Origin of the sequence: Kribbella sp. NBC_01245, assembly GCF_036226525.1 — a bacterium.
GTDB lineage: Bacteria > Actinomycetota > Actinomycetes > Propionibacteriales > Kribbellaceae > Kribbella.
The window spans coordinates 4025674-4081882 of record NZ_CP108487.1; the positions used below are offsets into that span (position 1 = coordinate 4025674).

The window sequence follows — 56209 nt, forward strand, 5'->3', positions numbered from 1 at the left end:
ACCATTTGCGCTCTCCGAAGGCCAGCTCGAGGCCTTGCCAGATGACCAGTGAAAACAGGCCGATCGCGACTACCCAGAGCAGGATGCCCCCGAACGGCGTATCGGCTAGCTCGCGCATTGCGCCTTGCTGCGACGCCTCCTCACGACTGCCACCCCAGGCCACTTGCAGGGCGAGCCAGGCAATGAGCAGGTGTACGAGGCCGTACGCGAAGAGGCCGACCGTGACCGACGCTCGGTAGGCCGGGTTGGTGCGCGCTTGCTGGACGGACTTCATCTTTCGGACGATCCACGTCGGACGTGCTCCGGGCAAGCCCTCGCACGTCAGGTGGCGAGGGGCGCGGACGCTTCCCGGTCGATGGCCTCGATATCGCCGTACTCGCCGGCTCGAACGGCACGACGGCCCAGGGTCCATACGTAGACCAGGAAGGCGACTTCAGCGAGTACGCCGATGCCTACGCGGAACCAGGTCGGCAGTGGTGCCGGTGTGACCATGGCTTCGATCAGCCCGCTGATGAGCAGTACGACGGCCAGGCCGATCGCCATCCCGACAGTGGCTCGACCGGTTTGGGCAAGGGCCTGCATCCGCGTCCGCGCTCCTGGCACCACCCAGGCCCACCCGAGGCGTAGACCGGCCGCACCCGCCACGAAGACGGCAGTGAGCTCCAGCAGTCCGTGGGGCGTGATGAGGCCGAAGAACACGTCTGACTTGTCGTGGCCGATCATGATGCCTGCCATCAGTCCGAGGCTTACTGCGTTCTGCCAGAGCAGCAGGGCCGTCGGGATGATCAGGATGCCCAGGGCCAACGCAGCGGCCGCAAGGGTCGCGTTGTTCGTCCAGACTCGTAGGGCGAAGTCCTGGGCCGGGTTCTCCGAGTAGTAGCTGGCGAAACTCTCGTCGACGATCTCCTGGATCTCCGCAGGCGTCGCCACCGAGCTGAGGACCTCAGGCTTGGTGATCACTCTCCAGGCGATCCAGCCCGCTACGAGGTAGAAGGCCAGGCCGATGGACAACCACCAGCGTCTAGACGCGTAGAGGGCGGCAGGGAAGCTCACAAGGAAGTAGCGCGAGATATCCCGCCACACCGGAGCCTGGACGCCAGTGACGGCTCCACGCGCGTCAGCGATCACTCCGGACAAGCGGCCGATTGTGACCGGGTCGGCGCCTGCGGCCCGCAGTGCGGACAGGTGCGTGCCGACGCGCTGGTAGAGCGAAACGAGCTCGTCAGCCTCGGCACCGGTCAGCTTGCGCTGTGCCCGGACTAGCGCGGCCAGGCGATCCCACTGCGGCTGGTGGACCGATACGAACGCCTCGACGTCCATACGTTCCCCCTTCCCGTCCCCCGGGTGGATCCCGGCGCTGGCAGACTATCCAACGCGGGTGTCGCACTAGCGAGCCTTGGGAGGGGAAACGGATGTCGCAGCTTGTCACGGGGGAAGCGGTTGTCCTCCAGGTTCGGCTCGCCCGGATGCCCACCAGGTCACTGGCCACGGCCATCGACGTCGCTCTACAGCTGACCGCGCTCGGTCTGTTGCTGGCGGTGCTGCTGATCTGGCTGTTCACCGGCGCCAGTCCCGCCCTGGCCGCGGCGGTCATCGTCTTCGTGGTGCTGCTGGTGATGGTCGGCTACCCCACCGTGATGGAGACACTGACCCGCGGGCGCACGCTGGGCAAGATGGCGCTCGGGCTCAGGGTGGTGCGCGACGACGGCAGCTCGATCCGGTTCCGGCAGGCCTTCGTCCGTTCGCTGATGTGGCTGTTCGTCGACTTCGCGCCCTGGTTCGGGTGTTGCCCGGGCATCGTCGCGAGTGTGATGAACAAACAGGGCAAGCGCCTCGGCGACATGGTCGCGGGCACCGTGGTCATCCGCGAGCGGCACCAGCCGATCCCCTCGCCACCGCTGTTCGTGCCCGGCCACCTGGTCGAGTGGGCCCAGTCGCTCGAGCTGTCCCGGCTCACCGACGACCTGGCCAACACGTCGCGCGAGTTCCTGGCCCGCTACACCGAGCTGGAGCCGGCGGCCCGCGAGGCGCTCGGCAACGCACTGGCGTACCGCGTCAACGAGGTCACCGCGCCAACCCCGCCGATCCCTATCTCGGCCCCGGCTTACCTCTCCGCCGTACTGGCCGAACGCCGCCGCCGCGACGTGAACCGGCTCGAGGCCCAGCGCCGCTTCTACGCCCAGCCGCCGAGCCCCTTCGGCCACCGCTCGGCGTACGGCACGCCAACCCAGCAGTTCTAGATGACTTGGGTCGGGCAGACGCGGCAGACGCCGGGACAGCTGCGATTCACCGGCACTCTCGGCAGTACCGGCCTACACGCGCACGCCGCGATCCAACTGCTACACATCCGCACCGGCCACGTCGTACTGCGTGACGCCGCTGGGCGCGAACAAGCCGTCACGGACGCCGCCGCCATCCCTACCGGCGCGGCGCACGAAATCGTTGCCGTACCCGGCACGACCGGCACCATCACCTACCTCGATCCTGACAGCTCACAAGGCGCCGCGTACGCCGCTGCCCTGTCCGATGATCCGGCCAGCTGGACCAGCGTGCCGCCACCCCAGCCATCGGCAGTGGAACTCAATCCGGCACTACGCCGAGCACTGCAGCTGGCGCCACAACACCTCCACGGGCCACTACTGCTCACCGAGCTCGCCCAGCTGGCAGGGATATCGGCGACCCGCCTCGGGCACCTGTTCACCGACGAACTCGGCCTCACCTATCCCACCTGGCGACGATGGGCCCGGCTTCAGCACGCCCTGGCCGAGGTCACCGCCGGAGCATCGCTGACCACGGCAGCCCACGCCGCGGGGTTTGCCGACAGCGCCCACCTCACCCGCTCATGCCGCGCCATGTTCGGTATCAGCCCGAGCCAAGCCCTCGCGGCCACCCGCTGATCAGCAGATCTGTTCAAGTCCAGCGGGCGCCCTGGGAACCAGGCTGGCGGGTATGCAACTTCTCCCACCACTGGTCCGCTACGGCTACGCCCCGCTGATGCTGCTCGGCATCAACGGCACCGCGATCTGGCTCGCCTCCAACGGAGCACCGAAGGCCTGGCTCCTGGCCGTGCTCGTCGCCGCGATCGCCTTGTCGTTCGCCGCGGAACGGATCCTGCCGTACAACGATGCCTGGAACCAGCCCGCCGGTGACGCCGGTCGCGACGTTACGCACAGCGCGGTCAACGAGACCCTCATCCTGGCCAGCGTCGCCGCGATCCCTGCTCTGGCCGCGATCGTTCCCTCCCTCGACGTCTGGCCCCACGATTGGCCGTTCGTCGCACAGGTCGTCGTGGCCGTTCTCGCCGCGGACGCCGGCATCACCCTCGTACACCTGGCCAGTCACAAGGTCGGCGTGCTGTGGCGCTTCCACGCCGTCCACCACTCGGTCAAACGGTTCTACGGGCTGAACGGCTTGATGAAACACCCTCTCCACCAGACGCTCGAGATGACTGCCGGCGTCATCCCGCTACTGCTCATCGGGCTACCCGTGTCCGTGGCGTCAGCGCTCGCGCTCGCCGTCGCCGTACAGCTGCTCCTGCAACACTCCAACGCCGACTACCGCGTCGGCCCGGTCAAACACGTCCTCGCGCTCAACGAAGGCCATCGCTTCCACCACCTCAAATGGGCCGGCATCGGTGACGTCAACTTCGGCCTCTTCACCCTGATCTGGGACCGCCTGCTCGGCACCTACAGCCACGACCCGGCGCGACGCTTCACCAGCGACGACCTCGGCATGGCGGCCAAACCCAACTACCCCATCCAGTACCTGCCGCAACTAACCGAGCCCTTCCGCCCCACCGGCTCCTGCGACTAGTCGCGTTCCCCTTCCCCGCGAGTGGTCGGGTAGGTGAAGCGAAGCGCCCCGCCTCCCGGGTGGGAGACGGGGCGCTGTGGACGCGGTTGCTCAGTAGCGGTAGGCGTCCGACTTGTACGGACCCTCGACTGGGATGCCGAGGTATTCCGCCTGCTCCTTGGAGAGCTCGGTCAGCTTTACGCCGAGCGCGTCGAGGTGCAGCCGGGCGACCATCTCGTCGAGGTGCTTGGGCAGCACGTAGACGTCGGTCGGGTACTCCGCGGTCTTCGCGAACAGCTCGATCTGCGCCAGCACCTGGTTGGTGAAGGAGTTCGACATCACGAAGGACGGGTGGCCCGTCGCGTTGCCGAGGTTCAGCAGCCGGCCCTCGGACAGGATGATCACGGTGTGACCGTCGGCGAAGCGGAACTCGTCCACCTGCGGCTTGATGGTGATCCGCTCGATGCCGTCGGTCTTGTACAGACCGGCCATGTCGATCTCGTTGTCGAAGTGGCCGATGTTGCCGACGATCGCCTGGTGCTTCATCTGCGCCATGTGGTCGGCGGTGATGACGTCCTTGTTGCCGGTCGTCGTGATGAAGATGTCAGCGGTGCCGACGACGTCCTCGATGGTGGTGACCTGGTAGCCGTCCATCGCCGCCTGCAGCGCGCAGATCGGGTCGATCTCGGTCACGATGACGCGAGCGCCCTGGCCGCGCAGCGACTCCGCACAGCCCTTGCCGACGTCGCCGTAGCCACAGACGACCGCGACCTTGCCGCCGATCAGTACGTCGGTGGCGCGGTTGATGCCGTCGATCAGCGAGTGGCGGCAGCCGTACTTGTTGTCGAACTTCGACTTGGTGACCGAGTCGTTGACGTTGATCGCCGGGAAGAGCAGCGCGCCGGCCTTGTGCATCTCGTACAGCCGGTGCACACCGGTGGTGGTCTCCTCGGTGACACCCTTGATCGCCTGACCGATGGTGGTCCAGCGCTGCGGGTCCTCGGCCAGCGTCCGGGTCAGCACCGACAGCACGACGGCGTACTCCTCGGACTCCGCGGTCGAGGGGTCCGGCACGACGCCGGCCTTCTCGAACTCGGTGCCCTTGTGCACGAGCATCGTCGCGTCGCCACCGTCGTCGAGGATCATGTTCGGACCCTCACCGCCCGGCCAGACCAGCGCCTGCTCGGTGCACCACCAGTACTCCTCGAGCGTCTCGCCCTTCCAGGCGAAGACCGGGACACCCTGGGGAGCGTCCGCCGACCCGTTGGGCCCGACGACGACCGCCGCGGCGGCGTGGTCCTGGGTGGAGAAGATGTTGCAGGAGACCCACCGCACCTCGGCGCCGAGCGCGGTCAGCGTCTCGATCAGCACGGCGGTCTGAATGGTCATGTGCAGCGAGCCCATGATCTTGGCACCGGCCAGCGGCTTGCTCTCGCCGTACTGCGCGCGCATTGCCATCAGACCCGGCATCTCGTGCTCCGCGAGCCGGATCTCCTTGCGACCGAACTCGGCGAGGCCGAGGTCTGCCACCTTGTAGTCGAACGTCATCTGGTAACCGCTCCCTGAGGATGTGGTGGGCTGTTCGGTGAAGAGCCTAGAGGCGGTAGGCCCCAGACCGGGCGACCGGGTTCGAAACCTGTCGGTAAAATGTCAAGATTGGCGTATGAGGATCTCTGAGGCGGCCTCGAAACTGGGCACCACCCCGCGGATGTTGCGCTACCGGGAAGCGCTCGGCCTACTGCCGGCAAGCCGTTCGACCGCGCATCGCCAGTACGACGCCCGCGACCTCGCCGCGGTCCGGCTCGCGCTCGAACTCGAGCAGCGGTACGACGTGACGCCCGCCGCGCTCGCGTTCGCCCTCAAGGCCCTGGCCGAACCGTCCGTCGCGGCCGACCTCCGCAACCTCGGCTACCGCACCGGCCGCCTCAGCACCCCGCCAACCGCCTCCGACATCGACCGCGAACGCGCCCTCCACTGGCTAGGCCGCAGCGGCGTCCTCCCCCCACCCCGCCAACGCCCCCGCTGAATCTTTTTTGCGTTCATTCGTCGGAATCCGCCCTCTCAGCACCGCCTGCCTGTGCAGGTCAGCGGCGGAAGAGGGCGGATTCCGACGAATGAACGCAAAAAAGAACTCGCCGTGGTCCCTAGTGGGAAGGGGCGTCGGGGGCGACCGGGCGCTCTTCGGGCTCGTAGCCGGGGACGAAGATGTCGGGTTCTACGTAGATGTGGACGGAGGTGGGCTCGGCCTCGCGGACGGCGCGCTCGACGGCGTTGATGGTGTCGGCGACGACCTTGGCGTCGGCGGTCTCGGCGACGGCGATCTTGACCGCGACGAGCACCTCCTCGGGACCGATGTGCAGGGTCTTCAGGTGGATGATCCGGTCCACGCCGGTGGTCGCCTCGATGGCGGCGGTGATGCGCTCGGAGGCCTCGCGGGTGGCGGATTCGCCGATCAGCAGCGACTTCATCTCGATCGCGAGGAAGATCGCCACCACGACCAGCAGCGCACCGATCGACATCGAGCCGAGGCCGTCGTAGATGCCGTTGCCGGTGGCGAGGGACAGCACAACGCCGGCCAGCGCGAGCACCAGACCGGTGAGGGCCGCGAAGTCCTCCAGCAGGATCACCGGCAGCTCGGGCGACCGGGCGTTGCGGATGAAGTTGCTCCAGCTGGCGCCGTGGCGCACCTTGTTCGTCTCGACGATGGCGGTGCGGAACGACAGCGACTCGAGCACGATCGCGACCACGAGCACCGCGACCGGCACCCACTTCCACTCCGTGATCGCCTCGGGGTGTGAGACCTTGTGATAGCCCTCGTACAACGCGAACAGACCACCGACGCTGAACAGCACGATGGCGACGATGAACGAGTAGACGTACCGCTCGCGGCCGTAGCCGAACTGGTGCAGCTCGGTCGCCTCGCGCTTGGCCCGCTTACCACCGAGCAGCAGCAGCGCCTGGTTCCCCGCGTCCGCGACCGAGTGGATGGACTCGGCCAGCATCGACGCGGATCCGGTCAGGGCCCAGGCCCCGAACTTGGTGATCGCGATTCCGGTGTTCGCCAGCAGTGCCGCGACGACCGCCTTGGTACCGCCACCAGCCATCTGAAGATTCCTCGACTTTCGGGGAGAGGGGTTTGCTACGTTCTCAGGTCACGGAGACGACGAACGCCGTTCCGGCCCCCCGTAACTTACAGGGTTCTTCGGGTCCAGCCACGAACGCGGACGAACCAGGGGCCAGCGGCAACGGATCGCCATCGGTCCACAACTCGACCTGACCGTCCAGGCAGGCCACGATCCGCGGGCCGGCGGCGTCGACCGTCACCTCGTCACCGGTCAGATCGACCCGGCGCAACGCGAAATACTCGCACCCGGTTTCGTAGACCGTGACCGGGCCGTTCGTCGTACCGCGCAAGATCGGATCGGTCAGCGGCGCGAAGTCCACGACCGACACCAGCTCCGGTACGTCGATGTGCTTGCGGGTCAAACCGCCGCGCAGCACGTTGTCGGAGTTGGCCATCACCTCGAAGCCCGTGCCGGACAGGTACGCGTGCACGTTGCCGGCCGGAAGGTAGACCGACTCGAACCGCTCCAGCCGGACCCGGTTGAGCAGCAGCGCCGCGAGCACACCCGGGTCGTCCGGGAAGTCCTGCGCGAGCCGGTCGAGCGTCTCGGCCTCCAGCGTCAGCTCGCCCTCGTAGCGACGGCAGGCCTCCCCCAGCACCGCCACGAGCGGACGGATCGCGTCGCGGTCCATCGCCATCACCTCGGCGAAGACCTCGGCCAGCTTGCCGTCGCGCAACGCCGCCGCGATGAACTCCAGCGCCGGTACGTCGAGGGCCCCGATCAACGCGGCTGTCTGGGCCGGCGGGCGGAATCCCACCAGCGCCTCGAACGGGCCGAGCGCCACCAGGATCTCCGGCTTCGGCCATTCGTCGCGATAGTTCCGCTCGCCGGCATCACGCGGTACGTCGTTGGCGTCCTCCCGGGCGAACCCCTCGACCGCCTGCGCGGGCGACGGATGGGCCTGGATCGACAACGGCTGCGCCGCGGCCAGGATCTTCGCCAGGAACGGGAAACGGCCGTCGAACCGCTCGGCCACCTCCGCGCCCAGCACCCCGGCGGGATCCGCGGTCACCACGTCGTACAGCGAGCTGCCGTCGGCCAAGACGGAGGACGCCGACTCGTGCGCGCCCATCCACAATTCGGCCTGCGGGCGCCCGTCCGTCTCGATCCCGAGCAGCGAGGGAATCGCCGTCCGGGATCCCCAGGCGTAGTCCCGGACGGTGTTCAGCAGGAGGCTTACCACGCAGGGTCCTCCGCCGGGTTGAGCGAACCGGTGCGGCCGGTGCCGGGCATGCCATACCGCTCGAGGCCGAGGCCCAAGTACGCCGCGGCGTACCGCCCGGACTGCATCAGGGCCGCGTAGCGCGCGACGTCCGAGCCGTTGTCCTGGGTGAGCACCTTGACCCGCACGTCGTGGCGCTCGGCCGTCCCCTCCAGTTGGCGACGGGCCTCGAGCACCGGGGCATCACCCGCGCCGTCGTCGAGGATGACCAGGCCGGGGCGCAGATCGTCGGGGGCGGCGTCGTCGAACGGGTCGGCGAACAGGTCCCGCGGGGGCTGGTTGGCCAGCACGGGCAGCAGGTGGCCCGCATCCGCGGCGAGGGCCGGGCGACCCGAGGCCAGCCGGATCGCCTCGACGACCCGGCGAGCGGCGCGGGCGGCCAGCACCGTGCCACCCCAGACCAGGGGCATCCTGTCGGCGAGCATCAGAGCGAGATCCTTGGCCGGGTTGACGGCGACGTCCCGGTTCGGGGAACAGGAGACGGCGACATCGTCCAGCGTCTTGGCGACGGCATCCGCTTCAACGGCCGGGCCGAGCTCGAGCTGGTGCAACGCCTGCAGTACGGCGATGGCCGAGGCGAGCTGGTCGTCGGACTGGGACGGCAGCCGGATGGCGTGCCGCGAACCGGCCGAGGCGACCGCGATCGGCGACTCGTCCGGGCAGGCCACCATCAGCCCGCAGCCGCGTCGTACCGCCTCGGAGGCCGCCGAGACCGAGCCGGCGTCGGCGTTCATCCCGCCGAGCACGACGACCAGGTCCAGCGGTCCGGCCCAACCGGGCAGACCCGGACCGGGCCAGGCCACGAACGGAACCGGGCAGACCGGCTCCAGCACCGCCCGGACCAGGCGCGCGTCCCGGCCGGCGGCGACCACCGCGCGCGGGCGGAAGCCGTCGGTGTCGAGCGCGGTCAGGGCGTCGGTCGAGGCGTCGATCTCGGCCCGGATCCGGGCGCCGGCGCTGGCGAGGCGGCGCAACAGGTCGTCGGCCGCGGCCAGTGCGACCGGATCGTCCAGGCGGGTGTCGTCGAAGGCGGTCATTTGGTCGGTCGGGCCTCGTCGATCAGCAGCACCGGGATGTCGTCCCGGACCGGGTAGGCCAGGGCGCAGTCCGGGTTCGTGCAGACGAGCTCACTCGCCGCGTCGTCGACCCGGAACTCCGAACGGCACTTCGGACAGACCAGGATGCTCAACAGGTCGGGATCCAGGTTCACAGCCATCGCTTCTCCTTGTTGATCACAGCATTGAGGCCGGCAAGAGTTCGTCGATCACACCGAGGTGATCAGAGCGAGCACCTCGTCGCGCAGCGCCGCCATCGTCGGGGCGTCCGCCGCCTCGACGTTCAGCCGCAGCAACGGCTCGGTATTGGAGGCCCGGACATTGAACCACCAGTCGCCGCCATCGACGGTCAGGCCGTCCAGGTGGTCGACGGTGACACCCTCGCGGCTGCCGAACAGCCGCTCGATCTCGGCGACCACGGCGGCCTGGTCGGCGACCGTCGAGTTGATCTCGCCGGACGCGACATACCGCTCGAACTCCGCGAACAGCTCGCTCGCGGGCAACTCCTGCTCGCCGAGGGCCGCCAGCACGTGCAGCGCGGCGAGCATGCCCGTGTCGGCACGCCAGAAGTCGCGGAAGTAGTAGTGCGCCGAATGCTCGCCGCCGAAGACCGCGTCCGTCTCGGCCATCAACTGCTTGATGTTCGAGTGGCCGACGCGGGCGCGGATCGGACGGCCGCCATGCTCCGCGATCAGCTCGGGCACCGCCTTGGAGGTGATCAGGTTGTGGATCACGGCCGAGCCCGGGTGCTTGGCCAGCTCACGAACGGCGACCAGACCGGTGACGGCACTCGGCGAGATCGGGTCGCCCTTCTCGTCGATCACGAAACAGCGGTCCGCGTCGCCGTCGAAGGCCAGGCCCAGATCGGCTCCGACCTCGACCACCTTGGCCTGCAGATCGACCAGGTTCTTCGGGTCAAGCGGGTTGGCCTCGTGGTTGGGGAAGCTGCCGTCGAGCTCGAAGTACATCGGGACGACCTCGATCGGCAGGCCCGCGAACACGGCCGGGACGGTGTGCCCGCCCATGCCGTTGCCTGCGTCGACCGCCACCTTGAGCGGACGGCTCTTGCGCAGGTCGACCAGGTCGTTGAGGTGATCCGCATACGCCGGGAGGAGGTCCTCGGCGGTGATCGAACCGGTGATCGCGGGCTGCGGCTCCGCGTCGGCCAGGGCTTTCTCGACCAGGTCGGCGATGTCGCGCAGGCCGGACTCGGCGCCGACCGGTGCGGCGCCCGCGCGGCACAGCTTGATCCCGTTGTACTGCGCGGGGTTGTGGCTGGCGGTGAACATCGCGCCGGGCAGACCGAGGCGGCCGGAGGCGAAGTACAGCTGGTCGGTGGAGGCCAGACCGATCATGATCACGTCGGCGCCGGTCGACGCGGCCCCCTCGGCGAACGCCTGCGCGAGGGCAGGGCTCGACGGGCGCATGTCGTGACCCACCACGACCGCGCCGCCGTCGGACAGCACGTCCAGAACCTCCACGAAGGCGGCCCCCGTCGCGCGCGCGACCGACTCGTCCAGCTGGTCCGGAACGACCCCGCGGACGTCGTACGCCTTGAAGATCGCAGCTACGTCAACCATGCGGGGACCCTATCCTGGACGTCCGACAAGCCCATTCAGAGGCTAGCGCGTTGGCTCGGGAGTTGTTCGGTGCTTGCGGCACTTAGTCGGGTGCCGCGGAAGTGCCGGGGTCCTGCAGCATGCGCAGGTGCCGGCGGCGGGCCACCTCGACCGGCGCACCCGGTACGTCGCGACTCGGCTCGCGCGGTGGTGCCAGGCGGGCAGCTTCCCGTACGGCGTCCGCGAGCGCCTCGAGATCGTCGTGCGACGGTCCGGCGGCAGCGGGGTCCGGAGCCAGCCGGATCACCTCCCAGCCGTTCGGCGCGGTCAGCCGGTCGGCGTGGTCGGCGCAGAGGTCGTAGCAGTGCGGCTCGGCGTATGTCGCCAGCGGACCCAGCACGCAGGTCTGGTCGGCATAGACATAGGTGAGCGTCGACACGGCCGGGCGATGGCAGGCGGCGCGCGAACAGATCCTGGCGATGCTCACGAGCTGACGCTACTCCCACTAGGCTTCTGGCGTGACCGAGGCTCGCCGTCATCGCAGGCACATCGACCGCCACGGGCGTGGCATGCTCGGACCGCTCAGCCGTCCGAGCACCTTCGCGCCGCGTGGTTTACCCCTGCAACGCTCCGCCGCGGCCCAGTTCGACGAGGTCGTCGCGATCGAGGTGACGCGGCTGGAGAAGCGACTACCGCAGGTGGTCACGCGGGTCGAATTCGCGATCGAGGACGTGCCGAATCTGGATGGGCATGTGGGCGAGGTGCCGCTGACGCACTCCAGCGGGGGTACGTCGCACGAGCCCTACCGCATCGTCGTCTTCCGCCGCCCCATCGAACTCCGCGCCGAACGAACCGGCCACACCCTCCCCTGGCTAGTCCGCTCCGCCCTAGTCCACGAACTAGCCGACGTCCTAGCCCTCTCCCCCGAACAAATAGACCCCGACTTCGACCCCGACGACGAATAACCCCACCCACCAGCTGCCGGCACCAACGGCCCGCTCATGCCTTCCGGCGACGCCACTGCACGGCCACCACGGCGGTTCATGAGGTGGGTGCCGCCACTAAGCCGGCCAGTAAGGGCGGATCATGATGAGGGTGGTGCACTGCACGGCGGCGATTGGGCGCAATACAGCAGCATTTTGGATCCCAAGCCTTCAAAGATCCGGATGCTGATGTTGCGACGATTCGGCGCATCTCGCGCCCCATCGTTCAAAAGCTGTTCCTAAAATTCACCCTCACCCGGCTGGGAGTAGGGCGCGAGATGCGCCCAATCGTCGCCGTGCAGTGACGGCACCTTCACCGGTTGGTCGCCCTTTGGTGGCTGGAGTGGCGCCGTGTTCCCGTGCAGCGGCACTCCCACCGGCTGGTCGGTACAGGGATTAGCGGAGGGCGGCGTTTACGTTGGGGGCGGCGCCTAGTTGGGCGCGGAAGACCAGGGAGGTGGCTAGGGTCCAGGCGGCGAATTTGTTGGTGGGGGTTGACGTTTTCGTCGGGGGCCCGAGGACCACGCCGGCGACCAGATCGCCCTTGCGAGGCGTCACCGTGAGGTAGTTGGCCTTCGGGACCGGCTTGAGCGCCACCACGCTCGTAGCACCCTCAGCCACATCCAGCTCCCGCGTCTGCACCACCTGCCCACCGGCATCGCGGATCTCGAGCTGCAAGGCCGCACCCTTATCCGGCGCCGTCAGCATCAACACCAACGTCTCCGTATGCGCCGGCAACGCCAAATACGCAGGCCCGGTCAACGGCAACGCCGACGCACTCGCCGCGAAATCCGTCTGCTTGGCATCGACCATCCGCGCCGACGCGGTGAGCGGCTGATCCGACTCGATCGATACCCCGCCCCCGTCACCCTTCAACGCATCGTCCAACCGAACCACCCGCGTCGACTTGGCCGGGATATCCAACGTCTCCTTGCGCGCAGGCTTGAACCGCCCGTTCGGCCCATGCAGCGTCAACGTCGCAGTCGCCTGCACATCCCCCGGATTGACCACAGTCAAAACCCGCAGCCCCTTGCCAGGAGCAATCGCCGGCACGATCACCCGCTTGGTCGGCTCACCCGCAGCCGGGATCCAATCCACGCCGGACGGACCGTCCTTACCCTGCACGTTGTCGCGGAACGTGGCAGCAACCCGTCCCGACCCGACCTGCACATGCAGCGCAAGATCGCGCGCATCGGGCAGCACCGTGTTCAGATAAACCTCGGTCTGACCACGAGCCTGTACGACGATCCCCTTGGCCGCCGGCACATCCGCCTCGCCCTCCGCCCCATGCACGTAAACGTCCACGCCGGCCGGTTCCTCGTCGAGGTTGGTCAGCGTCAACACACCCCGACGACCAGCCATCGAGCTCACCCCGACGAACCAGAAGTCCGACGTAGGCGCGACACAAGGCGAAGCGGCAACGCCACGATTGGCCCCGGAGTCCGAGGTGGCCATCACGGTCGCAGCAGCGCCCGCCGCCAGCGGCCCGTTCGCCCGTACGGAGATGATCTCGCTGTTGTTCGTACGACTCAGCACGCCGAGCTGGCCTCGTTCGCGAACGCTGGTGTAGACGCGGCCCGAGTCCGGATCCAGGTCCGACAGGGTCAGAGCGGTCGTGGGGTCGTCCGGCATCGGCGTACCGTCCGGAAGCAAAGGCGAGACGGCCGTGACGACGGAGTTCACCTTGCCGCCGGTACCGAGCACCGGGCAGGCGACCGTCGTACGGCTGACAACGGCCTTGCCGTTCAACGCGGCGCCGCCCGTACTGGACTTGACCGCGGGCGGTCCGGCCAGCACACCGAGTAACGCGACCACCACCAGGACGCCGACGCAGAGACCTACGCGCAGGCGGGGATCGGTCAGCAGACGGTTCACGCGACCCTCCTCGCATGGGTTCCGGCGACGCTACGCCGGGCGGTCGGCAGGCAGAACACCAGGGCCAGCAGCCAGCCGACGATGCCGAGGATCCGCCAGATGTCGTGCGTCACCTCGCGCATCGGGCTCTTGCCGTCGGCACGCACCTCGACGGCCCAGGCCGCGGCGCCCTCGTTCGCGCTGGAACGGTTGAGACCGGGCACGGAGTCGATCGTCGAGACCAGGCCCGGATCCAGCGGCGGCACCAGGTACACGTAGTCGATGTCGAGCTCAGCCAACCGCTGCGCCTCGTCCCCTGCACCACCACCACCGAGCGCGGCCAGCACCTCGGTGATCGACTGGCTTTGCCGCGCCGGCGCCTCGGCCTCGACCGCCCCCATTCGCGGACCGCCATTGCGGACCAGGGTGAACTCGATCCCGCTGTCGGGCTGCTTGGTGGCGACAACGATCGACCTGTTGAGCGGAGGTTGTTGCGCCGAGACCAGGTACGCCGGGAGGTCCTGCGCGGGTTCACGCCGCAGCGGCCCGTCGTCCCCGCGAACGATCCACCAGCCGGCTGTGACGACACTGCTGAGCAGTACGACGGTGAGCACGCCTCGGACGATCAGCTCGGCCGAACGCCCCAGGGAATCCCAAGTGACGGTGATGACGCCGATCCAGCCTGCGGTCATCAGGAACATCAACGGACCACTGCCACCACCAAGACGGCTGGCGGCCAACGTGCCAACCAGACCCGTCAACGCGACGGCCCAACCCAACAGCTCGAACTTGCTCCGCGTGGCCCGCAACATGCTCAGCAGTGCCACCAGCACCAACGGGATGCCCAGGAACCACGGCACGGGCGCACCCTCGGGTATGCCGGTCAGTAGCCGCCCAATGCTGTCCCCAGGCCCAATGGCGGCTGTAGGCGAACCACCAGCCTCCTGACCGATCCGCGACGGGTGAAGCAATAGCTCGATAGTCCAGGGCAGCACGAGCAGTAGAGCCAGCACCGACGAGAACAACAGCTGCCGGCTCTGCCGCGACCAACCGCGTGCAAGCAGTCCACCAACTCCAGCGCCTACAACCGCCAGCAGGCCCAGGGATGGCGTAAACGCCAACAACACGGCCATGCAGGCGCCAGCGAACCAAGCCGCCCGCCAACTGCCCTGCAGCGCTACACGCCGTCGACGCGTCACCGTATGGATCGCCATCCCCAAAAGCGGGAGAACGACCGCGGCCACACAAGTCCCAAGACGGCCCTGGCTGACGGCACCACCGGCGAAAACCGACAGCCCGTACGCCGTGGCGCCCCAGGCGCGAGCCATCCGGTCGAGCACGATCTTGCGCAGGAACGACCACGCCGTCAGACCCGCGAGTGGCACCGCGCCGAGCACCATCAGGTCGGTCGCCAAGGACGGACTGCCAAAACTCACGAAAGCCCAAGCCGCGAATTGGCCGAGCCAGGCCGGCGGGGTCACGCCCGGTGGTGCGGTGGCGGCGGCATGCCAGAGGTCGCCGAGGGTGTCGTGCGGCGGCGGCATCACGTCGGACCGCAGCACGCCCGAACCGAGCACGCTGCGCGCGGACAACACCGCTCCGACGACCAGGAAGATCCAGCCGATCAGGAACGGCCGCCGGATCAGCTGACGACGCCAGCGCGGTTGATCGACGGCGACCCGGGTCGACGTACGGGCTCGCCGGGCCGTTGTGACGGTCTGTTCCTCCGGCTCATCCGCCCAGGCCTCGCGCAGTCGCTCGGTGATCGAGCTCCCGGTGTCCTCGACGATGTGCCGGATGGCGGTGATCGAGCGCGCGAACAGCTGTTTGTGGCTGTCATGCGGCTGCCGGTCGAGCTTGCGCCGGTCCTTGCGGGCCTTGGTCCAGCCGCCGGCCAGCAACGTGCCGAGCAGGGCGGTCCATTCGTCGACCGCACCCGAGGGCGCCTTGCCGATCAGGAACCAGACCGAGCGGAAGATCGTGCCGAGCAGGAAGCGAACGATCAGCAGCGGCAGCAGTTTGCCTGGGGCGTTCGCCAGCACGGTGTAGTAGGCGTGCGCGCGGTCCAACTGGTACGCGTGCCGCCGGGTCCCCGCGAGCGGGCGCTCACCGGTCGCGGCGGCCTGCGCGTGGTACACGACCGACTCGGGCGCGACCGCGACCCGGACGCCGGCCTTGGCCGCACGCCAGCCGAAGTCGATGTCGTCGCGGAACATCGGCAGCCGCGGATCGAAACCGGCCAGGCCTTCCCAGACCTCGCGGCTGACCAGCATGCCGGCCGAACTGACCGCGAGTACGTCGCGCATCTTGTCGTGCTGGCCCTGGTCCAGTTCGCCGGGCTCGATCCCGGTATCGCGACGGCCGCCCAGCGAGGTGCTGACGCCGACCTCGAGCAGCTCACGGTCGCGCGGCCACAGCCGCAGCTTGGGGCCCCAGATACCGATCTCGGGGTTGATCGTCGCCGCCAGCAACAACCGCTCGAGCGCCTTCGGAGCCGGCGCGCAGTCGTCGTGCAGCAGCCAGATCCATTCACGGACCGGAGTGTTTTCGTCACTGCCGTACGGCCCGACGGCTGAGGGGATCGCGGCGAATCCAACGGCATCAAGACCTCGGGCAACCGCTGTCCCGAAACCTGTGCGGGCGGAGAGGCTGACCACGGGTTCAACACCGGGCAGGCTCGCGAGCAGTTCAGCGGTCTCGTCTGTTGAGCCCGTGTCGACGGCGATCAGGCTGTCCGGGCGTCGTTCCAGTGCCCAGAGCGCCTCGTTCAGCCGGGGCAGCCAGGCTGCGCCGTCGTGACCGACCACGATGGCGGTGACGACGTGACGAACCGGCGCGCGCCCCAGTGGGTCGTCAGTGCCGTCGGCGGGAAAATCGACCGAGTCGAAAAAATCCCAGCCGGCCTGGGCTTCTGTTTCCATGCGGTGTAGTTGCACCTCGTACGAAGTGGTGGGCCTGCCGCCCACGCCGTTGCCAGGCCGGGGCGCGGACTACCCTACGCGACTTCTGAAGTTGCGCCAGCGCTGGAAGGCTGGCATCTCGAGGGAAGGGGCGGGCGACGGCGGCTGGGTGGCAGGGCACCAGCACGCCGGACGCCGGCACGGGCTCAGGCGGAACCCGTCATCTTGTACGAAAGCGGGCTAGACGGCCCGCTTCTTCAACTTGCGCCGCTCCCGCTCCGACAAACCGCCCCAAATACCGAAGCGTTCGTCGTTCTGCAACGCATACTCGAGGCACTCGCCCCGGACGTCACAGCCGAGGCAGACCTTCTTCGCCTCGCGGGTGGATCCGCCCTTCTCCGGAAAGAAAGCCTCTGGGTCGGTCTGGGCGCACAACGCCCGTTCCTGCCAGTTGAGTTCCTCTTCGATCGCCTCACCGTCGACAATCGCCATCAGCTCTGTCACGGTACGACCTCCTCGACCCTGTTCGTTCCCCTGTGCATGTGGGTTTGCGGTCCCACATGCCTGACCTCGTCCGTCCTGCGCTCTGCAACGGTCCCCGATACCGAGTGTCCTAACGAACGACACGACTGAAATTACATTCCTGCAATCCCGCAAAGTCAAGCCGTGGTCTGCTAGTGGCAACATCCGCAACACGGCTGCAAAACAGCGAGAGGCCCGCCGGACGATGCCGACGGGCCTCAAAAGCGCAGTTACCGATGGGTCACTGCGAGGGCTGAGACCACCAACCCTGCTGGTCCCCACCCGGCTGACCACCCTGGCCACCCGGCTCGCCGGGCTTGTCCTCGACCGGCGGCTGGATGCGGGTCGCGTCGTCGTCCTCGGTGTCGGCAGCACCTTCAACCGGGGCGGCCGGGGTCTCGGGCGTGCCTGCGGCAGCACCGCTCTCCCACGACTGCTCCGGCTGCTGCCAACCCTGCTGGCTCCAGCCCTGCGTGCCCTGGGCGCCCTGCTGCTCGCCCTGTGCACCCTGCTGCGGCCACTCCTGGCCGTACTGCTGCTGGCCGGCTTCCTGACCCCACTGCTGGCCAGCCTCCTGCGACGGCCACTGCTGGTTCTGCTCGGGGCTGTACTGAGCCTGCTGGCCCCACTGCTGCTGACCGGCGTCCTGACCCCACTGGGAGGCCTCGGCGGCCGGAGCCGCGTCACCCTGCTCAGTGGCCTCAGTCTGGCCCCAGGCGGGCTGCTGCTCGCCCTGGCCCCACTGCTGGCCTTCGCCCTGCTGTCCAGCGGCGTAACCCGCAGCGCCCGCGACACCAGCCGCACCGGCTGCACCCGCCGCAGCAGCGCCGTAGCCGCCGTACTGGCCGCCTGCCTGGTCACCCTGGCCGTACTGACCCTGGGCGCCGTACTGACCCTGCTGGCCCTGGGCACCGTACTGCCCGCCGGCCTCGCCGTACTGGCCCTGCGCCCCGTACTGCTGACCGCCGTACTGCTGGTCGCCGTACTGGCCGCCCTGACCGCCCTGAGCGCCGTACTGTCCCTGGCCACCGGCGAACTGGCCGTGCGGCCCCGGCTGCGGCGCACGGACCGGCGCGGGCAGCGCCTTGAAGGTGTTGTAGACGAACAAGCCGACCGGCGCGTACAGCGCCAGGCCGCCGAGCGTGTAAAGGAAACCGACGATCTTGTTGCCGGCATCGGCCGGACCGGAGAATCCGGCGATCGCGGTGATCAGGGCGATCAGCGCGAGCAGACCGGTCAGGATCAGGGCCACCAGGGTGACCGTGCGCGCGTTGGCCGTCCGCTCACCGGACTCGGCCACCAGGTAAACGGCGCCGACCAGTGCGGCGAGCAGCGCCAGCCCGGACAGACCTGGTGGCGTTACGGCCCCTTCGACGGCCGAGGCCGCCAGTGCAAAGGTGTCCCCTAGGAACAGCCGGATCAGCGAAGCCAGCGCGACTAGTCCGGCGAAGGCTATGAGTGAATACGCGACCGGCTCTCTGAGCTTCTTGGTTGCGTCGGTGACCACGAGGGCTCCTCGGAAGATGTTGGGGCCAAAGACTGCCCGGAGCCTTCGACGGGACGGCGCGACTTCCCCGGACCCACCGCAGCATAGTCCCGCGCCGGTCCGTTGCTTTGGCGACTCGTGCAGACTGCTGCCATGCGATTGACAGTCCTGGCCGGTGGCGTCGGCGGCGCGACGTTCCTTCGTGGCCTGCTGGCGGCCCGCCCCGACGCCGAAATCACCGTGATCGGCAACACCGCCGACGACATCACCCTGTTCGGGCTGCGGGTCTGCCCGGACCTCGACACCGTCATGTACACCCTCGGCAACGGCATCTCCACCGAGCGCGGCTGGGGCCGCGAGGACGAGACCTGGGTGGTGAAGGAAGAGCTCGCGGCGTACGGCGTGCAGCCGACCTGGTTCGGCCTCGGCGACCGCGACATCGCGACCCACCTGGTCCGGACCCAGATGCTCGACGCGGGCTACGGCCTGAGCGCCGTGACCGAGGCCCTCAGCGCCCGGTGGAAGCTGCCCGTGCGGCTGCTGCCGATGAGTGACCAGCGGGTCGAGACGCACGTGGTCGTCGACGATCCGGAGCACCCGGGCGCCCGCAAGGCCATCCACTTCCAGGAGTACTGGGTCCGCCTGCACGCCGAGGTGCCGGCCCACGAGATCGTGGTCGTCGGTCAGGAGCAGGCCAAACCCGCACCCGGCGTGCTCGAGGCCATCGCGGACTGCGACGTACTGCTGCTGCCCCCGTCGAACCCGGTCGTCTCGATCGGCACCATCCTCGGCGTGCCCGGTATCCGCGAGGCAGTCCGTGCCACCAAGGCGCCGGTCGTCGGCGTCTCGCCGATCATCGGCACCGGCCCGGTTCGCGGCATGGCCGACAAGGTGCTCGCGGCGATCGGCGTGAAGTCGACGGCCGCCGCGGTGGGCCTGTTCCATGGATCGCGCGACGACCGTGGCGTGCTGGACGGCTGGCTGATCGACACGTCCGACGTGGCCCAGGTGGACGAGCTCAACGCGGCGGGGATCGCCTGCAACGCCGTACCGCTGTGGATGAACGACGTACCGACCACGGCCGCCATCGCGACGGCCGCCCTCGACCTGGCGGAGCGGTTGCGTTGATGCGGAAGAACCTGGAGATCGTTCCCGTCATCGGCCTGCCGGAGGTCGCCGCGGGTACCGATCTGGCCGCGCTGATCGGGGAGGCGGCCGTCCTGCTCGACGGCGACGTCATCTCCGTCACCTCGAAGATCGTCAGCAAAGCCGAGAACCGGATTCTCACCGGTACGACGCGAGCGGAGGCGATCGACGCCGAGCTCGTGCGGGTCGTCGCCCAGCGCGGTGAGACGCGAATCGTGCAGACCCGGCACGGCCTCGTGATGGCCGCCGCCGGGACCGACACGTCGAACACGGCACCCGGCACGATCCTGCTGCTGCCGCTCGACCCGGACGCGTCGGCCCGGGCCCTCCGGGAGGCCCTGCACGAGCGGTACGACGTGAACGTGGGCGTGGTGATCACCGACACCCTCGGCCGTCCCTGGCGCAGTGGCCAGATCGACCTGGCCATCGGCGCCGCCGGCGTGACCGTCATCGAGGACCTGCGCGGCAGCGCCGACAGCCACGGCAACACGCTCGCGGTCACGCTGCCGGCCATCGCGGACGAGATCGCGGCCGCCAGCGACCTGGTCAAGGGCAAGGCCGAGGGCATCCCGGTCGCCGTCGTGCGAGGCCTCGCGGACGTCGTACTGCCCGTGGGTGAACACGGCCCCGGCGCCGAGGCCCTGGTTCGCGATGCCGAGTCGGACCTCTTCAGCCTCGGCACGCGCGAATCCGCCCTCGCCGCGCTGTTCGACCGGGTGCCGCCGACCGGCCCGCGCCCGCTCGAGGCTTCGCTCTGGCGACGACTGCTGGCCGATGCCGACGGCCTGCACATCGAGGTCGACGGCGGTACGGCGACGGTGTTCGGCGCGGACCCGATCGCGGTCGGTCAACTGGCTGAACGCCTCGCCGTCCTGCTGCACGCCGAGGGCTATGGCGTGAGTGTTCGGACGGGTCCGGGGAGTGAGGCAACGGTCACGTTCGGCTCACGGTGAGCGGAACGTTCTAGGCAACCTCTCAGATTGCCTGCGTACACTTCATCCGCACGGCGGCAGTGGACCGCCCCTGAGCCGGGAAGACCAATCACTGTGGGTAAGACGCAGAAGTCACGTCGCGAGCTGATCGAGAAGATGCAGCGCGACCAGGCGCGGTCGGACAAGCGCCGTACCTGGACCATCGTCGCCGTCTCGATCATCGTGGGCCTCGGCATCATCGCTTTCCCGGCGATCAAGCTGATCCAGGACTCCCGGACCAGGAACATGGCGATCACCGACATCGGCGCCAAGGCCGGTAGCGCGGGTTGCGACGCGATCATCGACGACAAGGCCTCCGGTCTGCTGGACCACAAGCCTGACGGCACCAAGATCACCTACTCGGTGTCACCGCCGTCGTCCGGTCCGCACTACCAGAACTGGGCGCCCTTCGGGAAGACGTTCTACGCCCTCTCGGACCGCCCCGCGATCGAGAACCTCGTGCACAACCTCGAGCACGGCTACACGATCCTCTGGTACAACGAGGCCATCGCGAACGACAAGGACAAGGTCGGCGAGATCGAGCGCATCGCCAAGGCCAAGTCGCCCGACAGCGCGCGTGGCAAGTTCATCGCCGCGCCCTTCAAGTCCACCGACGGCGCCGCCTGGCCGGCCGGCAAGAACATCGCCTTCTCCCACTGGAGCGCCGGCGAGGCCAACGTCGCCAAGGGCCACCGCCAGTTCTGCGCCGAGCCGAGCGGCGACGCCCTCAAGCAGTTCATGGACAAGTACCCCGCCACCGACGCCCAAGAGCCCAACGGCGGCTGATCCACCAGCCTTACAACGAGCCGCGCTTCCCATCATGGGGAGCGCGGCTCTTTCTTTTGTCGGGATTAGTCCGGGTGGTGGATGGGGGTTTGCTCTGACATGACGTGGGTGCGAAGACTGCGGGTATGAACGATCAAAGAACGCTGCGGGTGGGTGTGATCGGCCTGGGTTTTGCCGGGCAGGCCGCGATGGAAGGGTTTGCGGCACTGCCCGGGGTGTCACTCGAGGCGGTGGCCGGACTGGAGAAGGATCGACTGGAGGAGCTTGGCGAACGGTTCGGTATCCCCCGGCGGTACGAGCGCTGGCAGGACCTCATCACGTCCGGCCTGGATGCGGTCAGTATCGCCACCCCGACGCATCTGCATGCCCCGATCGCCGTCGCCGCGTTGGAGGCCGGCCTGCACGTGTTGTGCGAGAAGCCGCTCGCGCGTTCGGTGGCCGAAGGCGCGGCCATGGTCGCGGCGGCGGAGAAGGCCGGGCGGGTGCTGAAGGTGGTGTTCAACCATCGCGAACGCGGCGACGTCGCCGTACTCAAGAAGCAGATCGACGCCGGCCAGCTCGGCCGGATCTACTACGCGAAGGCGCATTGGATGCGCCGCAACGGCATTCCCGGGCTCGGCGGCTGGTTCACGAGTCGCGAGATGGCCGGTGGTGGGCCGCTGATCGACCTGGGCGTGCACATTCTCGACCTCGCGCTCTACCTGCTCGGCGAGCCGTTGGTCGAGACCGCCAGCGCGTCGACCTTCGCCGAACTCGGGCCGCGCGGCCTGGGCGGTTCGGCGTACGGCGTGGCGCAGCCGCTGGGGTCGGAGTTCGAGGTGGAGGACCTCGCCACGGCGTACTTGCGGCTCGAAGGTGGTGGCGCGCTGCACCTGGAGACGAGCTGGGCCACGTTCCGCGCGCCCGGCGACAACTTCGGCATCGAGCTGTACGGCACGGAGGGTGGTGCTCGCATCGAGGTGCAGGACTATCGGCACGGGGATACGTTGCGGATCTTCACGGATGTCGGTGGCGTACCGGCCGAGGTGCGCCCGGCCGTTGGCAAGGGTGAGGGCCATCGCGCGGTGGTTCGCGAATTCGTCGAGATCGTCAGCAGTGGCAATTGGGCCGAGCACAACGGTGCCGCCGGATTGCGTCGTACCAAGGTGATCGAAGCCTGCTACCGGTCCGCGCTCAAACACCGAGAGGTCTCCGTCAATGCCTGAGCCGATCCGCGTCACCGTTTGGGGCGAAAACGTCCACGAGCACCGCGATCAAAGCGTCAAGGAAATCTATCCGGACACCATGCACGAAACGATCGCGGCCGGATTGCGGGCGTCGCTCGGAACTGACGTCGAGGTTCGTACGGCGTGGATGCAGCAGCCCGAAAACGGATTGACCGAAGAGGTGCTGGCGAATACCGATGTGCTCACCTGGTGGGGGCATGCCGCGCACGGGGATGTCACCGACGAGGTGGCCGAACGGGTGCAGCAGGCAGTGCTTGCCGGGATGGGCTTATTGGTGTTGCATTCGGCGCATTTCTCGAAGCCGTTCATCCGGCTGATGGGGACTACGTGCACGCTGGATTGGCGGAGCGACGGGACCGATCGCGAGTTGCTCTGGACGGTGTCGCCGGGGCATCCGATCGCCTCAGGAGTGCCGCATCCGATGGTGCTGGAGAAGGAAGAGATGTACGGGGAATTGTTCGATATTCCTCAGCCGGATGAGCTGGTTTTCATTAGCTCATTCAGTGGCGGCGAGGTATTTCGGTCGGGCTGCGCCTACCGCCGCGGACGTGGTCGGGTGTTCTATTTCCGACCGGGCGACCAAGAGTATCCGACGTACCACGACGGCGGTGTGAAGAAGGTTATTGCCAACGCGGTGAAATGGCTGGCGCCGGACTCGCCGCGCGCTATTCCTGAGGTTCACCACCGGGCGCACCGGGAGTGGTTCACCAAATAGGGCTGATCCCGCGCCGACTTGGGCAATCGGCGCGGGGTTCAGGTGTATTTGGCGGAATGCGTCGTTTGGACGTGGGCCACTAGGTCTTTAACGCGTTCGCCGTCGACCAAAGGGCAGACCATGGTCACGTCGCGGGTGTGGACGATGATGTGCTCGCGGAGGCCGACCGTGGCGATCAGGTGGTTGGGATCGTCGGTGACGATGACGTTGTCGTCGGAGTCGAGCAGGCAGACGAGGGCGTTCTCGTCGCGGCGGTTGCCGCGGTCGTCCGCGTTGTAGGTGCCGGCCAGCGCGGCCCAGGAACCGACGTCCAGCCACTTGACCGGCATCGGCACGACGACGACTTCGGCATCGACCTTGCCCTGCGAGACGGGCTCCATCACGGCGAAGTCGACGCTGATCTTCTGCAACTGGGGATAGACCTCAGCCAGGACGGCATCCCGCTCGGGCGTATCCCACCCGGCCGCGACGCGACGAAGCTCGGCGGCCGAGGCCGGGAGCAGGTCGTCGAGCACGCTCAGCAGGGTCTCGGCACGCCAGACGAACATGCCCGAGTTCCACCAGAAGCGCCCGGTCGCGAGGTATTCCTCGGCGGTGGCGCGATCCGGCTTCTCCCGGAACCGGTCCACGACGTACGCCGAAGTGCCCTCGATCGGCTCGCCGCGTTCGACGTACCCGAGGCCGGTGTGCGGATGCGTCGGCTCGATCCCGAAGGTGGCCAGCGATCGCGGCCGAGCCTCCACGACGTCGAAGGCGGCCTCGATCGCTGCGCGGAAGTCCTCTTCCGGCGTGATCAGGTGGTCTGAGGTGAGGATCGCGAGCGTGGCGTCCGGGTCGTCGCGGCCGACCACGGCCGAGGCCAGACCGACGGCATTCGCGGTGTCGCGCCCGATCGGTTCGCCGATCAGGTTGCCCTCGGGCAGTTCCGGGATCTGGGCCCGAATCTGCTCGCCGTACGCCGCCGCCGCGCAGACGTAGATGCGCGAAGGATCGACAAGTCCCTCTAGCCGGTTGTACGCCACCCGGAGCAGCGACAAGCCGCCCGTCAGGGGCAGCAGCTGCTTGGGCTTGTCGGACCGGGACAACGGCCACAACCGCGTCCCCGACCCGCCGGCCAGAATCACCACGTTTCGCATGACGAGCCAGCCTAGCCGTTCCCGGACCACGCGCTGGTCAGGAACCTGCGGGTACGCCGAACCGTTGCCGGTGAAAGGCGAAGGAGCCGGCGAATGCATTGGGCGTTGTGGGTGGCGAGCGGGCTGGTCGGGTTGTTCCTGCTCGACCGGCTGCTGCTCTGGGTCGAGGGCAAAGGCTGGCTCTACTACCGCAAACGCCGTCCCGAGCGTGGTGCGCATGGCGTCGGCCTTGCCTTCCTGGAGATGTACCAGGGGTACGACGACAACCGCCGCATCGCCAACGAGCAACGCGTCAAGGACGCGACCATCCGTCAGACCAAGCGAGCCTCACCGCCCATCGACCTCGACACCTGACGCCTTTCTCCTCCTGCCGCCCTTCTCCTCCTGCCATGAGTGGTCGCGTCTGACACCTTCTCCTCCTGCCGTCTTTCCTTCCCCTGACACCTCTCCTCTGCTGCCGCGAGTGGGCGCGTCTGGTCCGCTCTGCCACGGGCAATTGGCGCACCTTGGCCGACCGTCGCGCCAATCTTGGACCACTTCATTGCCAATTCGACCCGCGCGACTTTTGGCATACAGTGCAGCCGATCAGGCGGCATACGTCGACGCTATATGGCAGATGCCGCGCTCATTCAGGAAACGTTCGGTCAACTCTTGACCACTTCTTGTCCAGTGTGAGACGGTCCTCGGCACACGACCGGGACACCGGGTGCCCCCATCGAAGATCCCGAGTGCCCGCTCAAAGACCGGAGGTGTCATGAAACGAATCCGCCTGACGGCCGTACTGCTTGCGGCCGCCGTCGTTTCACCCGCTCTGACCACCGCGCCCGCCGGCGCCTACGACAAACCCGAGCCGCGACGGACCCTGGCCCTCACTTGGCAGGACGAGTTCAACTCGGCGGGCGGGACGCGGCCGAGTACGAGCAAGTGGAACTACAACCTCGGTGGTGAACCCAACTGGGGCAACGAGGAATGGCAGTACTACACCAACCGCCGCGAGAACGTCTCCACCGACGGCGCGGGCAATCTCGTCATCCAGGCGCGCAAGGAACGCCTGCCTGGCATGGAGAACTGCCAGTTCGGCACCTGTGACATCACCTCGGGCCGGATCACCACAAAGGCCAAGTTCGAGCAGGCGTACGGCAAGTTCGAGGCGCGGATCAAGGTGCCGGACGGCGCGGGGTTGTGGCCGGCGTTCTGGATGATGGGCAACAACATCGACGAGGTCGACTGGCCGAACAACGGCGAGATCGACATCATGGAAATCATCGGCAGCGAGCCGTACACGCTCTATGGCACGGTGCACGGTCCCGGCTACCACTCGGAGAACGGCCCGGGCGGCGAGACCGGCAACAGCCGCAAGTGGGCGGACGACTTCCACCTGTTCGCGGTGGAGTGGTCGCCGTGGGAGATCGTGTGGACCGTGGACGGCCGCCGCTTCCACAGCGTGACGCCGGACGACATCCCCGAAGGTGCCGACTGGGTCTTCGACCATCCGTTCTACCTGCTGCTGAACCTGGCCGTCGGTGGCGTCTGGCCGGGGCCGCCCAACGCGTCGACCCGCTTCCCCGCGAAGATGCTGGTCGACTACGTTCGCGTCTACAGCTAGACGTCCAGCTCGGCGGTAAACAGTTCGACGGCATCAGTTGGACGGCATCGGTTGGACGGCATCGGTTCGACAGCATCGGTTCGACAGCATCGATTCGGAAGGGCAGCGGTGACAGTCAGTCTGCGGAAGCGCGATCGCGCCCGGGAACACCTGATCGGCCTGATCGAAACCAGGGCGGTCGGGCAGGCGATCCCGTCCGAACGACAGCTGTCCGCCGACCTCGGTATCTCCCGGCCGACCCTGCGATCGGTCGTCGACGAGCTGATCCGCGACGGCTGGCTGGTCCGCCAGCACGGCCGGGGCATGTTCGTCGGCACCCCCAAGATCGCGCAGAAGATCGTCGGCGGCCCCTCCCACACCGGAGGGGCCGCCTACCCCCCAGCCCCCGGCACCTGGACCAGCCGCGTCCTCAGCCACTCCGTAGTCCCCGCCGGCATGGCCATCGGCAGCCGCCTACGCGTCAAACCCGGCACCCCCGTACTACGCATCGCCCGCCAACGCCTCGTCGACGGCGAACCCATGTCACTCGAAACCATCCACGTACTCGACGAGCTAGTCCCAGGCATCGACATCACCGCAGTCGAAACCGGCTCCTTCTACGCCCTCCTGCGAGACCGGTACGACGTGATCCCAACCGAGGCAGAGCAAATCCACGAAGCCGCCGCGGCCGACGCCACCGAAGCAGCCCTCCTCGGCCTCACCGAAGGCGCCCCAATCCTCACCCTCGAACGCATCACCCGCGACCAACACGGCCGCCTCTTCGAATACACCCGAGCCTCCTACCGCGGCGACCGCTACCGCGTAACCTCCCACCTCTCCCTAACCACCTCCCCCACCCGCCACCACACCCGCATAACCCCCGCCCCCGCCGCTCCCGGCCACCCCTGACGCCGAGACCCGACCCGCCGCGCACCCGGTCCATCGGGCTCAAGTGACGCGGCGCCTCGCTGTTCATCGGGCCCTAGCGACACGGCGTGTCCCGGTTCATCGGGCCCTAGTGACGCGGCGTGTCGGCATTCATCGGGCCCTTGTGACCACGGCGCATACAGTGCTGGGCCGCTGAAACGCCGTTTCAGTACTACTAACACGCTGTCTCAGTGAGCCGGTCGACCTTGGCCCAAGGGACCGATGAACGGCAACACGCCGCGTCACAAGGGCCCGATGACGCGCCGGGGTGTGGTCAGAAGGGGCCGATGAACCGCGACACGCCTGGTCACAAGGGCCCTATGACGCACCATGGGTACGGCTAGTTGAGGCGGGTTTGGAGGGTGGCGGCTTCGCGGTACATGCGGGCGAATTCGGTGCGGAAGGCGGTGCGTTCGGCGATTTGGGAGTACCACGGGATGACGACTTGGATGGCGTCGCCTTGCGGGCGGCCGACGGCGTAGACCGCGCCGGCTGGGTCGATCGCGGTCAGCGCGACGCCAACGGCGTCTGGTACGCCGCCGAGCATGCGGACGATCAGCAGGCAGTCATCGGCGTGGTCCTCGTTCATGTGCTGGAGTACGGCGTCCACGACGTGCGGCGCGAATGGGTTCGGCCGGAGTGGATCCGGCCGCCACTGCTCGGGGGACGGGGGGACGCTCATGCGGTCGGCCCGTTCTCGTTGATCGCGAGCTGACTGGACTTACGTCGGCGGCGGGTTAGAAGCAGGAGCGAGGCGCCGGCTGCAAGAAGTACGACGCCGGCCACGAGCGGCCCGGTCGACGTACCGCCCGTCTCAGCTAGGGACGACGGCGGCTTGAGCTGCTTGTCCACACCGTCCGTGCCGTCGGTCCCGTCCGACCCATCTGAACCGTCGGAGCCATCGGAGCCGTTGCCGTCGGGGTCTGGTTGGCCGGCGCCGGGTTTCGCCTTGACGGTAAAGGAAGTGGCGGCGAGAGTGCCGGCCGGTCCCGTCAGCGCCACCGTGTGCTTGCCGACCGCGAAGGTCGTCGGCACCGTCCATGTCAGGCGTACTTTGCCGTCGGCGCCGACCGTCTGAGCGCCGACCTCCGTCCCCAGCGCCACGGCAGCGCTGGTCGTCCCCTGTGTGGTGGAGGTGGTGGGGGTTGTGAAGTGGAGGGGGACGCGTATGTCGAAGGTGCGGTTGCCGGTTGAGCGGTGGTCGGTACGGACGTAGAGGACGCAGCCCTTTGCGGACTTCGCGCAGTCGTTGAATTCGTCCGACGAGGACACCTTGATCGAGGCGAGTGCGGAGAGGTCGGTGCGGATCGGGACGACCACGTTTTCCGAGCCCGGGTACGGGAAGTTCGTGATCCACTGCGACTGGCCCGACTCGCCCGACATGTCGACGCCACCAATGGCCGGCGAGGCCTGCTGCCCGGGTCCATTGTCGAACGCCGTCAGCAAGTAGAACCCACTCGGCGCCGCGGCCGTATTCGCTTTGCTGTTCCGCAGACCAGTGACCTTCACCGTGACCGTCGCACCATCAGGGACGACAAGCTTGCCTCCCGCAACGGACACACCTGCCACGGCCGTGACCTCCACCGCCTGGCCCTTGCCATTGGCAAACGTATGAACGGCCGCCTTCCCCGGATCCACCACAGCCTTCACCCGCTGACCAACCGGCAATCCCTTGCCCTCAACAACAATCTGCTTGCCCTGCACAACCGTCAACGGATTCACCACGACAGAAGCCGGTACCGTAACGGTCAACGCCGCAGCGGAGCTCACAGCCGAACCCGCTGAGTTACTAAAGACCGCCCGAAAACGCGCACCGTTGTCACCGGCAACGACTCCAGCCACCAAAAGCGTGGAGGTCAGCGCCGAAGGTGAGGAAACGGGCTGCCAGATTTTGCCCTGGTCGTTACTGCGTTCCCATTGCACGGTCGGCGCAGGCGTCCCGGATGCCGCCGCCACAAAACTGACCGAGCCCCCTGCCGCAACCGCGACGGCCTTCGGCTGAGCAGTCACAACCGGTACGACAGGTTGCGGCCCGGGCTGCTTGAAGGTGATGGCACGGAAGACGTCCTGAGTACGGTCCTTGGTCAGATCCAGCAACGCATTATCGGCCGGAACCGGCGAGTGGAAGCTCGCGATATGGCACGCCACCCGCAGACAGTTCACGTCCGCGTTCCGGAAGGTCGCCAGCACCGGCACCGACGCCTCAAAGGTCCCCTCGGCCGTGGTCTCGACGCGCTGCGCTCCCGAGAACGGCGACGGATGCGCCGTACCCGATGAACCAACCGGCGTCTGCGCAACGTACAACGCGCGGCGAGGGGCGAACCCGCTACCGCGCACGGTCACGAGCTGCCCATCCGCGAGCTCCGTCACCGGGTCCACCACCAACGTCGGCGTACCGGTGTTGCCGAAAGCAACGGGTTTGAGCACCTCCTGCGACGCGTTCGCCACCGCCCCTCCGGCCGCATACGTGGCGATGCCGAAGGTCCCGACCGCCTCGGCCGGAACGCGCAGGTCAAGCGTCGTCTCGAACGAGCCGTCGGCCTTCAGGGTCACGTACGCCGGATTGGGCTGACCCGGGCGAGACGAATCCGGCAACGCCCACTTCTGGTCGACCACCCGGCGACTCGACGGCGCCGCGCTCTCGGACGGACGCCAGACCGGGTCGAAGTTGCCGAACACGACGTACACCCCCGCCGGCAGCCCAGGCGTCACCGGCGGCCGAGTCGAGAGGTTCGCCGCCGGGTCGAAGCCCGAACCCTTGACCGTGACCCGAGTGGTCCCAGCTGCCGGGACCACGCCGAGTGGTTTACCGTCCGCGCCGAGGATTTCCAGCTTCGGATTCCAGCCCGGCGCCGGTTCGTCGTCCACCTCGACCGAAAACGTGATCGGGTCCATCGCGGCACCGGCCTCGTAGAAGTTCGCGAAGGCGGGCACCCCGGCCGCGGTCAACTTCGTCGGCGCACCGGTCACCCGGGCCACGCCGTCCTTGATCACCAAGGGCTTGGCCGAAAGGTCGATATCGGCGAGCTCCACATCGTCGTACGTCGTGGTCTGCCCGGTCTCGGGGCTCTTGCTCGCGACATCCGCGACGACCTTGCCGGCATTGCCCTCGACCTTGACGCGCAGCTGCGAGACCTCGACCTCGAGCAACGGATTGCCCGGCTGGCTCTCATGCCCCTTGAAATACACTCCTCCCCCGAACGCAACCTGCACGCGCCCGCCACCAGCTGTACCCGAGCCCTCGGGAAAGCGGAACGTGCCATCGGTACTGCGCAAAGCAGGCGGACGCATCGTGATCGAGCCGTGCGCGATATTCCCCTCGATGTACTGCCGGAACGACGCCTTCAACCCCCAGTCGAGCGCATTGGTGACAGGCACTTCCGGATCAGAACCACCAGCAAACGCGACCGGCACTGCAAGCTCATGCGCAGCGTTGACCGCACCACCACCCGGATAGGTGTAAACGCCATAGTTGCGCGGGTTGTCCGCGACCACCTTGGCATTGACCTTCACCTCGAAAGTCCCATCCGCGGCCAACGGCACCAGCCGCGGCGCCTGCGCCGGGAAGTCCCGAGTGACCTGGTCGTACGACGATTGCGGCAGCGCCCACTTGGTATCGATCAGCGTCCGTGTGGCGGCAGTGGCACCCTTCGACGGCTGCCACTCGTCGGCGAACGACCCGAAAACGACGTACACGCCCGCGGGCTGCCCAGGCGTCACCGGCACCCGCAACGACGTGTTGGCCGCCGGATCGAACCCCGACCCCTTGACCGTGATCAGCTCGCCATCGCGGTTGAGCCCAGACGTCTTGGAGACCTCGATCCGCGGCGTCCATACCTGCGCGGGCTGCACTGTCAGCGTCGCCGGGTTGCTCGACGCATGACCGGTCGCGTTCATGAAGACGGCGCGATATTGCCGACCACTCGACGCGATCTCGACGGCCGGCAACACCAAGCCAGCAGTAGTTGCTCCCGGCAACAACTCCCACGCGCCACCCGGCCCGCGCGTTTGCCAGGCAACGGACAACGCGCCCGAAGCCGTCGCGGTGAACGTCGCAGCCTGCCCGGCCGTGACCGTCGCGTCAGCGGGATGGGCGGTCACCACAGGCGCCGTACCGGCCTCAGTGAAAACGATCGGCACGCGCAGGTCGAAAGCCCGGTTGCCGGTGGCGCGATGGTCGACGCGCAGGTAGACCACGCAGCCGGTCGCGACGATCTTGCAGTCCGTGAACTCGTCAGCCGAGGACACCTTGATCGAAGCCGTCGCGGTCAGGTCGGTCGCAATCGGAACGGCCGGCGTACCCGGATACGGGTTGTTGGTGATCCACTGCGACGCACCACTCGCGCCACTCGTATCGGCACCACCGATCGCCGGTGACGCGACCACGCCAGGCCCTTTGTCGACGGCCGTCAGCAGGTAGAACCCGCTCGGCGCGGCTGCTGTGTTCTGCGGGCTGTTGGTCAGGCCGCTGAGCTTCGCGGTGACCTTCGCGCCATCAACCACGACGAGCTTGCCGTCCTGCTGGACCAGCGGGTTGGCATCACCCGAGCTCAACACAACGGTCTGACCGTTCGCATTGCTGAAGGTGAACTCGTCAGCAGCAACCGCAGCAGCAGCCGGTACGACGCTGAGGCCGCCGCTGGTGACGGTCGCGATCGCGGCGAGGGTCGCGAGCAGGCGCCTGGCGGTCATGCCGAGGTCTCCTTGGTATCGGTCTTACGGCGACGGGATGCGACAACGAGTCCAGCGCCGCCGGCAAGCAGAACCAGCGCGACGATGACGGCCCCAAGGGCGGTACCACCAGTGCTGGCCAACGACCCGTCCTTCTTGCCAACCCCGGGCCCAGTGGTGGGAGCGGTAGTAGTAGGCCCAGCAGAAGGCGTCGTGCTCGGGGAGGAGGATCCAGCAAAGGTGACCGGGATCAACACGTCAGCACTGCGGTCAGCCGTCCGTGTGTGATCCGCCCGCGTCCCGATCACACACCCGTTCGGCGCGACCTTCTTGTTCAGGCAATCCGTGAACTGATCCTTCGACTTGATCTTGAGTTGCACACTGAACGACCCCTTGCCGCCCTCCTGGGTGAACGGTTTCGCCAGCCCCTCGCCGTACGACGGCGGGTTCGACGAGATCCACGCCGACGAACCGGACGCACCCGACTGGTCAACACCGCCCAGACACGGCGACGGCATCTGCCCCGCGCCCTTGTTCACGCAGAAGACGACGTAGATGCCTTTGCTCAGGTCGAATCCACGCCCCGTGATCGTGACCGTCTCGCCGGCCGGATCCAGCCCGGACGATTTCGAGACGGTGACCTCCTGGCCCTGCGGTCCAGGCGCCGCAAACGCGGACACCGGCGACACCAATGCGAGCAGTACAGCTCCCAGGAATGCAGAGCGCCTCAAGATTCCTCCCCAGCCGCAGCACCAGGCGCGTCGACCCGGCCAATGCAGGTTAGCCTCACCTAACTTGTGACGAGTTAGGCTAACCTAACTCCTGTGACCCGACAATCGGACTCGATGGCCCAGCTGCCGCTCTCGGCCCGCTTCCGCGAGCAGAGCCGGCAGGTTCACCGTGAAGCGGCGGAGAGTCGCTTCCTCGCCGCCCTGACCGACGGCAGCCTCGACCTGGCGGGATACGCCGCGCTGGTGACCCAACATGCGGCGATCTACCGCGGGATCGAGCAGCTCGCCGACTCCTTCGCCGGTCATCCGGTCGCCGGCGTCTTCGTCTTCCCCGAGCTCTACCGGACGCCCGCGCTGACCGCCGATCTCAAGTTCCTGCACGGGACCGGCGCGAAGCACGAGAGCCTGACCCCGGCCACCGAGCGGTACGTCGCACGCCTGGCCGAGCTGACCGACTGGCCGGGCGGTTTCGTGGCGCACCACTACGTGCGCTACCTCGGCGATCTCTCCGGCGGCCAGGCGATCGGCCGCTCCGTCGCCCAGCAGTACGGGCTGACCAACGGCGGTGACGGCCTGCGGTTCTACGACTTCGACAAGGTGGCGTCGCCCAAGTTGTTCAAGGACCGCTACCGCGAGCTGCTCAACGAAGCCGACTGGGATGAGGCGGACCAAACCCGGATCCTCGGCGAGATCGACCTCGCGTTCCGGTTCAACCTGGAGTTGCTGATCGACCTGGCCGACGAGGTGCTGCCGCGGTACCCCAAGGTCGCCTCGTGACCTTGCGCGCGCTCCCCCTCGTCGTACTGTTGCTCGCGACAACGGCCTGCGCAGCGGCGGATACCGAACCGGTCTCCGCGCCGACCATGGTTGAGGCCTGTCGCCCTGCGGTCAAAGGGTTTGCGGTGCAGAACGATGCCGACGGCAACCCCTTGCCTAAGGCAACTACCATGCCGACCGGCCGGGATCCGCACGCCATCACCGGCCCGTCGACCGCCCGGTTGAGCGACCACGACGTACACCCGATCGAAGGTACGGCGGCGCCGCAGTTGCCGGTCAAGGTGAAGTCCTGCGACGGCAAGCAGGTCGAGGTCACGGACGTCAGCCGGATCATCCCGGTCGACCTCTACGGCACGCTCGCGGAGATCGTGTTCAGCCTCGGCCTCGGCGACAAGGTGGTCGGGCGCGATACGTCGACCGGCTTCCCCGCCGCCGCAAAGCTGCCCAAGGTGACGCCGAGCGCTCACGACTTGAACGCCGAGGCCATTCTCGCGCTCGACCCGACCGTCGTCCTGACCGACAAGTCGATCGGCCCACCCGAGGTCCTGGCGCAACTCCGCGCCTCCGGCGTACCGGTCGTGTTCTTCGACGACGCCCGCACGATGGACGGGATGCCGAGCCAGATCCGCGCGGTCGCGGCCGCCCTCGGCGTAGCAAAAGCCGGCGAGAAGCTGATCGACCGGACCGAGTCGGAGATCGTCACCGCCCTCGCCAAAGCCGGCAAAACCGCGAAACCGTTGCGGATGACCTTCCTGTACGTACGCGGCTCGGCCGGCGTCTACCTGATGTCCGGACCGGGCTCCGGCGCGGACGCGATGATCCAGGCCATCGGCGGTGTCGACACCGGAACGGATATCGGTCTGACCAAAAGCTTTGTGCCGTTGACCAGCGAGGCCCTGATCAAGGCCCAGCCCGACGTCATCATCGTGATGACCGAGGGCCTGAAATCGGTCAAAGGTGTGGACGGATTGGTGGCGCTGCCGGGTATCGGGCAGACCCCGGCGGGCCAGAAGCGCCGGGTGATCGACATGAACGACTCGGACCTGCTCGGGTTCGGCCCGCGGACCGGCGCGACGGTCGAGGCGCTCGCCAAGGCCGTCTACCAGGGCTGATTCGTTGATCCACAAGCTCCGCTCGGCCGGTTTGCTCACCGGCCTGGTCATCGCGTTGTTCGTGATCGCGATCGCCGCCGCCGGGATCGGCCAGCTCGAGATCCCGCCCACGGAGATCGTCGGCTCCATCCTGCACCGGCTGCAGCTGCCCTTCGACGTACCACTGCCAAGCCACCCGCAGGGCGAAAACGCCTTGTGGAAGGTGCGATTCCCGCGCGTCGCGTTGGCCGCGCTGGTCGGCGCCTCGCTGGCCGGCGCCGGTGCGCTCATGCAGGGCATCTTCGGCAATCCGCTGGCGGAGCCATCCGTCATCGGCGTCTCGTCCGGCGCGGCCGTCGGCGCGAGCCTGGTGATCGTCACCGGCACGGTCGTCCTCGGCAGTTGGACGATCGCCGTCGCCGCTTTCGTAACCGGCCTGCTCACCACGCTGCTCGTGCACAGCCTGTCGCGCTCGGGCAACCGGACCGAGGTGGTCACCCTGGTACTGACCGGGATCGCGGTCAACTCGCTGGCCTTCACGCTGATCTCGTTCGCCACCTTCATCGCCGATACGAACGCCCGCGAACAACTCGTCTTCTGGCAGCTCGGCAGCCTCAACGGCGCCACCTGGCAGGCGGTTTCGGCCGTCGCGCCCTTCACCGCGGCCGGGCTGCTGGCCTCGTTCGCGCTGGCCCGGCGGCTCGATCTGCTGGCACTCGGCGATCGCTCGGCGTCCCATCTCGGCGTGGACGTCGAACGCCTGCGGCTGGTCGCGATCGTCGTGGTCGCGCTACTCGTCGGCGCCAGTGTCGCGTTCTCCGGCATCATCGGCTTCGTCGGTCTCGTCGTACCGCACCTGATCCGGATGATCGCAGGCCCGGCACACCGTTTGTTGCTCCCGGCAAGCGCTCTCGGCGGCGCCGTACTCGTGATCAGCGCCGACCTCTTGGCCCGCACGCTGATCAAGAACGCGGACCTGCCGATCGGCATGATCACCTCGCTGGTCGGCGCCCCCTTCTTCTTCTGGCTGCTCCGCCGAACCCGTACGCGCCAAGGGGGTTGGGGATGAGACGTCGCCTGCCAACGATCGTCCCCACCGGCACGGTCATCGCCGAGGCTCGTGAGCTGTACGTCGAACTCGGCGGCGCGCGCATCCTCGACGGCGTGAGCCTTTCCGTCCGTACCGGCGAAGTGCTCGCGCTGGTCGGACCGAATGGCGCCGGCAAGTCCACCCTGTTGAGCGCGTTGTGCGGTGACGTCGCCCTTCACGGCGGCAGCGCGCAGCTTGCCGGCGAGCCGCTCGGTCATTGGTCCCAGGTCGAGATGGCGATGCGGCGGGCGGTGATGCTGCAGCAGTTGACGATCTCGTTCCCGTTCGCCGTCGAGCAGATCGTCGCGATGGGTCGTTCGCCATGGGCGGGTACGCCGTTCGAGGATGAGGATGACCAGGCCGTACGAGCCGCGATGACGTTTGCCGACGTCGTACCGTTCGCCTACCGGACCTTCGGATCGCTGTCGGGTGGCGAGCGCGCGCGAGTTTCGTTGGCTCGCGCGTTGGCCCAGCGCTCGCAACTGCTCCTGCTGGACGAACCGACCGCGGCCCTCGATCTCCACCACCAGGAACACGTCTTGCAATTGGCCCGCGAACGAGCCCGCGAAGGCGATGCCGTCGTCATCGTCCTGCACGACCTCAACCTCGCCGCGGGCTACGCCGACCAGGTCGCCATCCTGTCCGCCGGCACCCTCGCCGGCTACGGCCCGCCGAACGAGATCCTCACCGCCGACCTACTCACCAAGGTCTACCGCCACCAAGTGGAAGTCTGGCCCCACCCCACCACCGGCGCCCCGGTGATCCTGCCGCAGCGCTAGCTGGAGAAGCGGCGGATCAGGACGGCCAGGCGGCGGTCGTGGCCCTCGTGACGGAGCCTGCCATCGCGCATCAGCGTGACCAGTCCGTGCAGCCCACTCCAGAACGTCTCGGTCAACGTCTCCAGCTCGTCTTCCCCGGCAAACGCCCGCACGGTCTCGCGGAACTCCCCGAACGCCTCCTGTAAGGCGGCCGGCGCCTCCGGAGTGGCGAACGGCAAGTCGACGGCATGCGTGAACATCACGTCGTACAACGCCGGCCTCCGTTCCGCGAAGTCGGCATAAGCCGCGGCGACGCCGGCAAGCGCCTGCTTCGGATCGCCCGCCGCCGTACGGGCCTGCCGAAGCTCCACGGCCATCTCGGCGCAGCCTTCGACTGCCACCGCCGCCATGATCGCGCCCTTGCCCGAGAAGTGGCTGTAGAGCACCGGCTGGCTGTACTCGATCTCGGCCGCGAGCCGTCGCGTAGTGACCGCGTCCCAGCCTTCAGCCTCAGCCAACTCCCTTGCGGCCGTGACGATCAGCCGCTCCCGCTCGGACCTTTCGCGCTCGCGTCGCTCTTGGATCGACATGACCGGATCCTAGCATCGCTAGATGTTTTGCCAGAGCTATGTTAGCGTCGATCTTGTTCCTAGCACTGCTAGCCATTGGAGAAACCCCATGCTCACGCCCATCGCATACGGTCTGGCGATCCTGCTCTGCTTGTTCGTCGCGTTCATCGGCTTCCGGTTCCTGAGCGTTCCTCAAGCGGCCGCCGCCGGTTATGGCGTGCCGGCGAAGGACGGCGATTCGGTGTACCTGACGGTCAAGGGCCAGCGGGACCTCGTGTACGGCATCCTCGGGCTGGCGCTCTTGGCCTTCGCCGACGCCAGTGCCGTGGGTTGGTACATGGTCGCCGTGGCCCTCATCCCACTCAGCGACACCCTCATCGTGCTGCGCCACAGCGGTAACAAGGCGGTGGCCTTCGGCATTCACTTCGCGACCGCTGTCGTCGTACTGATCAGCGGGGCCTTGATGTTCCTTGTGTGAGCCCATGGCGTGCCTAGGCTGGCGCCAACCAGAGGAGGGGATCGGCTTGTCGACGCCGACGTTGTACGAATGGGCGGGCGGGGCACCGGCTTTGCTGCGGTTGACCGAGGTCTTCTACGACCGGGTGCTGACCGATGACATCCTGGCGCCGGTCTTCGCGCACATGAGCCCGAAGCACCGCGAGCACGTGGCGATGTGGCTCGGCGAGGTGTTCGGCGGGCCGAGTCGCTATACCGATGAGCTCGGCGGCTACCCGGCCATGCTGAGTCACCACCTCGGCCTGAACCTGACCGAGGAGCAGCGCTCCCGCTGGGCCGCGCTCATCGCCGGCAGCGCCGACAAGGCCGGCCTGCCGGACGATCCCGAGTTCCGTTCGGCCTTCGTGGCGTACGTCGAATGGGGCACCCGGATCGCCCTGGCCAATTCCCAGCCCGGCGCCACCCCGCCCCCGGCGGCCCCCGTCCCGCACTGGGGCTGGGGCGAGGCGCCTCCCTATAAACCTTCCTAGGTACGCTCCGGGCATGACCGCTCGGAAGATCCTGCTCATCGGTATCGGCGCCGGCGACCCCGGCCACCTGACCATTCAGGCGGTCGAGGCGCTGCGGCGTACGGACGTCTTCTTCGTCCTGGACAAGGGCGAGGTCAAGCAGGAGCTGGTCGATCTACGGCAGCACATCCTCGACACCTACGTACCCGGGCACCGGGTCGTGACCGGGCGCGACCCCGAGCGGGATCGGACTGCCGAGGCGTACGTCGAGGCCGTGGACGACTGGCGCCGGCGCCGGGCCGACGTGTGCGAGGCGATGTTCCGCGCGGAACTGGCCGACGGCGGCACGGGCGCCTTCCTGGTCTGGGGCGACCCGACCCTGTACGACAGCACCCTGGCCATCGTCGAGGACCTCCGCTCCCGGGACGGGTTGCACCTGGAGATCGAGGTCATCCCGGGCATCAGCAGCGTGTCCGCGCTGGTCGCACGCCATCAGGTCAGCCTCACCCAGACCAGCAAGCCGGTCCAGGTCACCACCGGCCGCCGCCTCGCTCACGCCTGGCCGTCCGACGTCGACGATCTCGTGGTGATGCTCGACGGCCAGACCGCGTTCACCGAACACCTCGGCACCGGCGCCACCATCTACTGGGGCGCCTACCTCGGCACGCCGGACGAGCTGCTCATCGCCGGCCCCCTCGACGAAGTGGCCGACGAAATCGTCAAGACCCGCGCCGAAGCCCGCGAGCGCAAGGGCTGGATCATGGACACCTACCTCCTCCGCCGCTAACGCCTCCCTCCCTCCCCTCTTTGCCGCGAGTGGTCGCGTCTGGTCCTATGCCGCGAGTGGTCCCCCTGCTTTCCGCGAGTGGGCGCGAGGTGGTGCCGAACGCCCAGGTCCACTCGGCGACCGATTTGGTCCTCTTCGGTCTGCTAACGAGCCACCGTGTGGACCTGGTGGTCCGCTGCTGTACGGCTTCATCGATGCGTCATCCCGGTCCACTTGGCCGGATTCGGTTGGGCGATCGGCCCGTGGTCCAGGAGCTTGTTACCTACTTCGGTATAGCTCTGGCGCATCGACTCCGCCATCGTCGTACCGCGTCGCTGGGACCACTCGATCTGGTAGTAGACGGCATGCCCCTCGTACAGCCAGAGGTCCGCCCAACGCTCGGGTGAGACCGAGTTGCCGAACCACTCGTGCGCGAGCTCGTGCAGCACCACCCCATCCGTGCCGTTCGCCTCGAAGCCCTCCTTGGTCATCGCGTCCGCCGACAGCAGGGTCAGCCCCTGCGTCTCCAGCTCACCGCCGATCGCCGTCGCGGACGAGCCCGGGCGGGAAGGAGTCCGTGCTGCGGTTGGGCAGGCTCTTCTTCACGCCAACCTGGACGACGAATCGGCTCCCGCGGGCGAGCGCCTTCGTGGGGGTGATGACGAGCTCCCCTTGCTTGGTCGTCGTCCAACGCGCGCTGACGCCGTTGACCTTGACCGATGTGACGGACGGCCCGAGCAGATCCAGGTCGAACCGGTTGAGCGCCTGCGTGGCGCGACCCGTCAACGTCGTACGGGCCGCATTAGTGCAAGGAGGCCGGCGATCGCCGTACGTGGAGTCATACCCCGAACCCAGGTAGCGCGGGAGCTGCACACATCGGTCGTGGGTCGCGCCTTCTCCTCCACCTACGGTCGTACTTACAGGCCGCGTCGTAGGGTGCTCGTATGGCCCGGACGCTTCCCGATTTGTTCAGTGCCGCCGTACGACGCGACGGCGCGAGCCCCTTCCTCACCTACTACGACGACACCTCCGGCGAGCGGATCGAGCTGAGCTATCTCACCACCGCGAACTGGGTGGCCAAGACGGCGAACCTGCTCGTCGACGAGTACGAGCTCGAGCCGGGCGAAACCGTCGCCAGCGGTCTGCCGCCGCACTGGCTGGGCGTGGTGTGGGCGCTGGCGACCTGGTCTACGGGCGCCTCGCTGACCACCGGTCAAGGCGATCTCGCGATCACCGGGCCGGACTTCTCCGTCCGCGGCAAACGCGAAACCGTCGCCAGCGCGTTGCTGCCGCTGGGCGGACGCTTCCGCGAGCCCGTGCCGGACGGCGTTCAGGACTACGGCGCCGAGGTGTACAACCACCCGGACGGCTTCTTCCCGATGGACCCGCCGACGGAGGACTCCGCGGCGTACGACGAACGCACCCACGCGGACGTGATCTCCACTGCGAGTACTGTCCCGCGTCGCGTCTTGACCACGAAGGACCTCATCGCGCCCGACGGCCTCGACCTGCTGGTCGGCGTGATCGCGGGCGGCGGCTCGATCGTGCTCTGCCGCAACCTCGATCCGGCCAAACTGGATCAACGCGTCGCGGACGAGAAGGTCGACGAGGTGATCAACTGATGCGCCGGTACGACGAACGGGTCGCCCTGGTGACGGCGGCCGGTCAAGGAATCGGCAAGGCCGTCGCCGAGCGCATCGCGGCCGAAGGTGGTTCCGTCGTGATCACCGATCTCGACGGCGACCGGGCCGAGGCCGTCGCTTCGGAGATCGGCGAACAGGCGTTGGCGATCCGGGTCGACGTGACTTCGCGGGACGACATCGACGAGGCCGTGGCGGCGGCGATCGAACGCTTCGGCAGGCTCGACCTGCTGGTGAACAACGCCGGTGGTTGCGTGGTCACTTCGCGGCCGGAGCGAACGACCGTTGACGAGTGGCACCGCCAGCTCGACGTCACGCTGATCAGCGCGGCTCAATGCATCCAGGCGGCGCTACCGCATCTGCTGGCCGTCCGGGGCAACGTGGTGACGATCAGCTCGGTCAACGCGTTAGGGGCCTTCGGCAACGTCGAGTACTCCGCGGCCAAGGCCGGTCAGCAGAGCATGACGCAGAACTTCGCGTCCCGGTACGGCAGCAGCGGGGTCCGGTTCAACGTCGTTGCCCCAGGCACCATCCGGACTCCCAACTGGGACAACCAGCCGGGAACCCTGGAGAAGTTCAAGGCGATGTACCCGCTCGGCCGCGTGGGCGAACCCGAGGACATCGCCGCCGCCGTAGCCTTCCTGGGCTCCGCCGACGCCTCCTGGATCACCGGCCTGACCCTCCCGGTCGAAGGCGGCGCCCTCCTAGGTCCCACCCTCTTGGACCTAAGCCCCTCCGGCCCGGCCGGCTGACTACCCCTTGGGCCAGGCTTCCCAGGCGGAGCGGAACATGTCGTCGACTGTGTGGGTGTTCTTCCAGCCGAGGTCGCGGGCCGCAAGCTCACCGGACGCCACTACACGTGACGGATCACCCGGACGGCGAGGAGTCTCTCCGGGCGTGAAGTCGATCCCGGTCACCCGGCGAGCCGCATCCATGATCTGGCGCACGGAGGTGCCACTACCGCTTCCGAGGTTGTACGCCGGCTCCAGCGTCTTGCCGGACTCCAGCGCCCGGGCGGCCGCCACGTGGGCGTCAGCCAGGTCCCCTACGTGCACGTAGTCCTTGACCGAGGTGCCGTCCGGAGTCGGGTGGTCCGTCCCGTAGATGCTGGGCGTCTCACCCTTGCTCAGGAGATTGCAGACGATCGGGAAGAGGTTGTACGGGCTTGCGTCGTACACCTTCGGGTCAGCCGAGCCGACCACGTTGAAGTACCTGAGCGAGGTGTGGTTCAGCTCGACGGCCTTGGCCTGGTCCGCCAGCAACCACTCGCCGACGAGCTTGGTCTCGCCGTACGGCGATTGCGGCCCGGTGGCGGTGTCCTCGGTGACCAGCTCGACGGCGGGCGTGCCGTAGACGCCGGCGCTCGACGAGAAGACGATGTTGTGGATGTCCTGCGCGGCCATTTCGCTCAACAGCGTGACCATGGCCGTCACGTTCTGTGTATACGTGTGCAGCGGACGCTCGACCGAGACGCCCGCGTACTTGTACCCGGCCAGGTGCACCACACCGGTCACACCCGTCAGCGCGCGCCGTACGGCCTCGGCGTCGAGGAGGTTCGCCTCGATGAACGGAACACCCTCGGGCACGAAGTCCGCGTGGCCGCTCGAGAGGTCGTCGATCACCACCACGTCGATCCCGTTGTCGCGGAAGGCGCGCACCACATGCGCCCCGATGTACCCGGCACCACCCGTCACAAGCCATGTCATGAGGGCAGTCTTTCACCCGTACCATGGCTCGCCATGATCGGTCTCGTACTTGCCGCCGGTGCCGGGCGCCGCCTTCGCCCCTACACCGACACCCTGCCCAAGGCGCTGGTCCCGATCGATCCCGAGACCAGCGTGCTCGACCTGACGCTGGCCAACTTCGCCGAGATCGGCCTCACCGACGTCGCGATCGTCGTCGGCTACGCCGCGCAGGCCATCGCCGATCGGCAGCAGGACCTCGAGGCCAAGTACGGCGTACGGCTCGAATTGGTGCACAACGACAAAGCCGAAGAATGGAACAACGCTTACTCTCTGTGGTGTGCGCGTGACCTGCTCGACCAGGGCGTGATCCTGGCGAACGGCGACACCGTGCACCCGGTCTCGGTCGAGGAAACCCTGCTCTCGGCTCGCGGCCAGGGCCGGATCATCCTCGCCCTGGACACCGAGAAGGCGCTCGCCGACGAGGAGATGAAGGTGATCTGGTCCGAGGCCAAGGGCGTCGAGCGGATCACCAAGCTGATGGACCCCGCCACGGCGACCGGCGAGTACATCGGCATCACCCTGATCGAGCCCGGTGCCGGCGCGGACCTCGCGGACGCCCTGCGCACCACCTGGGAGCGCGACCCGAACCTCTACTACGAGGACGGCTACCAGGAGCTGGCCGATCGTGGCCTGCGCATCGACGTGGCACCGATCGGCAAGGTCGACTGGGTGGAGATTGACAACCACGACGACCTGGCCCGCGCGCGAGAGATCGTATGCCCCTCCTAGCCCGGATGATCCCCGCGCCACTCGTCGTCGACGTACGGCGCGGGGCCCTCGCCGAGCTGGGCGCGATCCTCGCCGACCAGCGCATCTCGCCCGGTGGCCGGGTGGCGATCGCGGTCGGCGCGACGTACGGCCCGACCGTGCGCAAGCTGTTCGCCGACGCGCTCGACGGGCACGGTCTTGCGGCCGCCGACTGGTTCACGGTCGAGGGCGGCACGATCAACACCGCCGTACGCCTGGTCGAGCAGGTCCGCCTGCGCCGGTACGACGCGATCGTCGGCATCGGCGGTGGCACCGTGCTGGACGTGACCAAGTTCGCCGCGGCCCGCCTCGGTTTGCCGATGGTCGCCGTCGCCACCAACCTCGCCCACGACGGCATCGCGTCGCCGATCAGCACTCTCGACAACGACGCCGGGCGTGGCTCGTACGGCGTGCCCGCGCCGATCGCCGTACTGGTCGATCTGGACCTGATCGCGCAGGCGCCGCCCCGGTCGATCCGCTCGGGCATCGGCGAGATCGTCTCGAACCTGTCCGCGATCGCGGACTGGGAAGCGGCGCACCAGCAGCACGGCGAGGAGATCGACGGCCTCGCGGTATCGCTGGCGCGGACCTCCGCCCAGGCCGTGATGAACCACCCGGGCACGATCGCCGACGACGACTTCCTGGTCACGCTGACCGAGGCGCTGGTGCTTTCCGGCCAGGCCATGGTCGTGGCGGGCACCTCGCGCCCGTCGTCCGGCGCCTGCCACGAGATCTCGCACGCGATCGACCTGATGATGCCGTCGCGCCGCGCCCACCATGGCGAACAGGTCGGCCTCGGCGCCGCCTTCGCCTGGTGGTTGCGCGGCGACGAACGCGCCTTCCACGCCACCGTCGACTGCCTGCACCGCCACGGCCTCCCCGTCCGCCCGGCCGACCTCGGCTTCAACCTCACCGAATTCGTCGAGTTCGCCACCTTCGCCCCTCAAACCCGCCCCGGCCGCCAAACCATCCTCGAATCCCTATCCCTCCCCCTCCCCGCCCTAACCACCCAAGTCCACGCCTTCGACACTCACACCCACACCCGCATAACCGAGGGCTCCGACCACCGGTAGCCTTGCTCGCGCATTGCGATCGCAATACACTGGCCTGGTGTTCCGCGAGATCAAGGAAAGCCTGTGGTCCTCGGAGCACATCGCACGCCACGGGGTAACGATGGCCGAGGTTCGCGAAGCCATCCTGGAGCGGCCGTATTACCAGCGGCTAGGCAAGAACGATTCCTTGCTGTGTTACGGAACGACCTACACGGGCAGACACCTCCTCGTGGTCACGGTGGAGGACAGCCCTGGAGTCGCGTTCGTCGTGACCGCACGCGAGATGACCAAAGCCGAGAAAAAGACCTTCCAGCGGGAGGCGCACTGAAATGACGAAGAGGGAACGACTGCCTCGATCTGAGGCCGAGCTCGAAGAGCTGGCGACCTACTACGGAGAGACCGATACCGCCGAGGAGATGGACCGCGACGGCGTCTGGGTCGAGCCGCCCATGGTCACCACCTCCCTGCGGCTGCCGAAACCGCTGATGGACGCGATCAGGGCGAAGGCCGGCGAACAGCACATCCGGCACACCGCCCTGATGCGGGACATCCTCACCGCCTGGTTCTCCTCCGACCAGACTCAGCCGAGCGAGATCATCGATCGGCTGGAACGAATCGAGCGTCTGATCAGCGAGGACCGCAAGGCCGGGTGAGCCCGGCGTTGCGGGTCACCCGGCCATCCAGTCATGGCCGTTGCCGATGGTTAGGCGGCGGCTTGGGTGGCGGGGGTTTGCAGGGTTCGGTGGGCGGTGGTGAGGCTGGCGGCGAGGGTTAGGGCGGTGGCGGTGGTGATGACGGCTAGGTAGATGGCCGTGCCTTGGTCGGGGATGACGGTGCCGGTGCGGGCGATGCTGAACGGGATGATGCCGGCGATGGCCGCCGCCGAGCCCGCGAGCACGCCGGTCAGGGCCAACGCGATGCCTTCGTAGCCGACCATCCGGAGGACTTGGCCCGGGGTTGAGCCGACCAAGCGCTGGCGGCCGAACTCCTGCCGCCGGAAAATGGTTGCCGCGATCAACGTGTTGACGAGCATGATGGCGGCGAACAGCGCGATCATGCCGACGACCACGAAGTTCAGGGTCTCGATCGCGTCCGCCTCCGCGGCCATGTCCGCCCCGGCCGCCGAAACGGGACCGCCGATCGCTGCAGCGGCAGCGGAGTTCTCGATGCTCTGCAGGTAAAGCGTGCCCGTGGCCATGCCGGTGAAGAGGATGATCGGGACCAGAGCGCCTGCCATCTGGTGAGTACGACGGCGCAGGTTCATCGTGGTGAGGTAGCCCGGCGCGCCCGCACCTCGCAGCGGCCCGACCAGCACGGCCGTCACCACGCGGAGCAGGACCGGAGCGAACAAGGCGAGCCCGATCGACAGCAGGATCGCCGTCTGCCCACCCGTGGCCATCGCCTCGATCCCCTTGCCCTTACCCGTGATCGCCGTGACAGCGCCACAAGCGGCACCCGCGGCGAGGAAGAACCAGCCCGCGATCATCCGGAGCCGGCCGAGGCGCGGCTCCTCGAGTGCGACGGCCGCGAGCGCCTCGCGAGCACCGAGCCGGGTCACCCGCCGAGTGGCGATCACAGCGGCCACCACAGCCGCCGTGAAGGTGATGCCGAGGCCGATCCCGATCGCCATACCCCCGAAGGCGGGAACGACCTCAGCCGGCACCTGGCCCGTGTCCTTCAGCACCGACAACAGCCAGCGACCCCCAACCACCGCTAGCGGAATCGCCAACGCGGCCGCGACGAGTGCCACCACCGCCGACTCGGCCACGATCATCCGGCCGATCTGCGCGGGCGTGGCGCCGATGCTCTTCAGCAGGGCCATCTCCTGCCCACGCTGGCGAACGGACAAGGTCAACGTGGCCGTCACCGCGAACACGACGATCAACAGCCCCCAACCGCCGACCACGACCGCCATCAGGAACAACGTCTCCTCGGCGGCGGCGTCCACCGCGGGACCGCCCGCCGTGTCCAGCATCGACGCGAACGTCATCAGGATGATCGCGCCCAGGAACAAGGCCAGAAAGCTCGCGGCGAACGCCCCCAGCCGATATCGCAACGAACGCAAGGCCAGGCCGATCACGCGGCACCTGCCGGAATGGCATCACCGAGGTGGGTCATCCGCTCCGCGACAGCTTCGGCCGTCGGCGACTCCAGCCGGCCCGCGATCTTGCCGTCGGCCAGGAAGACGACGGCGTCGGCGTACGACGCGGCGATCGGGTCATGGGTCACCAGCACAACGGTTTGCTCGTAGACCTGGACCGACTCCTGCAGTAGCTCGAGCACCTCGCGAGCGGCGCGTGAATCCAGCGCACCGGTCGGCTCGTCGGCGAAGATCACCCGTGGCTCGGTCGCCAGCGCCCGGGCGATCGCGACGCGTTGCTGCTGCCCCCCGGACAGCTCGGCCGGGCGATGATCCAGCCGGTCGGCCAGGCCCATCCGGCCAAGGATCTCCTGGCAGCGGCGACGGTCGACCCGGCGGCCTGCCAGGCGCAGCGGCAAGGTGACGTTCTGTAGAACGGTCAGCGTGGGCAGCAGGTTGAACTGCTGGAAGACGAACCCGATCCGTTTCCGCCGGAACTTCGTCAGCGCGGCTTCACTACCGCCTGTGAGCTGCTCACCCTCGATATAGACGCGACCACTCGTAGGTTGATCGAGGCCGGCCGCACAGTGCAGGAAGGTGCTCTTCCCGAACCGGAGGGGCCCATCACCGCGGTGAAACTGCCCGAAGGCAGGCTCAGCGTGACGCCGTCCAGCGCGGTCACCGGATTCCCGGCCGTGCCATAAACCTTACGGACGTCGATGAGCCGAACAGCTTCACCGTTAGTTGTCTTCATCACTCGAACTCCCTGCCGCGAACGCCGTGAACCGCCGCCCGCTGAATCTGCCGATGCCTCGACGTTAGGCCGCCCGATCGCCCAGCCCCATGGGGTTGAGCACCCAATTCAGGTGGGGAAAACCCCACCCCTACACTGCGGAAAACCGCCCACCAGGCGGCAATAGCCCTCAAGGTCTGACCGGCCAGACTGGGAACCTCACAGCGGGCCAGGGCGTTGGCTGGACGTGTCATGTTGCGACGAGGTCCTGAAACCGATTGGATACGGTCCGCAACCGCGCGAAGAGCGCGCCGGTTATAGATGTCCTGACGGACCCCAGTAGATTGGCCCGCATGTCAACCGCCCCCGAGTCGGTCGGGACCGCATCACTCGCGGCAATGGCCGAGCAGTTCGGGTTGTCGAAGAGTTCGGTGCGCCCACCTTTCGGCAGCTACGTCCGTGAACTCTGGGGACGACGCCAGTTCGTCCTCAGCTATGCCCGTGCCCGCACCTACGCGGCGTACGCCGGGGCTCGCCTCGGCTCGCTGTGGCAGGTGCTCACGCCGTTGTTCAACGCGGCGGTCTACTACCTTGCCTTCGGCCTGCTGCTGAACACCAAGGGCGGTATCGAGAACTACACCGCCTTCCTGATCTGCGGCATGTTCGTCTTCAGCTTCACCCAGCGCTCGATGATCGAGGGTGCCCGGTCCATCTCGGGCAATATGTCCCTGATTCGCACGCTGCACTTCCCGCGGGCCACGCTTCCGATGGCCTACGTACTGAACGAACTGACCCAGATGTTCCTCTCGATGGGCATCCTGCTGGTGATCGTGGCGTTCACCGACGGTTTCGCCGTGAGCTGGCTGCTGATCATCCCGGCACTCATCCTGCAGACCGGGTTCAACATCGGCATGACCCTGACGTTCGCCCGGATGGGCGCGTTCATGGGCGACCTGAACCAGTTGCTGCCGTTCATCACCCGCACCTGGCTGTACGCGTCCGGCGTCTTCTTCTCCATCCCGGACAAGCTGCGCGAAGCGGACGCCCCGGGCTGGGTCATCCAGGTGCTCGCGTTCAACCCGATCGCGGCGTACATCGACATCATGCGGCAAGCGATCCTGGCGAACCACGAACCACACCAGTTGCCCAACGCCTGGTGGATCGCCAGCGGCTGGACCGTCCTTGCCCTCGTCGGGGGCTTCATCTACTTCTGGCGTGCGGAGGAGAGGTATGGACGTGGCTGAAGCCGCAGTCCCGAGCCCGGTGACTGCTCCAGCGGCACAAAAGGTCCCGACGGTGATCGCGGACAACGTGCACATCATCTACAAGGTGATGGCGGGTGGTAGCAAGGGCACCGCGGCGACCGCGTTGTCCCGGCTGATCAAGCGCCAGCAGCGTCCGACCGTGCGTGAGGTGCACGCGGTCAAGGGCGTCACGTTCACCGCGTACAAGGGTGACGCGATCGGTCTGATCGGCCGCAACGGCTCGGGCAAGTCGACGCTGCTGCGTGCGGTGGCCGGCCTGCTGCCGCCCGCGAGCGGCTCGGTCTACACCAACGGCCAGCCGTCGCTGCTGGGCGTCAACGCCGCGATGATGAACGACCTGAGCGGCGACCGGAACATCGTGCTCGGCTGTCTCGCGATGGGTATGAGCCCGGAGGAGATCGAGAAGAAGTACGACGAGATCGTGGACTTCGCGGATATCGGTGAGTTCATCGATCTGCCGATGCGGACGTACTCGTCGGGTATGGGCGCGCGGTTGCGGTTCGCGATCGCGTCGGCCAAGACCCACGACATCCTGCTGGTGGACGAAGCGCTGGCAACCGGTGACGCGAACTTCCGGGTCAAGTCCGAGCAGAAGATCAAGGATCTGCGCGACGAGGCCGGCACGGTGTTCCTGGTCAGCCACAGCCTGGAGACCGTGATCGACACGTGTAACCGGGCCATCTGGCTCGACAAGGGCATCATCAAGATGGACGGCGATGCCCAGGAGGTCGTCGACGCCTACCTGGCGGAGACCACCACCAAGCGCTGAGAGCAAACGAAGAACCCCGCCACTCCAGAACCGGAGTGGCGGGGTTCTTCACGTAAAACTCAAGCAGTGGCGGCCAGGGCAGGCCCGGCAGGGCGCTCCTTGAGGCCGACGATGAAGCCGGCACCCCAGGTGACGTGCATCGTCGCGCAGACCAGCGGAAGCCAGAACAGGGCCTTCCAGGGCAGGTAGCGGCCTTCCACCATGGACCCGGCGATCAGGCCGAGCCCGTAGAACAGCGGCGCCAGGAACCCCAGCACCAGCCAGCTGACCCCGGTGGCCAGGCCGACGATGCCCAGGATCGTCCCGAGCACCAGCAGCGTCACGGCCACCGGCGGCGCCAGGTAGCGCTTGCTGGCGGTCTCCGGGTGGCGGCGGATGACCTCACGACGCCACTGACCGGTCATGTAGAACTGCTTGGCCACGGCCGTCAGCGACGAGCGCGGGCGATACGTCACCGACAGGTCCGGGCTGAACCAGATCAGCCCGCCGGTCTTGCGAATGCGGTAGTTCAGCTCCCAGTCCTGCGCCCGGTGCATGGTCTCGTCGAACCCGCCGACCCGCTCCAGCGCCGTACGCCGGAAGACACCGAGGTAGACCGTGTCGGCCGGCCCCGGCTTGCCGCCCTGGTGGAACGTGGAGGCCCCTAGACCGAGGCGCGAGCGGTAGGCGCAGGCCACGGCCATCTCGAACGCCGAACGGCCCTCAGCGGCCATCACACCGCCCACGTTGTCCGCGCCGGACTCCTCCAGCAGCTCGACCGCGCGTCTGATGTAACCCTGCGTCAGCACGCCGTGGCCGTCGACCCGGACGATGATGTCGTGGCTCGCGTTCGCGATCCCGACGTTGAGCCCGGCCGGCGTCTTGCCGGACGGGTTCGGCACGATGCGGATCCGCTTGTCCGTGGCCGCGATGCCTTCGGCGATGGCCATCGTGCGGTCCTTGCTCGGACCGATCGACAGCACCACCTCCAGCTCGCCGGGGTAGGACTGTTCGAGAACACGACCGACCGCCTCGGAGAGGTGTCGTTCCTCGTTCAGTACCGGCATCACGACGGATACCGGTGGCCAGTGGGACAAGGACATAATTCAGGCCGCCGTACAGATAGATGCGACGTCGTCGACGTCGGAGGTGGATTTGGAGGGAGTGCTCGTCGGCTTCTTGCTCGGTTTGGCCGTCGTCTTCGGTGGTGTAGTGGTCTTCTTGTCCTCACCATCTTCGGCTGCCTGGTCCAGCGCCTCCGAGCGGGCGATGGCCTGGGCGACCTTGGTGCGGATCAACGGGAAATCAGGGTTACCGGTTTTGATCAGGGGTGGTACCGGCGAGAAGCTTGACACCTTGAGCTTCTTCGAGTCCAGCGCGAGATCGACGAAGGTGCCGAGATGGCTGGACGGGATGTCGGTTTTCACCACCTGCTTGCTGGCCGCGGCGATGCCCTGGAACTTGGTCAGCACCGTGCGCGGTTCCAGCTGGTTCAGCATCGCGGTCATCACGCATTTCTGCCGGGTCATCCGCTCGTAGTCGGTCGCACCCGCGCGGGACCGCGCGAACCACATCGCGTGGTACCCGTCGAGGTGCTTGTTCTTCCCCGGAGTGATGTAACCGTAGATGGGGCTGCCGACGCCACCGATCGGGACTTTTTTCCCGACATCGAGGTTGATGCCACCGACCGCGTTGATCAGGTTCACGAAGCTGGCGATGTCGATCATCACGAAGTAGTTGACCTTCAGGCCCGTGATGCCCTCGACCGCCTGCCGCGTCGCCAGCGCGCCCGGGTCCGCCACACCGGGGAACAGGTCCTTGTGCTGGGTGGCATAGGTGTAGACCCCGTTCAGGAAGCAGTTCGCCGCACAGTCCTCCCACTGGAAGCCGTTCGGGAACTTGTCATGCATCGCCGTGCCCTCGGGGAACGGCACCTTGGCCATGTTGCGCGGCAGCCCGATCAGCACCGTCCGGCCGGTTTCGGCGTCGATACTGGCCAGCGTCATGCTGTCGGGGCGTAGGCCGGTCCGGTTCTTACCGGAGTCGCCGCCCATCAGCAGCACGTTGTAGCGGCCCTTGTCGGCCTTGGATTTCGCATGCCCGCCGAACACACTGGCGACGAAATCGGCCTGCGCCGAGACGAGCGTGCTCGCCCAGATCAGCGCGAACACCACCCCGAGCGCCAGCACGGCGTCGGTGATACTCGCGGTCAATCGGTGGTTTCGCTCGAGCAGCAGCGGCTTGCCGAGTCGATACGCGTCGACGAACAGCACCGCCCAGCCGATCGCGAGCAACACCAGCAAGACCTGGATACCCCGGAGGAACCAGGGCTGCACGATGAAGTTGATCGTCGGTCCACGCCAGATCAGGGCCAGCAACGCGATCAGCACGACGATCGCGAGCAAACTGGCGAGCAACCGCCAGACGAACCGGCCGACGCGCTTGTTACCAGCGGCGATCTGGGCCGATCCGGGTACCACCAGGGTCATCAGCAGCAGCGTCAGCGCCCGCTTGAAGCGGGTCGGCTCACTGAGGTTGCGCAGGTCAGGTTCCTGCGGCATGACGTCCTTCCGTTCGTCCCGTCGTCATGACGACGATCAGTATTGCCACGGTACGACGGTCGCCTGGGACAGGCGCGCCGCCACCGGCCGGTGGTGAACCGGACACCATGTTCGACGTTGACGAAGCTGTGATGGTTCGGATCTCCTGTTTCCGGAGACGAAGGGTAACAGGGCCAACACACCCTGCTTGCACCGCCATGTAAGCCCTTCGCACATCAGAAGTTCCCAACGTGAGGACAGGAACCCGCCCATGAAGTTGTTGCGAACACTCACTGTAGGCATCGTCACCCTCGGTGCCTGCCTGGTCGGTATCACCCCGGCGAACGCCGCCGTCGTGACCGACCCCGCCGCGAAGGCCGCCGCCCCCGGTGCCGATTTCGCGGGCATCGCGGCGCTGAGCAACTGCTCGGCCTCGCTCGTGCGGTACAGCGACTCCCAGCCGGCCGACAAGGCGCTGGTGCTGACCAACGGCCACTGCTACGAAGGAGGTTTCCTCAACCCGGGCGTGGTCCTAGTCAACCGCGCGTCGAGCCGGTCGATCACCCTGCTCCGGCCGAACTCGTCCAACGCGGGCACGGTCCGGGCCTCCCGCATCGTCTACGGCACGATGACCAAGACCGACATGCTGGTCTACGAGGTGAACGAGTCCTACGCCTCGATCCAGTCCCGGCTCGGCGTCGCACCGCTCACGCTGGCCCGCCAGGCCCCGGCCGCCGGCGCGGGTATGGCGGTCGTTTCCGGCTACTGGAAGCGGATCTACACCTGCTCTGTGCAGAGCACGATCTACCAGCTGCGTGAGGGCAACTGGCGCTGGTCCAGCTCGATCAAGTACCGCCAGCCCGGCTGCGAGACGATCGGTGGCACCTCTGGTTCGCCGATCGTGAGCACCAGCAACGGCGAGGTCATCGGCGTGAACAATACCGGTAACGAGGATGGCCAGCGCTGCACCGTGAACAACCCGTGCGAGGTGGACGCGGCCGGCAACATCACCGTCGACCAGGGGGCCGCTTATGGCCAGCAGACCTGGTGGATTTACACCTGCCTGACCAACCGCAAGCTCGACCTAGCGAAGTCCGGCTGCCAGCTGGCCCGGCCGGCACGCTGACCTACTGACAGCGCGTTAGCCGAGTAACAGTGCGTTAACGAGTGACGGTGGCGGTGCCCTCGCGGTGCCGCCACCGCCCGGCCAGCAACAAGGCGATCACCAGTACGGCGACCACGGCGAACAACGCCAGCACGAAGCCGAGGATCGACTCGTACCGGCCGACGGCGTACGTCGTACCGTCCGGGCTTTCCGCACAGCGCACGGTGTAGTCGCCGGCGGGCGCGGGGGACGCGGGCCGGGCGACGGCGTACCAGGACCCGATCCGCTCACCCGTCCGCGGCACCAGCGTGACGGCGCGCCCCTCGCGGTCGGTGATCACGCAAGCGTCAACCGGTGTGCCTGGGCGCGAGGCGAACAGGGTCAGCGCGGCGCCGTCCAGCCGCACGATCGCGCTGGTGCCGACGGCAACGGGCTGGTGCGGAAAGACCGCGACGGCGTGCTGGATTCCGAGACCGGCCAGTGCCAGTCCGGCGATCACCAGCACGATCCGCCTGCTCATTCCAGCAAGATTATGCTCAATTCAGGCCGCTTGCGCGGTCGCCCGTTGGCAGAAGTGACCCGAAGATCGGTAACGTCCGCACGATGACGAACCAGGAGCAGATCGACGACACCCGGGAAGCCTCCCCCGGCTCGACCGCATCCCCTTGGCACTCCCCCCTCGGCCCGCGACGACGTCTGGTCATCGCCAGTGCCCTGATGCTCTTCCTCGAGCTGGCGCTGATCCGGTGGACCGGGTCCAATGTCGTCCATCTGAGTTATTTCTCGAACTTCGTACTGCTCGGGTCCTTCCTGGGCATCGGCGTCGGCTTCCTGCGCGCCAGCCGCACGAAGCGGCTGCCGTACTACTCGCCCATCGCGCTCGCACTGCTGGTCGGATTCGTTGCCTGGAAACCCGTCTCCGTTGATCGCGGCGGCGACTCGAACGTCATCTACTTCACCAGCCTCGAGACCAGCGGCCCCTCGGCCCACGTGATCCTGCCGCTCGTCTTCCTCGCGGCCGCGATCGTGCTGGCCGGCCCGGCTGAACTGGTCGCGCGTTGTTTCGCCGAGCTGCCCCGGCTTACGGCGTACAGGTTCGACCTGATCGGCAGTATCACCGGAATCGTCACGTTCACAGCGCTGTCGTTCCTGGGCGCACCGCCGGTGTGGTGGGGCCTGATCGTGCTGATCGTCTTCGCGGTGCTGATGGTTCCGCAGCAACGCGCAGTGGCGACCGGACTGGCCGCTGCGCTCGTGGTCACGCCCCTGCTGATCGTGGTGGCGGTGCTCTTCAACGAGTCCACTCAGGACAACTTGCGCTGGTCGCCGTACTACAAGGTGCTGACCGAGGCTTCGACCTTCCGCAACGCTTTGGTGCTGACGATCACCGTGAACGGCGTCCCGCATCAGCAGGCGTACCCCGCGGCCACCCGGCTCGAGCTGGAATCGCAGTACGGCCTGCCCTACCAGCGCATCACCAACCAGCCGAAGAACGTACTGATCGTCGGAGCCGGTAGTGGCACCGATGTCGCGATTGCCCTGCAGAAGGGCGCACAGCACGTCGACGCCGTCGAGATCGACCCGTCGCTGCTGGAGATCGGCCGAACCCGGCACCCCGACCGCCCGTACTCCGACCCGCGAGTGACCACCCACGTCGACGACGGCCGGGCATTCCTTTCGCGGACGGACAAGAAGTACGACCTGATCCTGTTCGCGCTGCCGGACTCACTGACGCTGGTGAGCGGCGCCAGCTCCTTGCGGCTCGAGAGCTACCTCTTCACCAAGCAGGCCTTTGAGAGCGCACGCGATCACCTGAACCCGGGTGGCGCGTTCGCGATGTACAACTTCTACCGCGAGAGCTGGCTGATCGACCGGCTCGCACTGACCGCCAACGACGCCTTCGGCCACGGGCCTTGCGTGGACAAGGTCGGCGACGTGTTGCAGCAAGCCGTCGTCACGGTCGGTCTGACCTCGGCGGACCAGCAGTGTGGCTCAACGGCTTGGACTGCGGCCGCTGCCGACACTCCGCCGCCTGCGACGGACAACCGGCCGTTCCTGTACCTGTTCACCGACAGGATCCCCTCGCTGTACCTGGTGACGCTTGGGCTGATCCTGGTGGCAGGAATCGTTGCTGTCGGCATTGCCGGTGGTGGCGGCTCGTACCGGCGCATGCGTCCGTACGCCGATCTCTTCCTGCTGGGCGTGGGCTTCATGCTTCTGCAGACCAAGAGCATCACGAGCTTCGCGTTGCTGTTCGGTACGACGTGGGTGGTCAACGCGATCGTCTTCACGGGTGTGCTGCTGGCCGTGCTCGCAGCGGTCGAAGTGACGCGTAGGTTCAAGACACCACCTATGAAGGTGATGTTCGCCGTGTTGTTCGCGGGGCTCGCCCTGAGCTGGGTCTTCCCGGACAGCTGGTTCCTGGCGATGCCGCTGCCGCTGCGCATCGTCGCCGCGGTGACGGTCGCGTTCCTGCCGATCTTCGCGGCGAACGTGATCTTCGCGAAGCGCTTCAGCGACACGGCCGACGGGACTGCCAGCTTCGGCGCCAACCTGCTCGGCGCGATGGTCGGCGGTTGTCTGGAGTACCTCGGCCTGATGATCGGCTTCGACGGCCTGCTCATCATCGCCGCCCTCGCGTACGCCGCGGCCTTCCTCCTCCGCCCACGTACTTCCGTCCTCACCACGTAGCGGTTCGCCGTTCGCCGCCTCTGCCCGGACTCGCCGAGTGCGCGCCCGGGCAGAGGCGCGTCGTTTCCCACCTCCGCGCGCGGTCGCCCCCTATTCCGAGGGTCGACCCTCGGAATAGGGGGTGGACTCGCGAAATTTGGCAGGTCGACTCCCCATTCCGCGGGTCGACCCTCGGAATAGGGACGGCAACTCGAGCCCGCGGGGGGCGTTAGGGTCGGGGGGTGATCGCGGATACCACACGGCAATGGATCGAGCTCGAGACCGGCGAGATGGTCAAGGACGTCGTACGGCTGACGGGCGGCTGGACGTCCGAGATGCGCCGGGTCGAGACCACCGAACGATCGTTGGTTTTGCGGTCGTTCGTGAGCGAGTTCTACCGGCGTCATGCGGAGGGCCTGCTCACGCGCGAGGCCGATATCCTCACGCTGCTTGGCCGTACGGCGATTCCCGCCGCCTCGCTGGTCGCCGTTGACGCAGTCGGCGCGAGCTGTGCGGATCCCTCGTTGCTGATGACGTTATTGCCCGGGCGGATCTGCCTGGATGATCCGGGTATCGCCGCGCAACTCGCCGCCCAGCTGGTCGCGATCCACCAGGTCGAGGTCGACGAGAGCACTCGGCCGCGGGTCTACCAGGCGTGGACGTCGCCCGAGCGCGTGCAACTCCCCGCCGACGCCGGGACGACGTGGACGGCCGCGGTGGACGTCATCCGCGCGGACCCTCCGTCGTACGACCCGGTCTTTTTGCATCGGGACTTCCATCCGGGCAACGTGTTGTTCGACGAGGGCCGGATCAGCGGCATCGTGGACTGGGTCGAGACGTCGTGGGGTCCGGCCGATCTCGATGTCGCGCACTGCTCGACCGCGCTCGCGTTGTTGCACGGGCCTTCCGTTGGTCTCGCGTTTCCCGCGGCGTACGTCGCGGCCGGCGGGGTGTTGGCCCGCGACAAGTACTGGTACTTCCTGGATGCCCTCGGGTTCGCGCCGGACGCGGAGAAGGTCGCCGTGCCCTGGCGGCAATGCGGGCGCGACGACCTCACTCCGGATTTACTCCGGCAGCACCTCGAGGCCTATCTCGAAGGCCTTCTAGAACGCTAGGCGGGGAACCTCAAGCGCACGATCACGTTGTCGATCGTGCTGGGCGTACCGCCGTTCTTGTCGTTGTTGGTAGATGTCAGCCAGAGCGCGCCATCCGGCGTTCGCGTGACGCTGCGCAGCCGGCCCCACCGCCCCGAGAACAACGCCTGCGGGGTGCCCACGCCCGTACCGGTCGAGTTGATCTGCGTGACCCACAACTGGGCACCGGTCACGCCGGCGATGTAGATCCAGTCGTTCACGATCTCCACGCCACTCGGGCCTGCCTGCGCGGTCGACCAGGTGCGCTTCGGCGCGATGTAGCCGCCGCAATCGCCGATGGTCCCCTCACAGGCGGGCCAACCGTAGTTGCCGCCCTTCTGGA

Annotated in this window: 57 protein-coding genes and 1 pseudogene (2 of these 58 running past the window's edge); 31 read left to right on the forward strand and 27 right to left on the reverse strand. The window is 67.6% G+C overall.

Annotated elements, in window-relative coordinates:
- Window positions 1-274, reverse strand: partial view of a DUF1206 domain-containing protein gene (locus OG394_RS17810; protein WP_328996504.1) — the start only. 488 nt of this gene lie to the left of the window's left edge; only the first 274 of its 762 coding nucleotides appear in the window; the start codon lies at window positions 272-274; its stop codon lies beyond the left edge, outside the window.
- A 47-nt stretch (window positions 275-321) separates the two neighbouring features.
- Window positions 322-1320 (reverse strand): stage II sporulation protein M, encoded by a 999-nt coding sequence (locus OG394_RS17815; RefSeq protein ID WP_328996505.1) that lies wholly within the window; start codon window positions 1318-1320, stop codon window positions 322-324.
- 92 nt (window positions 1321-1412) lie between these two features.
- Between OG394_RS17815 and OG394_RS17820 the strand changes: the two genes are divergently transcribed.
- The 3 genes from OG394_RS17820 to OG394_RS17830 are packed head-to-tail and all read left to right on the forward strand — an operon-like array spanning window position 1413 to window position 3813.
- A complete protein-coding gene (locus OG394_RS17820) occupies window positions 1413-2240 on the forward strand; it encodes an RDD family protein (RefSeq protein WP_328996506.1) in 828 nt (275 codons plus the stop codon).
- On the forward strand, window positions 2241-2897 hold the full coding sequence (locus OG394_RS17825; protein ID WP_328996507.1) for an AraC family transcriptional regulator: 657 nt from the start codon (window positions 2241-2243) through the stop codon (window positions 2895-2897). It begins immediately after the preceding gene.
- A 52-nt stretch (window positions 2898-2949) separates the two neighbouring features.
- Complete coding sequence (locus tag OG394_RS17830) at window positions 2950-3813, forward strand: sterol desaturase family protein (RefSeq protein WP_328996508.1); 864 nt, start codon at window positions 2950-2952, stop codon at window positions 3811-3813.
- Window positions 3814-3903: 90 nt separating this feature from the next.
- Here OG394_RS17830 and ahcY read toward each other — a convergent pair whose 3' ends face one another.
- Window positions 3904-5340 (reverse strand): adenosylhomocysteinase, encoded by a 1437-nt coding sequence (gene ahcY / locus OG394_RS17835; protein WP_328996509.1) that lies wholly within the window; start codon window positions 5338-5340, stop codon window positions 3904-3906.
- Window positions 5341-5455: 115 nt separating this feature from the next.
- Between ahcY and OG394_RS17840 the strand changes: the two genes are divergently transcribed.
- A complete protein-coding gene (locus OG394_RS17840) occupies window positions 5456-5818 on the forward strand; it encodes a MerR family transcriptional regulator (RefSeq protein WP_328996510.1) in 363 nt (120 codons plus the stop codon).
- A gap of 118 nt (window positions 5819-5936) precedes the next feature.
- On the opposite strand, the gene OG394_RS17845 is transcribed toward OG394_RS17840, so the two are convergent.
- The 6 genes from OG394_RS17845 to OG394_RS17870 form a co-directional block, all read right to left on the reverse strand.
- Window positions 5937-6896 (reverse strand): cation diffusion facilitator family transporter, encoded by a 960-nt coding sequence (locus OG394_RS17845; protein ID WP_328996511.1) that lies wholly within the window; start codon window positions 6894-6896, stop codon window positions 5937-5939.
- Window positions 6897-6939: 43 nt separating this feature from the next.
- Entirely contained in the window at window positions 6940-8100 is a 1161-nt protein-coding gene (gene manA, locus OG394_RS17850) for a mannose-6-phosphate isomerase, class I (RefSeq protein ID WP_328996512.1), read from the reverse strand.
- Window positions 8094-9176, reverse strand: coding sequence for an SIS domain-containing protein (locus OG394_RS17855; protein WP_328996513.1), 1083 nt, complete (start codon window positions 9174-9176; stop codon window positions 8094-8096). Before OG394_RS17855 ends, manA begins: the two co-directional genes overlap by 7 nt.
- Entirely contained in the window at window positions 9173-9355 is a 183-nt protein-coding gene (locus OG394_RS17860) for a Trm112 family protein (protein WP_442914289.1), read from the reverse strand. Before OG394_RS17860 ends, OG394_RS17855 begins: the two co-directional genes overlap by 4 nt.
- Window positions 9356-9403: 48 nt before the next feature.
- A complete protein-coding gene (locus OG394_RS17865) occupies window positions 9404-10774 on the reverse strand; it encodes a phosphomannomutase/phosphoglucomutase (protein WP_328996514.1) in 1371 nt (456 codons plus the stop codon).
- Between the two features lie 82 nt (window positions 10775-10856).
- On the reverse strand, window positions 10857-11240 hold the full coding sequence (locus OG394_RS17870; protein WP_328996515.1) for a DUF3499 domain-containing protein: 384 nt from the start codon (window positions 11238-11240) through the stop codon (window positions 10857-10859).
- Window positions 11241-11271: 31 nt separating this feature from the next.
- Between OG394_RS17870 and OG394_RS17875 the strand changes: the two genes are divergently transcribed.
- Entirely contained in the window at window positions 11272-11718 is a 447-nt protein-coding gene (locus tag OG394_RS17875; protein ID WP_328996516.1) for a metallopeptidase family protein, read from the forward strand.
- Window positions 11719-12132: 414 nt separating this feature from the next.
- On the opposite strand, the gene OG394_RS17880 is transcribed toward OG394_RS17875, so the two are convergent.
- The 4 genes from OG394_RS17880 to OG394_RS17895 form a co-directional block, all read right to left on the reverse strand.
- On the reverse strand, window positions 12133-13611 hold the full coding sequence (locus tag OG394_RS17880; protein WP_328996517.1) for a DUF5719 family protein: 1479 nt from the start codon (window positions 13609-13611) through the stop codon (window positions 12133-12135).
- Complete coding sequence (locus OG394_RS17885) at window positions 13608-16511, reverse strand: glycosyltransferase family 2 protein (RefSeq protein ID WP_328996518.1); 2904 nt, start codon at window positions 16509-16511, stop codon at window positions 13608-13610. The genes OG394_RS17880 and OG394_RS17885 overlap by 4 nt, the downstream gene beginning before the upstream one ends.
- A gap of 219 nt (window positions 16512-16730) precedes the next feature.
- Complete coding sequence (locus OG394_RS17890; RefSeq protein ID WP_380050681.1) at window positions 16731-16982, reverse strand: WhiB family transcriptional regulator; 252 nt, start codon at window positions 16980-16982, stop codon at window positions 16731-16733.
- 271 nt (window positions 16983-17253) lie between these two features.
- Window positions 17254-18519 (reverse strand): hypothetical protein, encoded by a 1266-nt coding sequence (locus OG394_RS17895; RefSeq protein WP_328996520.1) that lies wholly within the window; start codon window positions 18517-18519, stop codon window positions 17254-17256.
- 132 nt (window positions 18520-18651) lie between these two features.
- Here OG394_RS17895 and cofD point away from each other — a divergent pair, with 132 nt between their 5' ends.
- The 5 genes from cofD (at window position 18652) to OG394_RS17920 (ending at window position 23342) form a co-directional block, all read left to right on the forward strand.
- On the forward strand, window positions 18652-19626 hold the full coding sequence (gene cofD, locus OG394_RS17900; RefSeq protein ID WP_328996521.1) for a 2-phospho-L-lactate transferase: 975 nt from the start codon (window positions 18652-18654) through the stop codon (window positions 19624-19626).
- Complete coding sequence (locus OG394_RS17905; protein WP_328996522.1) at window positions 19626-20597, forward strand: coenzyme F420-0:L-glutamate ligase; 972 nt, start codon at window positions 19626-19628, stop codon at window positions 20595-20597. Before cofD ends, OG394_RS17905 begins: the two co-directional genes overlap by 1 nt.
- 93 nt (window positions 20598-20690) lie before the next feature.
- Window positions 20691-21401, forward strand: a complete 711-nt coding sequence (locus OG394_RS17910; RefSeq protein ID WP_328996523.1) for a DUF3105 domain-containing protein — start codon at window positions 20691-20693, stop codon at window positions 21399-21401.
- 125 nt (window positions 21402-21526) lie between these two features.
- A complete protein-coding gene (locus OG394_RS17915) occupies window positions 21527-22606 on the forward strand; it encodes a Gfo/Idh/MocA family protein (RefSeq protein ID WP_328996524.1) in 1080 nt (359 codons plus the stop codon).
- The gene (locus tag OG394_RS17920) at window positions 22599-23342 is read left to right on the forward strand and encodes a ThuA domain-containing protein (protein ID WP_328996525.1); all 744 of its coding nucleotides are present in this window, start codon (window positions 22599-22601) and stop codon (window positions 23340-23342) included. The genes OG394_RS17915 and OG394_RS17920 overlap by 8 nt, the downstream gene beginning before the upstream one ends.
- Window positions 23343-23380: 38 nt before the next feature.
- Here OG394_RS17920 and OG394_RS17925 read toward each other — a convergent pair whose 3' ends face one another.
- Window positions 23381-24478 carry a mannose-1-phosphate guanylyltransferase gene (locus OG394_RS17925; RefSeq protein ID WP_328996526.1) on the reverse strand — a complete coding sequence of 366 codons (1098 nt, stop codon included), beginning with the start codon at window positions 24476-24478 and terminating at the stop codon, window positions 23381-23383.
- Between the two features lie 93 nt (window positions 24479-24571).
- Between OG394_RS17925 and OG394_RS17930 the strand changes: the two genes are divergently transcribed.
- From OG394_RS17930 to OG394_RS17940, 3 genes are all read left to right on the forward strand, one after another.
- Complete coding sequence (locus tag OG394_RS17930) at window positions 24572-24832, forward strand: hypothetical protein (protein WP_328996527.1); 261 nt, start codon at window positions 24572-24574, stop codon at window positions 24830-24832.
- Window positions 24833-25232: 400 nt separating this feature from the next.
- On the forward strand, window positions 25233-26084 hold the full coding sequence (locus OG394_RS17935) for a glycoside hydrolase family 16 protein (protein WP_328996528.1): 852 nt from the start codon (window positions 25233-25235) through the stop codon (window positions 26082-26084).
- Between the two features lie 108 nt (window positions 26085-26192).
- Window positions 26193-26972 (forward strand): GntR family transcriptional regulator, encoded by a 780-nt coding sequence (locus OG394_RS17940; protein ID WP_328996529.1) that lies wholly within the window; start codon window positions 26193-26195, stop codon window positions 26970-26972.
- A 358-nt stretch (window positions 26973-27330) separates the two neighbouring features.
- Here OG394_RS17940 and OG394_RS17945 read toward each other — a convergent pair whose 3' ends face one another.
- The 3 genes from OG394_RS17945 to OG394_RS17955 are packed head-to-tail and all read right to left on the reverse strand — an operon-like array spanning window position 27331 to window position 32392.
- Window positions 27331-27672, reverse strand: a complete 342-nt coding sequence (locus OG394_RS17945) for a DUF2470 domain-containing protein (RefSeq protein WP_328996530.1) — start codon at window positions 27670-27672, stop codon at window positions 27331-27333.
- Window positions 27669-31682, reverse strand: a complete 4014-nt coding sequence (locus tag OG394_RS17950; protein WP_328996531.1) for an HtaA domain-containing protein — start codon at window positions 31680-31682, stop codon at window positions 27669-27671. Before OG394_RS17950 ends, OG394_RS17945 begins: the two co-directional genes overlap by 4 nt.
- Complete coding sequence (locus OG394_RS17955) at window positions 31679-32392, reverse strand: hypothetical protein (protein WP_328996532.1); 714 nt, start codon at window positions 32390-32392, stop codon at window positions 31679-31681. The genes OG394_RS17950 and OG394_RS17955 overlap by 4 nt, the downstream gene beginning before the upstream one ends.
- A 93-nt stretch (window positions 32393-32485) precedes the next feature.
- Here OG394_RS17955 and OG394_RS17960 point away from each other — a divergent pair, with 93 nt between their 5' ends.
- From OG394_RS17960 to OG394_RS17975, 4 genes are read left to right on the forward strand one after another with little or no spacing between them, the layout of a single operon-like run.
- The gene (locus OG394_RS17960; RefSeq protein ID WP_328996533.1) at window positions 32486-33169 is read left to right on the forward strand and encodes a biliverdin-producing heme oxygenase; all 684 of its coding nucleotides are present in this window, start codon (window positions 32486-32488) and stop codon (window positions 33167-33169) included.
- Complete coding sequence (locus OG394_RS17965; protein ID WP_328996534.1) at window positions 33166-34281, forward strand: heme/hemin ABC transporter substrate-binding protein; 1116 nt, start codon at window positions 33166-33168, stop codon at window positions 34279-34281. The genes OG394_RS17960 and OG394_RS17965 overlap by 4 nt, the downstream gene beginning before the upstream one ends.
- Before the next feature lie 4 nt (window positions 34282-34285).
- A complete protein-coding gene (locus OG394_RS17970) occupies window positions 34286-35329 on the forward strand; it encodes a FecCD family ABC transporter permease (protein WP_328996535.1) in 1044 nt (347 codons plus the stop codon).
- A complete protein-coding gene (locus OG394_RS17975; protein ID WP_328996536.1) occupies window positions 35326-36129 on the forward strand; it encodes a heme ABC transporter ATP-binding protein in 804 nt (267 codons plus the stop codon). Before OG394_RS17970 ends, OG394_RS17975 begins: the two co-directional genes overlap by 4 nt.
- Here OG394_RS17975 and OG394_RS17980 read toward each other — a convergent pair.
- A complete protein-coding gene (locus tag OG394_RS17980) occupies window positions 36126-36698 on the reverse strand; it encodes a TetR/AcrR family transcriptional regulator (protein WP_328996537.1) in 573 nt (190 codons plus the stop codon). The genes OG394_RS17975 and OG394_RS17980 overlap by 4 nt on opposite strands.
- A gap of 88 nt (window positions 36699-36786) precedes the next feature.
- Here OG394_RS17980 and OG394_RS17985 point away from each other — a divergent pair, with 88 nt between their 5' ends.
- The 3 genes from OG394_RS17985 to cobF are packed head-to-tail and all read left to right on the forward strand — an operon-like array spanning window position 36787 to window position 38429.
- Window positions 36787-37155 carry a DUF4267 domain-containing protein gene (locus OG394_RS17985; RefSeq protein WP_328996538.1) on the forward strand — a complete coding sequence of 123 codons (369 nt, stop codon included), beginning with the start codon at window positions 36787-36789 and terminating at the stop codon, window positions 37153-37155.
- Between the two features lie 46 nt (window positions 37156-37201).
- Window positions 37202-37663, forward strand: a complete 462-nt coding sequence (locus OG394_RS17990) for a group II truncated hemoglobin (protein ID WP_328996539.1) — start codon at window positions 37202-37204, stop codon at window positions 37661-37663.
- A gap of 13 nt (window positions 37664-37676) precedes the next feature.
- Window positions 37677-38429 (forward strand): precorrin-6A synthase (deacetylating), encoded by a 753-nt coding sequence (gene cobF / locus OG394_RS17995; RefSeq protein WP_328996540.1) that lies wholly within the window; start codon window positions 37677-37679, stop codon window positions 38427-38429.
- A gap of 188 nt (window positions 38430-38617) precedes the next feature.
- Here cobF and OG394_RS18000 read toward each other — a convergent pair whose 3' ends face one another.
- Both OG394_RS18000 and OG394_RS18005 read right to left on the reverse strand, forming a co-directional pair.
- Window positions 38618-38899 carry a M1 family aminopeptidase gene (locus tag OG394_RS18000; protein ID WP_328996541.1) on the reverse strand — a complete coding sequence of 94 codons (282 nt, stop codon included), beginning with the start codon at window positions 38897-38899 and terminating at the stop codon, window positions 38618-38620.
- Between the two features lie 40 nt (window positions 38900-38939).
- On the reverse strand, window positions 38940-39281 hold the full coding sequence (locus OG394_RS18005) for a hypothetical protein (RefSeq protein ID WP_328996542.1): 342 nt from the start codon (window positions 39279-39281) through the stop codon (window positions 38940-38942).
- A 71-nt stretch (window positions 39282-39352) separates the two neighbouring features.
- Here OG394_RS18005 and OG394_RS18010 point away from each other — a divergent pair, with 71 nt between their 5' ends.
- Entirely contained in the window at window positions 39353-40030 is a 678-nt protein-coding gene (locus tag OG394_RS18010) for a TIGR03089 family protein (RefSeq protein WP_328996543.1), read from the forward strand.
- Window positions 40030-40800 carry an SDR family NAD(P)-dependent oxidoreductase gene (locus OG394_RS18015; RefSeq protein ID WP_328996544.1) on the forward strand — a complete coding sequence of 257 codons (771 nt, stop codon included), beginning with the start codon at window positions 40030-40032 and terminating at the stop codon, window positions 40798-40800. Before OG394_RS18010 ends, OG394_RS18015 begins: the two co-directional genes overlap by 1 nt.
- Here the strand turns inward: OG394_RS18015 and galE are convergent, their stop codons facing one another.
- Window positions 40801-41754: a UDP-glucose 4-epimerase GalE gene (gene galE, locus OG394_RS18020; protein ID WP_328996545.1), complete on the reverse strand. Its 954-nt coding sequence runs from the start codon at window positions 41752-41754 to the stop codon at window positions 40801-40803.
- A 33-nt stretch (window positions 41755-41787) separates the two neighbouring features.
- Between galE and OG394_RS18025 the strand changes: the two genes are divergently transcribed.
- From OG394_RS18025 to OG394_RS18040, 4 genes are read left to right on the forward strand one after another with little or no spacing between them, the layout of a single operon-like run.
- Window positions 41788-42522: a phosphocholine cytidylyltransferase family protein gene (locus tag OG394_RS18025; RefSeq protein ID WP_328996546.1), complete on the forward strand. Its 735-nt coding sequence runs from the start codon at window positions 41788-41790 to the stop codon at window positions 42520-42522.
- Window positions 42510-43613: an iron-containing alcohol dehydrogenase family protein gene (locus OG394_RS18030; RefSeq protein WP_328996547.1), complete on the forward strand. Its 1104-nt coding sequence runs from the start codon at window positions 42510-42512 to the stop codon at window positions 43611-43613. Before OG394_RS18025 ends, OG394_RS18030 begins: the two co-directional genes overlap by 13 nt.
- 37 nt (window positions 43614-43650) lie before the next feature.
- Window positions 43651-43920, forward strand: coding sequence for a hypothetical protein (locus tag OG394_RS18035; RefSeq protein WP_328996548.1), 270 nt, complete (start codon window positions 43651-43653; stop codon window positions 43918-43920).
- A gap of 1 nt (window position 43921) precedes the next feature.
- Window positions 43922-44245 (forward strand): hypothetical protein, encoded by a 324-nt coding sequence (locus OG394_RS18040; protein ID WP_328996549.1) that lies wholly within the window; start codon window positions 43922-43924, stop codon window positions 44243-44245.
- 50 nt (window positions 44246-44295) lie between these two features.
- On the opposite strand, the gene OG394_RS18045 is transcribed toward OG394_RS18040, so the two are convergent.
- Together OG394_RS18045 and OG394_RS18050 are read right to left on the reverse strand one after the other, a co-directional pair.
- Complete coding sequence (locus OG394_RS18045) at window positions 44296-45672, reverse strand: FtsX-like permease family protein (protein WP_328996550.1); 1377 nt, start codon at window positions 45670-45672, stop codon at window positions 44296-44298.
- A pseudogene (locus OG394_RS18050) lies at window positions 45669-46426 on the reverse strand (ABC transporter ATP-binding protein). The gene OG394_RS18045 and the pseudogene OG394_RS18050 overlap by 4 nt, the downstream one beginning before the upstream one ends.
- A 332-nt stretch (window positions 46427-46758) precedes the next feature.
- Here OG394_RS18050 and OG394_RS18055 point away from each other — a divergent pair.
- Together OG394_RS18055 and OG394_RS18060 are read left to right on the forward strand one after the other, a co-directional pair.
- Window positions 46759-47649, forward strand: a complete 891-nt coding sequence (locus tag OG394_RS18055) for an ABC transporter permease (RefSeq protein WP_328996551.1) — start codon at window positions 46759-46761, stop codon at window positions 47647-47649.
- Window positions 47636-48439, forward strand: coding sequence for an ABC transporter ATP-binding protein (locus OG394_RS18060; protein ID WP_328996552.1), 804 nt, complete (start codon window positions 47636-47638; stop codon window positions 48437-48439). The genes OG394_RS18055 and OG394_RS18060 overlap by 14 nt, the downstream gene beginning before the upstream one ends.
- Before the next feature lie 59 nt (window positions 48440-48498).
- Here the strand turns inward: OG394_RS18060 and OG394_RS18065 are convergent, their stop codons facing one another.
- Together OG394_RS18065 and OG394_RS18070 are read right to left on the reverse strand one after the other, a co-directional pair.
- Window positions 48499-49521 carry a glycosyltransferase family 2 protein gene (locus OG394_RS18065; protein ID WP_328996553.1) on the reverse strand — a complete coding sequence of 341 codons (1023 nt, stop codon included), beginning with the start codon at window positions 49519-49521 and terminating at the stop codon, window positions 48499-48501.
- 3 nt (window positions 49522-49524) lie between these two features.
- A complete protein-coding gene (locus tag OG394_RS18070) occupies window positions 49525-50979 on the reverse strand; it encodes an LCP family protein (RefSeq protein ID WP_328996554.1) in 1455 nt (484 codons plus the stop codon).
- A 250-nt stretch (window positions 50980-51229) separates the two neighbouring features.
- Between OG394_RS18070 and OG394_RS18075 the strand changes: the two genes are divergently transcribed.
- The gene (locus OG394_RS18075) at window positions 51230-52084 is read left to right on the forward strand and encodes a S1 family peptidase (protein WP_328996555.1); all 855 of its coding nucleotides are present in this window, start codon (window positions 51230-51232) and stop codon (window positions 52082-52084) included.
- A 34-nt stretch (window positions 52085-52118) separates the two neighbouring features.
- On the opposite strand, the gene OG394_RS18080 is transcribed toward OG394_RS18075, so the two are convergent.
- Entirely contained in the window at window positions 52119-52583 is a 465-nt protein-coding gene (locus tag OG394_RS18080) for a hypothetical protein (RefSeq protein ID WP_328996556.1), read from the reverse strand.
- A gap of 83 nt (window positions 52584-52666) precedes the next feature.
- On the opposite strand from OG394_RS18080, the gene OG394_RS18085 reads away from it, so the two are divergent.
- Together OG394_RS18085 and OG394_RS18090 are read left to right on the forward strand one after the other, a co-directional pair.
- On the forward strand, window positions 52667-54754 hold the full coding sequence (locus OG394_RS18085) for a spermidine synthase (protein WP_328996557.1): 2088 nt from the start codon (window positions 52667-52669) through the stop codon (window positions 54752-54754).
- 221 nt (window positions 54755-54975) lie between these two features.
- Window positions 54976-55848 (forward strand): phosphotransferase family protein, encoded by an 873-nt coding sequence (locus tag OG394_RS18090; RefSeq protein WP_328996558.1) that lies wholly within the window; start codon window positions 54976-54978, stop codon window positions 55846-55848.
- Here the strand turns inward: OG394_RS18090 and OG394_RS18095 are convergent.
- A protein-coding gene (locus OG394_RS18095; protein WP_328996559.1) for a PQQ-dependent sugar dehydrogenase crosses the window boundary here: on the reverse strand, window positions 55845-56209 show its final stretch. The gene runs 1705 nt beyond the window's last position; only the last 365 of its 2070 coding nucleotides appear in the window; the start codon falls outside the window, past its right edge — the gene reads right to left on this strand; its stop codon occupies window positions 55845-55847. The two genes, OG394_RS18090 and OG394_RS18095, sit on opposite strands and share 4 nt — an antisense overlap.

What these genes read in the sequence shown, in the direction of transcription:
- OG394_RS17815 (WP_328996505.1), bottom strand. Translation starts at nt 1,320, where the DNA reads ATGGACGTCGAGGCGTTCGTATCGGTCCACCAGCCGCAGTGGGATCGC.
- OG394_RS17820 (WP_328996506.1), top strand. Translation starts at nt 1,413, where the DNA reads ATGTCGCAGCTTGTCACGGGGGAAGCGGTTGTCCTCCAGGTTCGGCTC.
- OG394_RS17825 (WP_328996507.1), top strand. Translation starts at nt 2,241, where the DNA reads ATGACTTGGGTCGGGCAGACGCGGCAGACGCCGGGACAGCTGCGATTC.
- OG394_RS17830 (WP_328996508.1), top strand. Translation starts at nt 2,950, where the DNA reads ATGCAACTTCTCCCACCACTGGTCCGCTACGGCTACGCCCCGCTGATG.
- ahcY (WP_328996509.1), bottom strand. Translation starts at nt 5,340, where the DNA reads ATGACGTTCGACTACAAGGTGGCAGACCTCGGCCTCGCCGAGTTCGGT.
- OG394_RS17840 (WP_328996510.1), top strand. Translation starts at nt 5,456, where the DNA reads ATGAGGATCTCTGAGGCGGCCTCGAAACTGGGCACCACCCCGCGGATG.
- OG394_RS17845 (WP_328996511.1), bottom strand. Translation starts at nt 6,896, where the DNA reads ATGGCTGGTGGCGGTACCAAGGCGGTCGTCGCGGCACTGCTGGCGAAC.
- OG394_RS17855 (WP_328996513.1), bottom strand. Translation starts at nt 9,176, where the DNA reads ATGACCGCCTTCGACGACACCCGCCTGGACGATCCGGTCGCACTGGCC.
- OG394_RS17860 (WP_442914289.1), bottom strand. Translation starts at nt 9,355, where the DNA reads ATGGCTGTGAACCTGGATCCCGACCTGTTGAGCATCCTGGTCTGTCCG.
- OG394_RS17865 (WP_328996514.1), bottom strand. Translation starts at nt 10,774, where the DNA reads ATGGTTGACGTAGCTGCGATCTTCAAGGCGTACGACGTCCGCGGGGTC.
- OG394_RS17885 (WP_328996518.1), bottom strand. Translation starts at nt 16,511, where the DNA reads ATGGAAACAGAAGCCCAGGCCGGCTGGGATTTTTTCGACTCGGTCGAT.
- OG394_RS17890 (WP_380050681.1), bottom strand. Translation starts at nt 16,982, where the DNA reads ATGGCGATTGTCGACGGTGAGGCGATCGAAGAGGAACTCAACTGGCAG.
- cofD (WP_328996521.1), top strand. Translation starts at nt 18,652, where the DNA reads ATGCGATTGACAGTCCTGGCCGGTGGCGTCGGCGGCGCGACGTTCCTT.
- OG394_RS17905 (WP_328996522.1), top strand. Translation starts at nt 19,626, where the DNA reads ATGCGGAAGAACCTGGAGATCGTTCCCGTCATCGGCCTGCCGGAGGTC.
- OG394_RS17915 (WP_328996524.1), top strand. Translation starts at nt 21,527, where the DNA reads ATGAACGATCAAAGAACGCTGCGGGTGGGTGTGATCGGCCTGGGTTTT.
- OG394_RS17920 (WP_328996525.1), top strand. Translation starts at nt 22,599, where the DNA reads ATGCCTGAGCCGATCCGCGTCACCGTTTGGGGCGAAAACGTCCACGAG.
- OG394_RS17925 (WP_328996526.1), bottom strand. Translation starts at nt 24,478, where the DNA reads ATGCGAAACGTGGTGATTCTGGCCGGCGGGTCGGGGACGCGGTTGTGG.
- OG394_RS17930 (WP_328996527.1), top strand. Translation starts at nt 24,572, where the DNA reads ATGCATTGGGCGTTGTGGGTGGCGAGCGGGCTGGTCGGGTTGTTCCTG.
- OG394_RS17935 (WP_328996528.1), top strand. Translation starts at nt 25,233, where the DNA reads ATGAAACGAATCCGCCTGACGGCCGTACTGCTTGCGGCCGCCGTCGTT.
- OG394_RS17945 (WP_328996530.1), bottom strand. Translation starts at nt 27,672, where the DNA reads ATGAGCGTCCCCCCGTCCCCCGAGCAGTGGCGGCCGGATCCACTCCGG.
- OG394_RS17950 (WP_328996531.1), bottom strand. Translation starts at nt 31,682, where the DNA reads ATGACCGCCAGGCGCCTGCTCGCGACCCTCGCCGCGATCGCGACCGTC.
- OG394_RS17975 (WP_328996536.1), top strand. Translation starts at nt 35,326, where the DNA reads ATGAGACGTCGCCTGCCAACGATCGTCCCCACCGGCACGGTCATCGCC.
- OG394_RS17980 (WP_328996537.1), bottom strand. Translation starts at nt 36,698, where the DNA reads ATGTCGATCCAAGAGCGACGCGAGCGCGAAAGGTCCGAGCGGGAGCGG.
- OG394_RS17985 (WP_328996538.1), top strand. Translation starts at nt 36,787, where the DNA reads ATGCTCACGCCCATCGCATACGGTCTGGCGATCCTGCTCTGCTTGTTC.
- cobF (WP_328996540.1), top strand. Translation starts at nt 37,677, where the DNA reads ATGACCGCTCGGAAGATCCTGCTCATCGGTATCGGCGCCGGCGACCCC.
- OG394_RS18000 (WP_328996541.1), bottom strand. Translation starts at nt 38,899, where the DNA reads ATGACCAAGGAGGGCTTCGAGGCGAACGGCACGGATGGGGTGGTGCTG.
- OG394_RS18010 (WP_328996543.1), top strand. Translation starts at nt 39,353, where the DNA reads ATGGCCCGGACGCTTCCCGATTTGTTCAGTGCCGCCGTACGACGCGAC.
- OG394_RS18015 (WP_328996544.1), top strand. Translation starts at nt 40,030, where the DNA reads ATGCGCCGGTACGACGAACGGGTCGCCCTGGTGACGGCGGCCGGTCAA.
- galE (WP_328996545.1), bottom strand. Translation starts at nt 41,754, where the DNA reads ATGACATGGCTTGTGACGGGTGGTGCCGGGTACATCGGGGCGCATGTG.
- OG394_RS18025 (WP_328996546.1), top strand. Translation starts at nt 41,788, where the DNA reads ATGATCGGTCTCGTACTTGCCGCCGGTGCCGGGCGCCGCCTTCGCCCC.
- OG394_RS18030 (WP_328996547.1), top strand. Translation starts at nt 42,510, where the DNA reads ATGCCCCTCCTAGCCCGGATGATCCCCGCGCCACTCGTCGTCGACGTA.
- OG394_RS18040 (WP_328996549.1), top strand. Translation starts at nt 43,922, where the DNA reads ATGACGAAGAGGGAACGACTGCCTCGATCTGAGGCCGAGCTCGAAGAG.
- OG394_RS18055 (WP_328996551.1), top strand. Translation starts at nt 46,759, where the DNA reads ATGTCAACCGCCCCCGAGTCGGTCGGGACCGCATCACTCGCGGCAATG.
- OG394_RS18060 (WP_328996552.1), top strand. Translation starts at nt 47,636, where the DNA reads ATGGACGTGGCTGAAGCCGCAGTCCCGAGCCCGGTGACTGCTCCAGCG.
- OG394_RS18065 (WP_328996553.1), bottom strand. Translation starts at nt 49,521, where the DNA reads ATGTCCTTGTCCCACTGGCCACCGGTATCCGTCGTGATGCCGGTACTG.
- OG394_RS18070 (WP_328996554.1), bottom strand. Translation starts at nt 50,979, where the DNA reads ATGCCGCAGGAACCTGACCTGCGCAACCTCAGTGAGCCGACCCGCTTC.
- OG394_RS18075 (WP_328996555.1), top strand. Translation starts at nt 51,230, where the DNA reads ATGAAGTTGTTGCGAACACTCACTGTAGGCATCGTCACCCTCGGTGCC.
- OG394_RS18080 (WP_328996556.1), bottom strand. Translation starts at nt 52,583, where the DNA reads ATGAGCAGGCGGATCGTGCTGGTGATCGCCGGACTGGCACTGGCCGGT.
- OG394_RS18085 (WP_328996557.1), top strand. Translation starts at nt 52,667, where the DNA reads ATGACGAACCAGGAGCAGATCGACGACACCCGGGAAGCCTCCCCCGGC.